We start from the raw sequence: 56,759 nt of genomic DNA, 5'->3' as shown, positions 1-56,759 counted from the left end.
TTAGCATGCCCTTGCTTGACAATAAACTGGGCAAAATGACTGCGTGTCATTACACTATTTCCCGCAATCTGCTTCGCACCTTCGTAGGCGCCAGCAATACCAGCCTTGGCCAGGCCTTCGGCCATTTGCCGGGCACGCGTATCGCGCGCCGCATGTACTTGCTGAAAGGTGGTGATTAATTGCAGGTCGCTCGCATCAATGCGCAAGCCAACGATATGCAAGGTCCGCTTTTTCCAGGTCACCGAGATTTCGACGCCATTGACTAGGGTAATGCCATGCTGCTCAGCGGCAATCCGTGCGCGCGCCAGGCCGCCGACTTCGTCATGGTCCGTCAGCGCAAGCACTCGCACGCCTTTGCTCGCGGCGTGGGCAACCAACTCCTCAGGCGAGAGCAGGCCATCTGAGAGCGTGGAGTGGCAATGCAAATCTATCGGAACGGACATATTGAATGAGAGAGACTACACTGTTGTGCGGGGACAGGATTGTCTACATATAAACTTTACTTTATGACAAGAATCATAGCAAAATAGTGCCCTCACAGATAGCAAGAATTCAGCGTACTGAAGCCAAGCATGCAAATCATCACCGATTTACTCCCCGTCATCCTGTTCTTTATCGCTTATAAAAAAGCAGGCATCTTTGCAGCCACAGCCGTCGCCATGATTAGTACGCTGTTGCTGATCGGTGTGATCTGGCTCAAACGCGGCAAAATAGACAAGATGCTGGCCATCAACGGCGCCGTGATTACCGTTCTCGGTGGCATTACCTTGTTGTTACATGACAAAACCTACATCATGTGGAAGCCGACTGCCATCTATTGGATTGGGGCACTGGCCCTGCTTTTCAGTCGCTATGCCTTCAAGCGCAACCTGATTGAGCGCATGCTGGGCAAAATGATGTCGCCGCCTGCTGCCACCTGGGACAAGCTAAACCTCTACTGGATTGCCTTTTTAATCGGCATGGGCATATTGAACCTCTACGTTGCCTTTCACTACAGCGAAGACGACTGGGTCAACTTCAAGTTGTTTGGGGCCACCAGCCTTATGTTTATCTTTATGATCGTGCAAGTCTTTGCGCTAAGAGCGCATTGGGTTGAACAAAATCAGCCGCCCGCCTGACTAAATGTTTAGCCAGACTTTATCGACTGCCGCAGCGAAAGAATGCCACCATGCTTTACATGATTTACGCACAGGACACCCCGAACAGCTTGCCATTGCGGCTGCAACATCGCCCGCCGCATCTGGCCAGATTGCAACAATTGCAAAACGAGGGCCGCCTGGTTTTAGCAGGCCCGTTGCCAGCCATAGACAGCGTAGACCCTGGTGAAGCGGGCTTTAGTGGTAGCCTGATTGTCGCTGAATTTGACTCATTGCAGGCGGCCACAGACTGGGCCAATGACGATCCGTTTGTTCATGCAGGCGTCTATGGCCAAGTGACCGTCAAACCGTTTAGAAAGACTTTGCCGTGATGCTGCGCGCTGAAATAGAGCAGCGCCTGCAAAGCCTGACACCGGAACACATCGAGATTCAGGATGACAGTGATTTGCATCGCGGACATGCAGGAAATACTGGCGGCGGACACTTTACCATCACGGTAAAAAGCTCGCTATTTTCAGGAAAATCACAGATAATGCGCCATCGCATGGTATATCAATGTTTGCAAGATTTAATGCCTCATCGCATCCACGCGCTGAGTATTACGGCCTTATCGACCGATGAGTCATTTATTTGAAACAATCCTGTTTTTTAATATCGCACCTAATTCAAAACGTTATTTTAAGGATATTGCATGAAATTTTTGAAAGTATTGTTGGCAATTGCTTGCTTAAGCGCAATGCCACATGTGTATGCGGCGGATGCCGACGCGGTAGCCACCGTCAATGGCAAACCGATCAAGAAATCCTGGGTAGAGTTTATCCTCAAGGATGCTGAAGCGCGTACAGGCCAAAAAGCCAACGATGGCATGAAAGCAGCCGTGGTGAATGAACTGGTTGGCTCTGAATTGGCCTATCAGGAAGCGCAAAAAGCCGGCATCGATAAATTACCTGACTTTGTGGTCAGTGAAGAATTGGCTCGTCGCAAGTTACTGGTGAATGCTTTCCTGGGAGATTTCATCAAGAAAAATCCTGTGACTGATGCCGAGAAAAAAGAAGCTTACGAGCAATACAAAAAAGAACTGGGTGACAAAGAGTACAACGCCCGCCATATTCTGGTGAAAACAGAAGCCGAAGCCAAAGCTATTATTGCTGACCTGAAAAAAGGGACTGACTTTGCCAAAGTGGCCAAGGAAAAATCTCTGGACCCAGGCTCCAAAGACAAAGGGGGCGATCTGGGCTGGTTCTCACCAGCTGGCATGGTCAAGCCTTTTGCTGAAGCCTTGGTTGCCCTGAAAAAAGGCGAAACCACACCTGAGCCAGTGCAGTCACAGTTTGGCTGGCATGTCATCAAGTTGGTAGACACCCGTGCACTGCAAGCACCGGCCTATGATAAAGTTCAGGAAGGTATTGAGCGCACCATTCAACAACGTAAACTAGAAAAATACATGTTGAGCCTCAAAGACAAAGCCAAAATTGACGTGAGCGGCCTTGAGAAAAAATAAGCCGGATTCGTTTTGAGCCTGCAAAAAGCCAGCTATTGCTGGCTTTTTTGTTGTGTGTGATGGATGTCGCGATTGAGCGCGCAACTTGAGAAAAGATCGAATGAACAATTTCCTTCATTGTCATTCTAAGCTACAATCAAGAATTATTCTCATTTGAACGCAACCATGCATTTAGACGCACTGAAACCAGGGCAGACTGCCATCGTAGACCGCATTCATGCAGAGCAAGCATTGGCCCAACGCCTGAATGCCCTTGGATTTCGTAGCGGTAAGCGCATAGAGGTGATCAGACAGGCCTCGTTTAATGGGCCGTTACATGTCCGTATCGGCTCCACGGATGTGATCATCCGCCTGCACGATGCCAGTGCCATTCATTTACACCCCGTTGACCTGTTAGACTCCCCTGCCGTATGAAACGTGTCGCCTTACTTGGGATGCCGAATACCGGCAAATCCACCCTGTTTAACCGCCTGAGTGGTGCGTCTGCGCGCGTCGGCAACTGGCCTGGCATCACGGTCGACCTGATGAGCGCCAAGCTGCTGCTGGGGGGGCATATTGCCGAGCTCATCGATTTACCCGGCCTGTATGATTTGCACGGCTTTTCTGATGATGAACACGTGGTCAGGCATTTCCTGAGCCATCACCAGATTGACCTGGTGCTGATTATCCTCAACAGTGCGCAAATCGACCGCCAGCTTTCACTGGCCTTGCAAATCCGTGCCTTGGGCTTGCCTGCAGTCCTGTTGCTCAATATGGAGGATGAGGCCAAACGGGCCGGCATCACCATCAATACCCAGGCCATGAGCAAGCAGTTAGGCATGCCCGTGCGTACCATTAGCGCCAAGTACGGGCAAGGCTGCCCAGAAGCGCTACAGCTGGCGGCCGAGACCATGCTGCAGCACCCTAATCTGACCTCGCCTGACAGTATTGCCCGCAAGCTCGAACTCGAGAATGCCATTGAGCAGGAAATGCACCACATTATTGATCAGAGCGTGCAGTTTCCTATTCAACTGAACCACACACTCACCGACCGTCTCGATAAGGTTCTGCTCCATCCCTGGTTTGGGCTGCCGCTGTTTTTGCTGTCCGTATTTTTGCTGTTCCAGTTTATTTTCAGTGTAGGCGCACCCTTGCAAGAAGGCATGGGCTGGCTGTTTGACACGCTGCGTAGCGAGGCGCTGGAACCAGCTTTGGCCTTCTTGCCGGGCTGGCTCAACGGGCTGTTGCTGGACGGCTTGTATACCGGGTTTAGTACGGTGGCCGCTTTTGTGCCCATCATCGTGCTATTTTTCCTGGTCATGAGCATGGTGGAAGACAGCGGCTATCTCTCACGCGCGGCTTTTCTGATGGATACGCTGATGGCCAAAATGGGACTGGATGGCCGTGGCTTTGTCATGATGCTGATGGGGTTTGGCTGCAATGTACCTGCGCTCATGGGCACTCGCGTCATGCGCAGCCGCCCCATGCGTTTACTGACCATGCTGACGATTCCGCTGTCACTGTGCTCGGCCAGACTACAAGTATTTTTATTTATCATCGCCATTCTGTTCCCGTCCTCACAAGCTGCACTGGTCTTGTTTTCACTGTATCTGGTCAGTTTTGCCACCATTTTTATCACGGCGGTCCTGTTCAAACGCAGCTTTCAAAGCCGCGAGCCCTTTGTGCTTGAGCTGCCGCCTTATCGCTTCCCTACCCCGCAACAAATCTGGATGCGCGGCTGGCAAGAGGTGAAACATTTTCTGGCACGTGCCACCAAATTTATTGTGATTGGTGTGGTGCTGGTCTGGCTACTCACGCATTTACCTTTTTCTGCCACGCCAGCCAGCCCTGAAACCTGGGCCGGGAGCATAGGCCGCTTTTTCGCGCCCGTGCTGGACCCCATTGGCATTGACACCCAACTGGCGATTGCCCTGATTTTTGGTTTTGTTGCCAAGGAAATCGTGGTCGGCTCGCTGGCCGTGATTTATGGCCTGCAAGGGGATGCGCTCAGCCAACAAATTGCCAGCAATATCGACTGGGTACAAGGCATGAGCTTTATGCTGTTTACACTGATTTATACGCCCTGCCTGTCGACCATCGCCACACTTAAATCCGAAAGTAAAAGCAGCGGTTTTATGTGGCTGTCTTTGGCTTGGTCCCTGATGCTGGCCTGGCTGGTCAGCTTTGCGTTTTACCAAACGGCTCGTGCACTCGGCTATTGAAATTTCTTGATTTCAAACAGAAACAGGAAAATATAATCTATGTTAAAGTGAATCTTCCACTTAAAAATAAGGAGACTCCATCCATGAACAAGTCTTTAGTGATTGCAGCCGTTGCCACTTTATTCAGCTTGTCTGCACAGGCTAACAACCACAGCCATAATGGCCCGATGGAAAAATGCATGAAAGCCGCATTGGCCAAACATCCGGGCAAAGTCGTCTCACTGGAAGCCGAGATTGAAAAAGGCCGTGGTGCCATTTATGAGTTCGACATTGTCGGCACCGATGGCAAAGAATGGGAAGTAGAATGTGAAGCCAAAACTGGCAAGGTATTTGAAGAAGAAGTGGATGTTGACCCTAACAGCGACGAATTCAAATCCAAAGCCAAAGTGACGATGGAACAAGCCAAAAAAACTGCGCTGGACAAATATCCAGGTGACGTGGAAAGCATCGAATATGAGCTGGAAAACGGCAATCCTGTCTACGAATTTGATATCAAGCAAGCCAACGGCAAGGAAGTCGAAGTCGAAGTCGATGCAGTGACCGGCAAAATTGGGGAAACCGAAGAAGAAGTCTACGAAATCGGCAAAGACTAATTTTTCATCGTCCCCGCAGTCAGTCAAACAGCAACCGCATGGTTGCTGTTTTTATTTGGGCAGGCGCTTAGGCGCATTCGATATCAGACGCGCTTTCTGTTAAAATGGCGGTTTGAATTTTCATTGAAAAATCCAACCGCCTCATGTCTAGTCAAGCGCAATTCCTTAGCCTGCGCGGCAGCGCCGCCCTCTCTCAATTCCGTCTCGATAAACTGTATCGCGCCCTCAAAGCTAGCGCACCGAATATCGCCCATATTTACACCGAGTTCGTGCACTTTGCCTTTAGCGAGTCCGCCTTGAGCGTGAGCGAGCAAGACACCCTGCGCCAGATTCTGACTTACGGCCCGCACACGGATATCGAGTCCCCGACAGGCGAGTTGCTGCTGGTGATTCCGAGGATAGGCACGATTTCGCCCTGGGCCTCACGCGCGACGGATATTGCACACAACTGTGGCTTGGATCATCTGCTGCGTCTGGAGCGTGGCATTGCCTATTACGTGACCACTGTGAACGGACAGGCATTGACCGAAGCTGAGAAGCAAGCCTTGCGCACTGCCATCCAGGACCGCATGACAGAAACGGTGGTCTACCAGCTGGCGGATGCAGAAAAACTCTACCACCATGCCGACCCTAAACCTTTATCCAGTGTGGATATTTTAGCTGGCGGCAAAGCGGCGCTTGAAGCTGCCAATAGCGAGATGGGTTTGGCCTTGTCGCCTGATGAGGTGGATTACCTGCTGGAAAACTACCGCAAAATGGGCCGCAACCCGACCGATGTCGAGCTCATGATGTTCGCGCAAGCCAACTCCGAGCATTGTCGCCACAAGATTTTCAATGCCGACTGGGTGATTGATGGCGTACAGCAAGAGCTGTCGCTGTTCAACATGATCCGCAACACGCACAAACTCAATCCTGGCAACACCGTGGTTGCCTACTCTGACAACAGCTCAATTGTACAAGGCCAGAAAACCAAGCGTTTTTATCCGGCAGCCGATCACAGCTACCAGTTTGTCGAAGACGACATGCATTATCTGATGAAGGTGGAAACGCATAACCACCCCACTGCCATTTCACCCTTTGCCGGGGCTGCGACTGGGGCAGGCGGTGAAATCCGTGATGAAGGCGCCACCGGCATAGGCTCTAAGCCGAAAGCAGGCTTGACCGGCTTCTCGGTCTCCAACCTGAACCTGCCTGACTTTAAACAGCCTTGGGAAACCAATTACGGCAAACCTGGCCGTATCGCCAGCCCGTTGCAAATCATGATAGACGGTCCTTTAGGCGGGGCTGCTTATAACAACGAATTTGGCCGCCCCAATATTGCCGGTTACTTCCGTACCTTTGAACTCGAAACGCCTGCCGCCGATGGCAAGCGCGAAATGCGTGGCTATCACAAGCCGATCATGCTGGCGGGTGGGGTCGGCAATATCTCTGACAGCCACAGTCATAAAAACAGCATTCCCCCCGGCTCAGCCCTGATTCAGCTGGGCGGCCCGGCCATGTTGATTGGCCTTGGCGGCGGCGCGGCCTCCAGTATGGATACCGGCGCCAACACGGAAAACCTGGACTTTGACTCTGTACAACGCGGCAACCCGGAGTTGCAACGCCGTGCGCAAGAGGTGATTGATCGTTGCTGGCAAATGGGCGATAACAACCCGATTTTGAGCATCCACGACGTGGGTGCCGGTGGTATTTCCAACGCCTTCCCTGAGCTGGTCAATGATGCCAAAGTCGGCGCCGTGTTCCAGTTGCGTGATGTACATAATGAAGAGCCTGGCATGAGTCCGCGCGAACTGTGGAGCAACGAAGCGCAAGAGCGCTATGTGCTCGCCGTCACGCAAGACCAGTTGCCCTTATTTGAAGCAATTTGTGAGCGCGAACGTTGTCCGTTTGCCGTCGTCGGCGTCACCACGGAAGAACGTCATCTGACGGTGGAAGACCGTCATTTTGACAACAAGCCGGTGGATATGGACCTATCTGTGCTGCTGGGCAAACCCCCCAAAATGCTGCGTGATGTCAAATCCGTGAATAAGACGCTGCCAGCGTTTGATACCGGCAACGTGGTATTGCATGATGCCGTGTCGCGTGTACTGCGCTTACCAGGTGTGGCAGATAAAACCTTCCTGATTACCATTGGTGACCGTAGCGTGACCGGCCTCATCGCCCGCGATCAAATGGTCGGCCCGTGGCAAGTGCCCGTCAGCAACGTGGCGGTGACCTGTGCCGGGTTTGAAACCAATATCGGCGAAGCATTTGCTATCGGTGAAAAGGCGCCCTTGGCGCTGATCGATGCACCGGCTTCCGGCCGCATGGCCATTGGTGAAGCCATCACCAACATTGCCGCTGCTGCAATCAGTGACATTGGTAACCTCAAGCTGTCCGCTAACTGGATGGCGCCTGCCGGTCATGCCGGTGAAGATGCTGCGCTGTATGCCACCGTGAAAACCGTGGGCATGGAATTATGTCCGGCGCTCGGCATCAGCATCCCGGTCGGCAAAGACTCCATGAGTATGAAAACGGTCTGGCAAGATCAAGGTGAAAACAAAGCAGTCACAGCCCCCATCTCACTGGTAATTTCTGCCTTTGCCAACACGCCAGATGTGCGTAAAACCCTGACGCCGCAACTGCGCACTGATCTCGGCGACAGTCAGCTGATCCTGATCGACCTGGGCAATGGCAAAAACCGCATGGGCGGCTCGGCTTTGGCTCAAGTCTATCAACAGTTAGGCAACAGCGTGCCCGATGTCGACCAACCGGCACAACTGAAAGCATTTTTTGCCGCGATCCAGCAACTGAATCACGAAGGCAAACTACTGGCTTATCATGACCGCTCAGATGGTGGCCTGTTTGTCACACTGGCAGAAATGGCGTTTGCCGGTCATTGTGGCCTCAATCTTGACCTCAGCGCCCTGGCTGGCGACAACATTGCCCTGCTGTTTAACGAAGAATTGGGGGCGGTACTGCAAGTGCGCGCCAGCGATACGGCAACCATCGTCCAGCAATTGCAACAGCAGTTGGGTGACTGTGTGCACGCCATCGGCCACGTCACTGCCGGCCAGGACATTGTCATCGCGCTTAAACAGGCACGCTACCAGGCATCACGCATCGACCTGCACCGCATGTGGTCTGAAACCACTTACCGCATGCAGAGCCTGCGTGATAACCCGGCCTGTGCCCAGCAGGAATATGACCGCATCCTGAATGCCGACGATGCCGGTTTGCATGCGCAGCTGACTTTTGACCTCAACGACAATATTGCGGCACCATATATCAACACCGGCAAACGCCCCAACATGGCGATTTTGCGTGAGCAAGGTGTCAACGGCCAGACCGAAATGGCGGCTGCGTTTGACCGCGCAGGTTTTAACAGCGTCGATGTGCATATGAGCGACATCATCAGCGGCCGTGTGGCACTCAAGGATTTCGCAGGCTTGGTGGCTTGCGGTGGCTTCTCTTATGGGGACGTACTTGGTGCAGGCGAAGGCTGGGCCAAGTCCATCCTGTTCAACGCGCGGGCACGCGATGAATTTAGCGCCTTCTTTAACCGTGCAGACACCTTTGCACTGGGCGTCTGTAATGGTTGCCAGATGATGAGCAACCTGCACAGCATTATTCCAGGCGCCGCGCACTGGCCGCACTTTGTGCGCAACAAGTCCGAACAGTTTGAAGCACGCGTTGCCCTGGTCGAGATTCTGAGCTCGCCGTCTATCTTCTTTGACGGCATGGCAGGCAGCCGCATGCCGATTGCTGTGGCACATGGCGAAGGGTTTACGGAATTTACTGATGCGGGCGCGGTCACAAGTGTGCTACAACAGCAACTGGCAACCGTGCGTTATGTGGACCATGCTGCGCAAGCGACCGAAGTTTACCCGTTTAACCCGAATGGTTCGCCTCAGGGCTTGACCGGGTTTACTACGCAAGATGGTCGTTTCAGCATCATGATGCCACATCCTGAACGTGTGTTTAGAGCGGTACAGCATTCCTGGCGGCCAGATGGCTGGCAGGAAGATGGTCCCTGGATGCGCATGTTTAGAAACGCACGCAAGTTTGTAGGTTAAGCGGAGTCGACCGGCCCTTACCGGCGACTTCACGAGGCCCAAAAAGTGGTTATTTTTAAAAAATGAAAATCAGGTGTTTGGAGAGATTATGAAATCAATTAAGTTTTTACTGGCCTTGTGTTCACTGTCATTTGCCTTGCAAGCGTTTGCATTGACCGATGATGAATATATGGAGTTTACCGAGGCGCTGACGGGTGGCAATATCAAAGTCGTGAAAAAGTTTGTCGAAGCTGACCCTTCATTGGTCAACCAGAAGTTCTTTGCCTGGGAACCCCTGCAAATGTCCGCATCCAAAGGCAAGCTGGATGTGGTGAAATACCTGGTTTCCAAAGGGGCGGATCTGAACTATGTGCATCCGGCCAGCCGCAATACTGCATTTCATATGGCCGCATTTATTGGCGATACTGAAACCATGAAATATCTGGCCTCTGCAGGCGCAGATGTAAACAAGAAACTCAAAGGCGATGTTTCGCTAATTCGTTACTTCAGAGAAGAAAATAACCAGAAAATGGTAGATTTACTGACCCAGTTAGGCACCAAAGATGATGGCTGCCAGGAAGAAAAATGCTTCTAATCCTCGAACTGGCGAGGGGGTGTTGATAAAAACGGTCATGAGTTTCATGGCCGTTTTTTTGTTTCGGGTCATGCGGCAGTATCGGCGATCGCGGCACCCGCTGTGTAACCGCAGTCACTCACATCGCCATGCCCATTCAGAATAATGTGGGCTCAAACTCATCATGTGTGACGGGGGTTACATGAAGTCATTATCCAGCAGTGTGTTATTTATTTATCTTGCCTGCGCCAGCCTCGGCGCGCATGCGCAAGACCCGCAGGCGATCCGAACGCTGGCAGCATCTTGTGCCGCCTGCCATGGCCCGGCCGGCAACAGCCTGGGCGGCACAGCGACACTGGCTGCGCTCAATCAAGCCTATTTTATCCAGCGCATGCAGGGCTTTAAAGACGGCTCGGTCAGCGCGACGGTGATGCACCATCATGCCAAAGGACTCACAACAGAAGAGATTGCGGACTTGGCGGCCTATTTTGCAAAACAACCCAGACAGACGCCTCCCGCCTTGCCCAAGCAATCTTTTTTGGGGAGACAGTAATGACCGCCGCATTTGAACAAGCACCCATGGCCCCCAATGGCCGCAGACAATTTATGCGTTCCATCGTCTATGGCGGTCTGGCCTTTTATGGTCTGCCTGCGTTTGCACGCGCGAGCAAACCACCGCTTGGCCATGTCGTCGTGGTTGGTGCAGGCTTTGCAGGGCTCACGGCCGCCAAATATTTACGCGACTGGAGCATGGGCAATCTTAAAGTCACTGTGATCGAACCGAATCCACAGTTTATTTCCTGCCCGCAAAGCAATCTGGTCTTGGGTGGCAGCCGCACACTGGACGATTTGAGTTTTAGCTATGCGTTGTCACGCAAGCAGCATGGCATCGACTGGGTACAAGACACGGTCACCAGTGTTGATCTGGCCAACAAGCAAGTACAGCTGACGCGCGGTCATCTGCATTATGACCGCCTGATTCTGGCCCCCGGCGTTGATTTCAATTACGCAAGCATCACCGGCATGACCACGCCAGTGACCGACATCCCTCATGCCTGGAAAGCCGGCCTGCAAACTTTGCAATTACGGCAGCAACTGGAGCAGATGCCGGATGGCGGCATATTTGTGATGACCATCCCACCCGGCCCTTATCGCTGCCCGCCCGGCCCCTATGAGCGCGCTTGCCAGGTGGCGCATTACTTCAAACAACACAAACCGCGTAGCAAAGTCGTTATTCTGGATGCCAATGCCGACATCGTGTCGAAAAAAGGCTTGTTTTTGCAGAGTTTTCAGGGGGTGTATAAAGACCTGATTGAGTACCACAACAACAGTACCATTCTGCAGCTGGATCCGGTGAGCAAAACAGTCAAAACTGACTTTGAATCGGTCAAGGCCGATGTCCTGAATGTCATCCCGCCGCAGCTGGCAGGCAAGGTTGCGCAAGTGGCTGGGCTGGTCAATGTGGATCAGCGCTGGTGTGAGGTGGACTTTGTCACCTATGCCTCTTCGCTGCAACCGGACGTGCATATTATCGGTGACAGTATTTCTGCTGGCTTGCCCAAATCCGCCCATATGGCGACCTCACAGGCCAAGGTGTGTGCGGCTGCCATCATCGCCATGCAAAGCGGTCACGCGCCCAATCCACTACCGGTGTTTGCCAATACCTGCTACAGCTTTGTCGATGACCAGCAGGCCATGCATGTCGCCAATGTTTATCGTTATGACCCTGTTAAGAAAAGCATGGTGTCTGCAGAGGGCGGCGGCGTTTCAGCCAAGGCCAGCGTGCAGGAAGGGGAATATGCCCAGGCATGGGCGCAGAATATCTGGGCAGATACGCTGACATGATGACTGCCGCGCTCAGTGCTGTCAGAGAAAAGCAGTCACTGTTAGCTGGCCTGATGCTGATCAGCCTGGGCATGGTAACCAGTTTGCATAATGCCACCGCGCAACCTCTGGCGACAGACGCCCTGCGCAATCTCAAGGCGCCTGCCGGGCTGCAAATTGAGCGCTTTAGTGATGTGAGCGCCTGGGGCATGCCTCGCATGCTGGCGCTGGATCCGCAAGGGCAGTTACTGGTGAGTCTGGCGGACACTGGCCGTATTCTGAGACTGGACCAAGCGGGTCATGCCGAGCTGATTGCACAAGGACTCAATGGCCCGCAAGGCCTCACCCTGCTAGGAAAAGACCTGCTGGTTGCGGAGCAAACCGGCGTGGTGAAATTGCCCTGGCAAGACAGCCATTGGGGGCCGCCACAGCCGTTTATCCGAAACTTGCCCAGTGGCGGCCACTCCCTCAAAACGGTCAAGGTGTCGCCAGATGGCTATGTCTTTGTCAACGTGGGCTCCAGCTGTAATGTCTGTGTGGAAGACAACCCGCTACGCGCCACATTACTGCGCTTTGCCGCAGATGGCCGACCTGCCGGTGCGCTGGTTACGCTGGGCTGGCATGCCCAAAGCGCGGTCTGGGCGACCGGACTGCGTAACACGCAGGGGTTCACCTGGCATCCACAAACAGGTGCGCTGTTTGCCACCAACAATGGTGCCGACAATCGCAGCAGCCAGGCTCATGGCGCCGTTGATGATGACCTGCCACCTGAGCACTTGAACCAGATTGAAGGCGGAAAATCCTATGGCTGGCCCTATTGCTGGGGCGATCCGGCACAGCCAGGCAAGCTGTTTGCAGACCCAAATATGCCAGGCGCCGCAGGAACCTGCCAACAATCGCAGGCGCCCGCCCTGCTACTCCCCGCCCACAGCACACCGATAGGCATCACTTTTTTGCAGCACAGCAAGCTTCCCGCAGAAATGCGTGAGGATGCCATTGTCGCGCTGCACGGTTCATGGAACCGCAAACAGCCCAGCGGCTACGCCTTGCTGCGTGTACAATTCAGGAACCAACAACCTGTCGCAACCGTCCCATTCATTGAGGGTTGGCTGCAAGACAATCAGGCTTGGGGCCGACCGGTAGACGTGATCGTCGGCACGGATGGCTGGCTGTATGTGAGTGATGACCTGACCGGCTGGATTTACCGTATCCGTGAGAAAACGCTGCAATAAAAGATTTATGCCACAGACCCGTTCTGGTCTGGGTGAATTGTTTGAGGAGATTGAAATGAAACGTCTTTTAACGTACTTAAGCGGCGCCCTGTGCCTGGCTTTGACGCCTGTTACCCAGGCCGGTGCCCAGCCTTCATTGGTCATTCAGGTGCCAGAGTCTTTTTACCAGCATCCGGTGCGTTTGCTCAACCCCTATTTAGTTTACTGGCACAATCGCGCTGAAATTGCAGAGTCGGTTGGCTTGAACAGCTTTCAGGCACAACATTACACCACATCCAGCTGCCAAGCCGAAGCACAAGGCCAGGCATTGGTCGTGATCGAACCCAATATGTTTTATAACCCGCAAACTGGCGTGTTTTACAGCGAGATCACGGCCAGAGTTTATAACACCCCGGCTGCGGATAGCGCGCTAGGCAAACCACTGATGACGGTGAAAGGCGAAGGCCAGTCGCGTGGCTGGCTGACCTACAATGTAGAGAACTTTGCCCGCCAGTCCTACCAGCAGGCATTTGAGCAAGTGATCCAGAAAATCCAGCAAAACCCGGCTTATGAGCTCTCTGTCGTAGCCGCGCCCGTTCAAACCTACCAAGCCTTGTGCAACAGCATTGATACGCTGTCACAACCTAAAGCCCTGTTCTAGAAAGAAAATATGCAATCATTTATCTCGAACACACCGTCATGGATGCAATGGCTGTTGGCCAGCAGCCTAACCCTGACCAGCCTAACCAGCCATGCGCAACCTCTGGAGCCGGTTAAAGGTCTGCTGACGCCCGAGTCCGTCGTACAAGCGGCCGATGGCAAAATTTATGTGTCAGAAATCAATGGCTTTGGCCAGGATGGCGACGGGCAAATCCGTGTACTGGACCATGGCCAATCCTCCATTCTGGTACAAGGGCTGGATGATCCCAAAGGCTTGGTCATTATTGGCAATGATTTGTATATTGCTGACAAAACCCGTGTACTGCGTGTTGCACTGAACCAGCCAGGCGCAACCGCTGAGGTATTTTTGTCTGCCAACGAGTTCACCCAGCCGCCGCAATTTCTGAATGACCTGGCGGCGGATGCCAATGGCAATCTGTATATCAGCGATAGCGGCGACATTTTGGGCACAGGAAAAGGTGGTGCCGTTTACAAAGTGACCCCGCAACGCCAGGTGACCCTGCTGCTGGATGGCAAGATTGATGAGCGCATTTTGGCGCCAAATGGTTTGCTGGCCGATGCCAAAGGCGAACACTTGCTGTTGGTCGACTTTACCTCGGGGGTGCTATACAGCTACGACCTGGCAGGCAAATCACTGCAAGAGGTGGCACGCGGATTTGGCGGCGGCGATGGCCTGGTCAGGCAGGCCAATGGTACGATTTATGTCAGCGACTGGAAGTCCGGCAAGATTTTCAAGGTGGATGCACAACATAAAGTCACCTTGATCAAACAAGGTTACCAATCTGCAGCCGACATCGCGCTTAGCCAGGATGACCATCATCTGCTGGTTCCGGATATGAAAGCAGGCGTACTGGATATTCTGCCTTTGCGCTAATCAGCAGGGATGCCAGGCCATGGCCTGGCATTTTTGTGGCTTGCAACAGGCAAAAAAAAACCACGCAGAGCGTGGTTAAAGTGAGAGGATACACACGAAACCGCTGATTGCCTAAACGTCGCTGCAGGGAATTCAGCGCGCTTAGGCAACTTCACAGTTACTTGGTTTGCGCAGTTTTTTTGTCAATCTCCTTTTGGGAACTGACCGCTGGCTGCGCACCAGCGTGTTTGGCGACTTTCAGATGCCTTTGCATTTCTACCTGGTCATGTGGTGAGGGATTTGTCCCCGCCCACACGGGCATCGAAAGTAAATATCCTGTCATTCCTATGATCAGCAACATGCGTTTTTTCATGATCACTCCTTATCAGGTTCCAACCCGTTGATCCTTAGTGTTTCTTGGTCAGCGTCTTGACTTCTGCGCTGTCAACGATTCACACGATACGCCTCGGGCCTTACAGCTAACTTACGCGCGCCTTGCACCAAGCTTACAACCCGTCAATCCGGCTTGCATTGAGGTAAACTGAGCGTATTCAAACCAGCAGGTGAAAGCGATGCGTCTATTAATAGTGGAAGATGATTTGGTGATTGCAAACGGTCTGGTACGTGCATTGACGCAAGCGGAATATGCCGTGGACCATGTGACAGACGGCAAGCAAGCCTTACGGGCAATTAATGATGATGTATATGATTTGGTGATTCTGGATTTAGGCTTGCCCACCATGGACGGGATGACGATATTGTCGCACCTGCGCCAGCAAGCCAACCCGATTGCCGTCCTCATTTTAACCGCGCGAGAAGATGTGGCGACACGCGTACAAGCGCTCGATATCGGCGCCGATGATTTTCTCACCAAGCCGTTCCACCTTGAAGAACTCGAAGCGAGGGTGCGTGCCCTGATCCGCCGCAGCAAGCTGGGCAATAACCTGCCACTGCAATGCGGTAACTTGAAACTGGATGTCGCCAACAAACTGGCGACCATCAATGACCAACCAGTCACCCTGTCTGCACGCGAACTGCATTTGCTGGAAACGTTGATGATGCGCATGGGTAAGATCATTGCCAAAGAGCAGATCATGGAATCGTTATGCAACTGGGATGAGACACTGGGCGATAATGCCATTGAAGTGTATATCCATCGTCTGCGCAAAAAAATTGAGCCCAGTGGCGCCAATATTCGCACAGTGCGCGGCTTGGGCTATATGCTGGAAGCCGAACAACATGCGCAGTCCTAAAGGGTGAGCAGACCATGATGCCCCCGCTTTCGCTCAAAAGCCAGCTGCGCTTGTGGCTGTTGCTGCCCATGCTGGTTGTGCTGGGCGTTTCTGCCGCCTTGTCTTACTCACGCGCCCTGCTCTATGCCACACAGGCCTACGACCAGGCCTTGTTGCGGACCGTGCTCGCGCTGGCAGATGAGGTGATTATTGATAGCCACAATCAAGTCAAAATTGAGATCCCCGAGGTCGCCAGCCATTTGCTCAGCTATAACGAAGGCGATCACATTTACATCAAAATCAGCGACCCCAAGGGTAAGCTGGTGTTTGGCGAAGCGCATTTACCCTTGCCCAAGCAACTGCCTGCGGGCAACCAGCAGGTTTACTATAACAGCCACTACAAGGGCGAAGCGATCCGCGCCGTAACCTTTGGCCTGCCAGAAAGCGAGGCGGCCAATGCGCGCAATATTCTGATCAGCATGGCCGAGACCACGGGCAAACGGGACGCCATGGTGGCCGAAATGGTCGAAGAAATGCTGTTGCCGCAAGTGCTTATGATGTTGTTGGCTGCCATTGTGATTGAATTGGGTATTTATTTTGCCCTCAAACCCTTGCAAGACCTCAGGGAATCTTTGCACCAACGCTCTTACCGTGACCTGAGCGCGCTGGATACGCAAGCGACGCCAAACGAACTGCAACCCTTGCTGCAAGCGATGAATGCGCTGCTCGCACGGGTCAAGGCAGGCTTGCAACAGCAGCAGCAATTTATTGCCGATGCCTCACACCAGTTGCGCACACCGATTGCCGGACTGCAAACCCAGGCTGAACTGGCCTTGCGCAGCCAACCGCCTGAGGCCATTCAAGAGCCGCTCAATTACATGCTGCGCAGCACCACCCGCTTGTCACACCTGATACAGCGGCTGTTGACCATGGCCAGAACCGATGCTGCTGTTTCGCAGCTGCAATTTCAGCCAGTGTCACTCACCAAAATCATTTCAGATGAATGTGCGCGCTGGATTGGGCCAGCCAGTAACAAACAGTTAGAGCTCGATGTCATGATTGAAACCCAGCAGGATCAGGTGCTGGGCGATGCGCTCATGCTCTCTGAACTCTTAAACAACCTGCTGGAAAACGCCATTCAATACACCCCAAAACAAGGCCTGTTGCAGATCCGTTTATTGCAAGCGGGCAAATTTCTGGTGCTTGAAGTGGCAGACAGTGGCATCGGCATTCCTGCCGATCAAACCACCCTGGTTTTTGAGCGTTTTCACCGGCTGGACCCGAATCAGGGCAATGGCTGCGGCCTGGGGCTCGCTATCGTGGCCGAAATTGCCGAACATCATAACGCCAGCATCACAGTCACTCCGGGGCTGGCACATCCTGTCAGTGGTCACATTGGCAGCCAATTCACGGTAAAATTCGAGCGCTATGACGAACGACTGCCTGAGAACCCGCGCCCTGCAAACCCTGACCCTAAGGGACCCGCAACAAAAATGTCTTGAGGTCGCTGCCCTGTGGCAAGCCTGCCTCACTGGCGCGCTGAAAATCCGGCCACAGCAGGCATTATCCGCAGACGACCAGAGTATTCCCGGCCGGCCTGAGCGCCCGGCCCTGGTGGCGCCGGCCAAAGTGCAGCGGCGAGCCATGAACACGGCCGAAGGCCGCGCCGCCTTGATTCATGCATTGGCGCATATCGAATTTAATGCCATCAACCTGGCCCTGGATGCGGTCTGGCGATTTGCCGACATGCCTGAAGCGTATTACCGCGACTGGCTGCAAGTGGCCAAAGAAGAGGCTTATCATTTTTCGCTACTGCGCCAACATCTGCAGCAGCTGGGCTTTGATTACGGCGACTTTGATGGTCACAACAGCCTGTGGGAGATGGTCGAAAAAACCCAGGTCGATGTCCTGGCCCGCATGGCGCTCGTTCCACGCACCATGGAAGCCCGTGGCCTGGATGCCACCCCACCGCTCAAACAAAAACTGTTACAAGCTGGCGACCAGGCCGCCGCCGCCATCCTCGATATTATCCTGCGCGATGAAATCGGCCATGTCGCGATAGGCAATCGCTGGTTTGGCTATTTGTGTGATCAACGCCAGCTCGACCTGGTGGATACCTTTGAGCAATTACGCCAACAATACCATGCGCCCAAACTGCGCCCACCCTTCAATCTTGCAGCACGCAAGCTTGCCGGCTTCACCGATATTGAGCTCGCCTATTTGAATGGAGATTGCAGTGCGTAGGAATTGTCGTGAGCGGATCAACACAGCATACATATACAAGCTTTGTTGAATTATATGAGCATCAAATATAATGCTTTTCAACTGATCAAGCTGCAACGGTGCGTATTAATATCCCTAAAGTATTAAATTTATTTTTGAGTTTCATCGCCTAGCTGGAACGACCGCATCCCATCAGGTAGCAAGAAGCTGGTGACTGCGTACAGGAGAACCCTAAATGCAATGTGGAAAATGTAATCCTCAACACCTGGGGATAGACTTTTCAATGGCGTTTCAACCCATTATTGCCTTCGAGCGCAAACAGATTTGGGGATATGAAACACTGGTACGTGGCCTGGAAAACCAGCCAGCGGCGTTCATTCTGGATCAAATTGACGCCTCCAGTATTCATAGCTTTGATCAAACCATCCGCTCAAAAGCCATCAGGCTCGCCAATCAGTTACATTTTGACCAGATTCTGTCCATCAATTTTTTACCAAACGCAGTCTACAACCCTGAAAACTGTATTCAATCCACGCTCGCCGTGTGTGATGAACTCGGTTTTGATAAAAAGCGCATCATGTTTGAGGTGACCGAGGCAGAAAAAATCACCGACCATGCGCATTTAAAAAACATTTTTACCGAATACAAAAAACATCAATTTCTGACTGCGATTGATGATTTTGGCGCGGGTTATTCTGGCCTGAACTTACTGGCTGAATGGCAGCCAGATATTATCAAGCTGGACATGAACCTGATCCGCGACATAGACCAGAATAAAACCAAACAACTGATTGTGAAAAGCATCCTGGATGTGTGTCGCGGACTCAATATCGAGGTGATTTCAGAGGGCGTCGAGACCCGCGCTGAACTGACGGTACTGGTCGATTTTGGCATCGACCTGTTTCAAGGCTATTATTTTGCCAAGCCCTTGTTTGAAGGGCTGCCAACCGTGGCTGAAGACTGTTTTAGCCTGGCTCGCTCACCTGACCCAAGATAGCTAAAAAATCACTCACTTGCCAGCATGCATCCATGACCGGTCTTTAGTAAACGACCTCAGGCATGCACACTGACAAGATGATGACAGACTCAAACGGGCTGCGTCATTTCAGCAAAATCCAGTGCCTGCCATTGCCCGGCAACATACCGCCAACGCTGCCCATCCTCTTCACACCACAGATGTAACCAGCCATGGTTGACCAGGTGGCTAATGACCGCATGCCTGCCGATAATCTGGTCAATCTGTCTGCAGCTTGCCACAATGACCACCGTCAAGCGGAGCGGTTCATGCATCCACTGCTGGCCATCATGCAATGACTGTTTGGAGAGACCGATTCTGAGGTCACCACCGTTGCCTTCAAACACGCCGATGCGGCCACCGACGACGTTGTGTAACAGCTTGTTTCCGCTCCCAAGCTTGACTGGCTCACAGGTCGAGGCATGGTACTGCCAGTTAATCCAGTGCGTCACCAGCATCGGGGCCGTCATCAGTTGTTCCAATAACGCCCCTTCAATATCCGCCGCCGCATCATACTCATGCAAAAATGCCCGCCCGGCCAAATTCAAATGTCTGGTACGCGCCCGGGGGGCCAGAATAAATGCCGCATTGTTGGCCAAGCCCCATTCCGGCCGGGTCTGCGCAGCGTCATTGGCACGCTGGCGAAAGGCTTTGAACAAACGACCGGCATCGCTGGCTTGTGTTGACTGCATTGAGATAGAGGCTAACTGTGCCCGTACAACTTCACCGGCAGCGGTAAACAGCTCAGCCGCTTGCTGCCAGCGAGTGTGCGTTGCGGCTGGCAGCAGATCAAGATCAAAGCCTTGCAACGCTTGTGTGGTAGTGTTGTGCAAGGCGGCAACAAACCAGGTTTCGGCGGGGATCGTCATACCCATACTAGCCAGCTGTGCCCTCACCTCGGCATCATTGAGCACGGCAGCCAAGGCACGCGTGTTTACCTCACCAGACTGTCCACAACATGCGCCGCAATCGAGGCTGGAGGCATGCGCATTGTTTTTGCTCTGGCTGGCATGCCCCACCAGTAATACCAGCGGCGCCAACCCGCTGGTCAGGCCTAAACTGTTGAGTACCCGCGCGGCAAGCTCGGCTTTTTCGACCACGCTCACCGCTTGTAACTGAGGCCGGGTCAATGCGCGGTATTTTTTCGGCAAGCCATGTTGATCAAGCGAACTGCGGGCATGCAATTGCGGCTTGATCATGGCTAACAAGGGTTTCAAAAACAGGGGGCCTGCGCTCTCTACCAACGAAAAGGCCGCTCCAGGATATTTGCTCAGTCGGCTGACCTGGCCAGACAGCATAAAATTGCTGAGCCGCTTTTGGCCGACTTTTAGCTGTAGCGCTTTGCTATCGCCCTGTGCCACTTCGCTTCCCGTCTCTGAACCGACAAGGACTTGATCACGGACAGTTAAGCTAGGGGCCAGCAGGCCCGGTAACTGTGGACGCTGATAGTCGGAAGCAAAAGGCTGATAGGCAATCGGCAAGCCAAAAAAGCCCGCCGCACCCAGCGTTTGTATATTGGGTGACAATGATTCTATTGCCCGCCGGATCGGTTCACTGCGCACATCAATACAAAATGCGGCTTGAATCAGTGGCGTGGGTGTTACAGCCTCCGGTATCTGGCTCAGTTGTTGCGCCAGCTGGCGCTGATAACCGATTTCCAGTGCCAGTTGCCAGACCTCATCCACTTGCAATGCCTGTTCTGCAGCTTGAATTTTTTCAGCCACATGCTGCCATTTTTGCTGGATGACCCTAATGGCGCTGTTGGTTGCATTGAGACCTTTACATTGCATTAAAATCACGCCCCATGCCAACCGAATCGCCAGCAAATCACGCAAGCTGCCATCACTCTGGCCTTGTAATCTGGCTTGCCAATCCAGATAAGCACACCAGGATGCCCAGCCATTCACCGTGAGCAATACCGCCTCAAAATAATCGGCCAGCACGGCCTCATCCAGGCCCAGCGCCTCGACCACCCAGCGCTCAGCCTGTTGGCGATTGCGTGGCAAATAATCCAGAAACTGGTGGATGTTGGGCAAGCCCATCAACACACCGATGCCATGGTCATGCACGATCATGTCACGCCAGAACTGGTACAAGCCACCTGCACGCTCAGGCTGCCAGTCTGACTGGTCCCGGTCAAAATACGCGGCACAAGTCTGGCTGACCTGATGCGTAATCGCATCGCGCCAGGTCAAGCGCTGAAACCGCTGGGCATCGTCATCGAGCACATCAATCAATAGCGGTAATTGGGTAATGGCAAGCGGCGCCGATAGCTGGGCCACTGCCTCTGCAATCGTGGTCTGCCTGAGCCCGAGTTGTGTTATGGCCTGGGTTAAGTCCTGTGCAGACATGCGTCCTTGCTGCCAGGCATGTAACAGATGACTTCTGGCCGGAAACACTTGCAGATCGCCTAGCACAGCCATGCGTGCCGCTACAGTCCTCACTGGCAAGTGGACTCTTTTCCAATGCGGGTTGACTGCAATCGACTGATCCAGCGGCCAGGTAGGCGCAATACTGTCGCACGCACGCTGGCAGGCCTGGTCTATCACCTGCTCACGGATAGACTGTGATTGCCCATGGTGACGCCCTGGGAATACTTGGTCTTCAATAAAAAACATCTTTTGGTTCCTTATCTATTCATTTCAGAAGCGCGCCTAGTCATTGGCATGCGTGCTTTTGCCCCAACTAACCGGCCATAAACGCAAGACCCATCGCGTGTAAAACTCATCCAGATAAAACCCGGCATACACCGAGCGATGCAGCACAGCCAACCGCGCAGGCATCTGCTGGATCATGGTCGTGGCAAGGTACAGCATGAGCATGGCCAGCACACTTATCCATCCGCCCGTAGGGGAAGGCTGATCGTGTATCCCGAGGGGAAGCAGGTGAAACACGACACTAACGGCGGTCAACCCCATGGCAAGCACACTGCCGAATAGCAGGGCTTGCAGTTGCAGGCGCAGAGTCACTGCCTGCCCGACCTGCTGCCACAATATAGGGGCCCAGGCCAGCGCCAGTATCAGGCTCCACCAGGCTGGCCACAGCTGGGTCCCCAAGACCGCCTGTACCCCGAACACAATCACCATGGTCAACACCGGGGCAAGCAACATGCTCAACTTGGCAAAGGCCGCTTTACCCGCCATCTGCTGCAAGCGCGTGTGTGTGACAATGTCGGCGGCGGACAAAAAGGCATAAGCCTTGTAAATCGAGTGTCCGATCAGGTGCAGCGCCGCAAAGGTGTATAGCCCCAGCGCGCATTCCACTATCATGAAGCCCATTTGTGCCACGGTGGACCATGCCAGCCTGACCTTGATACTGACCCGGGTAAACATGACCAGCGAGGCAAACAGGCATGTCACCAGCCCAACCGCTAACAATACATGTCTGGCCAGTGTTGCCTGTTCGAACAAGGGGGCAAAGCGGATCAAAACATAACCAGACAGGTTCACCACACCGGCATGTAACAAGGCAGAAACAGGCGTCGGTGCTTCCATCACCTGGATTAACCAGCCATGCACCGGCAGTAATGCCGTTTTTAAAATGACCACCGCCACCAGCAGCATGGCACACCAGCTACTGAGCTGCGACAAGCCATGCACGCTAACATGTGAAAGAAAGACTGAAATCTGTGCGCTTCCGGTTTCGACATAGGCGATCAAGGCCGTCAACATCAACAGACTATCCGCCAACACATCCGCCACGGTCTTTTTGTGCGAAGCCAACAGTGCAAACGGCCGGTCTGCATAAAAACACAGCAAGTGCTTTAAACACACGCCAATGGCTGACCATGCCGCGACAAACAACAACCAGTGATCAGCAATCAGCAGCACATGCACACTGGCAAGGACCAGGCTTAAAGCGGTGACAAAGCTTTTCTGATTGGCCTCACCTTCGAGGTATCTGGCAGAAAAATGTCCGATCACCCACCCCAGCAATTGCACCAAACAAGCCATCAGCGCCTGCAGAGGGGAAACAGCAATGCCAAACGCACTGAAAAAATTGCCAGGCAACGACTGGACATGCAGACACACGGCTGCGGCGGATATACCTGCCGCCACAAGCGCCACGCTGAGCAGACGCTTAAACAGTTGCCAGCCACGGTCATGTTGCCAGGGTAGTACTCCACTCAGCAGCCCAGCCAGCCACATGATGGCTCCGGGTACCAGTGCAAAATAAATGACAACGTCCATTAACACGGCCTTTCATGACCAAAAAATACATTGATAAAACAGAACATAAAATACACTTTAATAGAAGATAAAGATTAACCGGAGGTAGGCCCATCAATCGCTACAGATTGTTGGGTGACCACCTCTTGCACCGACGCGCTTGTCGTCGGCTCACCCTCTATTGGCGCCCAGACTTCAGGCAGTAATTCAATTAGAATTTCGCCCTGGGTAACCACCTCCTCACCATTTATTTCTACGTTCTTGGGATAAACCGTCACTGTTCGACCATCAATTTCAAGCCGCTTCATCATCACCATTTCACCTATCTAACTATATTAAAAAACCAAATAGCGGGTGATGCAGATTTTGACGGATGATTTTAATTAGGTAAAATATATAAATATTAATTTTATGTTCTATTTTATTTATATATGGCGAGACTCAATTATCATCACTTGCAATATTTTTGGCATATCGTGAAAGTGGGTAGCTTGACCAAGGCAGCAGAAAAATTGCATATCTCGCAATCCGCGCTGTCTTCACAGATCAGGCAACTGGAAGAAAGCCTGGACTGCGCATTGTTTTTAAGACAAGGGCGTAAACTGGTGTTGACGGAGTTCGGTAATTTGGCGTTTTCCTATGCAGATTCGATTTTTACCAAAGGCATAGAACTCGAAAACCTGCTGAGAAAAGGTATTGCGTCTGAGAGTCAAACGTTGCGGATTGGTGTGCTCTCTACCATGTCCAGAAACTTCATCGAGAGCTTTGTGGAGCCATTACTGAATCACTCGGAGATCAAACTCGAAATTTCTGCCAGCGGGCAAACCAACTTGCTCAATGCGCTTTCGAATCACCAGATAGACCTGGCGCTCACCAATATCGAGGTGAGAGGCAATACTGACCAGTTATGGGAGTGTATTCTGCTAGATCGGCAACCCATCAGTGTGATCGGCCCGGCAGAGATTGAGATCAAACACGGATTTTCGGCCAAATATGCGGAGTACAACTGGATTTTGCCCAATCAGGACAGCCCGATTCGGGCGGCCTTTGATGGCTTGTGCGCCTTGCATCACCTAGAACCTCACATCGTGGCCGAAGCGAATGACATGGCGATGTTGCGGCTGTTAGCGCGCGACAGCCGGGCACTCACCGTCATGCCGGAGGTGGTGGTTAAAGACGAGTTAAAAAATGGTGTGCTCAAATCCTTCACGCAACTGGAAGGGATTTTTGAGAATTTCTATGCAGTCACGATCAAAAAACATTTCCGCAAGTTTGAAATCAGCCAATTGGTGAATCAGTTTCTAGTCAAAAAAAGAGCGCTCTAGCCCTCTTGAAATTTTTTTGCGCATCCCTATTTTCACGGTATCAGCAACTCTGCTGATACCTTTTCGCCACTGGAGGCATGATTGCCAGTTGCGTCTGCAAACGTCTCCAGTGGTGGTTTTTGTTGAACTTATTCGCTAAGGAGAATTGAACATGAATATTCGTCCCCTGTATGACCGCGTCATAGTCAAGCGAGTCGAACAACAACGTACGACCGCTTCCGGCATTGTGATACCAGACACAGCTGCAGAAAAACCCGAGCAAGGCGAAGTCATCGCTGTCGGGAGCGGCAAGTCCCTTCAAGACGGCAGCCTGAGAGCCCTGGCAGTGAAGGTCGGTGACCATGTCTTATTTGGCAAATATGCCGGACAAACAGTCAAACTCAATGGCGAAGAGGTATTAGTCATGCGCGAAGAAGACATTCTCGGTGTGATTGAACCCGCCTCTGCCGATCTCAAAAAAGTCGCTTAATCACTTTGTTGCTAAGAGAGAAAGGAGAATTGAACAATGGCAGCTAAAGATGTGAAGTTTCATGACCACGCCCGTCAAAAAATTGTAAAAGGCGTGAATATCCTGGCCGATGCGGTCAAGGTCACCCTGGGCCCCAAAGGCCGCAATGTGGTGCTGGAACGCAGTTTTGGCGCCCCGGTGATTACCAAAGATGGTGTTTCGGTCGCCAAAGAAATCGAGTTGCAAGACAAGTTGGAGAATATGGGCGCGCAAATGGTGAAACAAGTCGCGTCTAAAACCGCGGATGTCGCAGGTGACGGTACGACTACCGCCACCGTACTGGCGCAGGCGATAGTGCAAGAAGGCATGAAGTCGGTCGCCTCAGGCATGAACCCGATGGACCTCAAACGCGGCATAGATAAAGCGGTGGCTGCGTTGGTGGATGAGCTCAAAGTCATGTCTAAAGCCATCACCACCAATAGAGAGATTGCCCAGGTAGGCTCTATTTCTGCCAACTCGGATACCGCCATTGGACAGATCATCGCCGATGCTATGGAAAAAGTTGGCAAGGAGGGGGTGATTACGGTAGAAGAAGGCAAGTCACTGCAAAATGAGTTGGATGTGGTGGAAGGCATGCAATTTGACCGCGGCTACATCAGCCCCTATTTTGTGAACAATCCGGACAAACAGGTGGCGGCGCTGGATGAGCCGATGATTTTGTTGTATGACAAGAAAATCAGCAATATCCGCGACTTGTTGCCGACGCTGGAAAACGTAGCCAAAACCAACAAGCCTTTGCTGATCATTGCCGAGGACGTGGAAGGCGAAGCGCTGGCGACACTGGTCGTCAACAGCATGCGTGGCATCCTCAAAGTAGCTGCCGTCAAAGCGCCAGGCTTTGGTGATCGTCGCAAAGCCATGCTAGAAGACATTGCCATCCTGACCGGGGCCACCGTCGTCTCAGAAGAAACCGGCATGCAACTGGAGAAAGTCAGCATCGAGCATTTGGGCCGTGCAAAACGGGTTGAGATACACAAAGAAAACACCGTTATCATTGATGGCGCTGGCGACCAAGCCAAGATTAAAGCCCGTGTGCAGTCTATTCAAACCCAAATTCAGGAGACCACTTCTGACTACGACAAGGAAAAACTGCAAGAGCGCGTGGCCAAGCTGGCCGGTGGTGTCGCCGTGATTAAAATCGGTGCGGCCACCGAAGTCGAAATGAAAGAGAAAAAAGACCGTGTCGATGACGCCCTGCATGCCACCCGCGCTGCGGTGGAAGAAGGCATCGTCCCTGGCGGCGGTGTGGCTTTACTGCGGGCTCGCAGCCGTATCGGTGCCCTCAAGGGGGATAATGATGATCAGGATGCTGGTATCCGCATCGTGTTGCGCGCAATCGAAGAGCCCTTGCGCGCGATTGTGAAAAATGCCGGAGAAGAGCCTTCTGTGGTCATCACCAAAGTGCTTGAGGCAACGGGTAACACCGGCTACAACGCCGCGACAGGTGAATATGTGGATATGGTGGAAACCGGTGTGGTCGACCCCACCAAAGTGACTCGCACCGCGCTGCAAAATGCCGCCTCGATTGCCGGGCTGATTTTGACCACCGATGCGACCGTGGCCGAATTGCCCAAAGAGGACAAAAAAACGCCTGCGATGCCTGAGATGGACTACTAAGCGCGATCAGCGTGATGCCATCAACGATAAAAGCCCCGCAAGGGGCTTTTTTTCTAGCTGAGCAAGATCAACTGCACGCCGAAAAGAGCGGCAGGTGGACTCAAGCAGGTCTTCTGGGCGGCAGATGCCTGAACGTAATACGTCCTTTGCCCATGTCGTAAGGCGACATTTCGATGGTGATTTTATCGCCCGCCAAAATACGTATTTTGTGCTTGCGCATTTTGCCGCCGGTGTAGGCAGTCAACTGATGCCCATTGTCCAGCGTCACGCGATAGCGCGCATCCGGCAACACTTCAGTCACTGCGCCCTGCATTTCAATCAATTCTTCTTTAGCCATGCGATTCCTTTTTCAATAATGAAAAAAGCCCGAAACCGGGCTTTTTACTGCGCCACTTAGTCAGGCGTGACTATGCAATCACCTGAATCGCAGAAGCTTGTTTGCCTTTAGGGCCAGTCGTTTCGTTGTATGAAACGCGCTGGTTATCCGCCAGGCTTTTAAAACCTGCTGATTGAATCTCGGAAAAGTGAGCGAACAAATCATCGCCACCCTGATCTGGAGTAATAAAACCAAACCCTTTTGCATCGTTAAACCATTTGACAATACCTGTAGCCATATCTAAATCCTTTGTAAAAAATGAAAGGGAAACCCCTTGGAGGGCGAGGCACAAGTAAGCGGGATTAACGAGAGAACCAGAAGATACCACCAGAGAAAACAACAATGCTTGAACGTCGCGTGCAACCACTATGCGCTTTATGCACCACAATAGCAAATATTATTTTCAAAAAAACCAAAATAAATCAAATATTTATTTAAGCATTTATCCCGAAAAGCATTCAATACGCGACAAATCGCATCATCAAAAAACTCAAGGCATCGCCTGTGGACAAGCGCAGGCCTCATTTGGCTAAATAAAAAGCGCCCAAGCCACCCTTGAATGCTTTATGTTAGGTGGCGATGACTCGAGAGCAGAATTCTGGAATCATGGAGCAACCGTGCAGATGAGTTAGACCGATAGCAAGCTCGCTACGCCATCCAGCCCCACCACATTGAGCGCATACATGGCTTGCTGTTGCACCACTGGTTTGGCGTGATAAGCCACGCCCACCGCGGCAACCGCCATCATTTTGAGGTCGTTGGCACCGTCACCAATCGCAATCGTTTGTGCGGCCGACAGGCCCAACTGATCACGCAGTTTAGTGAGTTCATCGGCTTTGCGCTGGGCATCGACGATCTCACCAAGGACCTGGCCGGTGAGTTTGCCGTCTATGATTTCCAGCGTGTTGGAGACCGCGTAATCCAGCCCCAAGGTCTGTTGGACATGGTTGGCAAAAAAGGTAAAGCCGCCAGAGACGACCATGGTTTTGATGCCGTGTTGCTTGCAGGTATTGATCCAGGCTTGCGCGCCGGGATTAAAACGAAGGCGCTCATCAATCACGCGTTGCAATGCGGTCGCTGGCAGGCCTTTGAGCAAGGCCACACGTTTACGCAGGCTGGCAGAAAAATCCAGCTCGCCACGCATGGCGGCTTCGGTGATCTCGGCGACCTGCGGTTTGAGGTTCATCATGTCGGCAATTTCATCAATGCATTCAATGGAGATCAGGGTGGAGTCCATATCCATGACGCACAAGCCCATGTGTTGCAGCCTATGAGTGTCTTGCACCAGCGCGCAGTCTATCTGCTGACTGGCGCAAAAAGCCTTCACTTCCAGATAATCCGCTTCTGGCACCGGCAAATAGTAGGCATGTTCGCCCACTTGCATAAACTGCGCATGCCCGCCCACCAGGCCATGAAGATGGGAAAGATGAGCCATGGTGATGGCCGGCCCTTGAACCACTAAACGCATGATCACTACCGTCGATTAAAAGACTGGATTATAGCAGTTGCCCGTGCATCGCATTGATAAGCGTGCTTTTTTGGGAGTATTTCTGTTTTTGGATTGCCCCCGGCAATGATATGCTTGGCAAAAATTAAAACTGGTTAAACTCAACACCCTAGGGATTACAATGAAACAAGACGCACAAACGCTGCCATGGCTGAACCTGCCTAACCTGCCCTTACCGCTTAAAGCCCTGTTTATTGGTTATCTGCTCGTGATTGGCGTCGGCCTGTGTATGGCTGGCCTGCAAATAATGCTCACGCACGGCATGGCCGATGGCAAATTCGGCTTGTCCGTGAACGATATTGTTTACAGTTATTACGGTGACCGCAGTGGCACCAAACTGGCGAGCAAACTTAATGGCTCCATGTCTGACAAGGCACCCCTGGAGGTCCGCCAGGACATTATCAAATGGGCGCAACAAGGCGCGCCACAAGACCAGTGGGAATCACACTTCAAGCAGGTGTTTGCGCAGCATTGCGTCATGTGCCACAGCAACATCCCCGGCATCCCCAACTTTAACAACTATGATGAAGTTAAGGCGCGCGCAGAGGTGAATGAGGGCGCAACGATCAGCGGCCTGACGCGGGTGTCGCATATACACCTGTTTGGCATCAGTTTCATTTTCTTTTTTATCGGCCTGATTTTCAGTTTTGCCGTGAATGTGCCCAAACCTGCCAAAATCATTGCCATCGCCTTCCCGTTTGCTTTTCTGATTATGGACGTGATGTCGTGGTGGCTGACCAAGTTGTCACCACACTTTGCCTGGTTGACGATTATCGGTGGCATTGGCTACAGCCTGGCCTCCAGTTACATGTGGGTGATCAGCATGTATCAAATGCTGGTACTGTCCCGCAATGGCAAAGTCTACGGCAATGCCTGGGCGCAGGACTTATAAGCGACGACGCATTCGTTAACGCTATCGCGTTAAATACGTTTAAAAACCGCACAGTTGTGCGGTTTTTTTATTTGCAGTCTAGCCTTGATAGGGTATTTGCGCGAAAATAGATGCTTAACTATCAAAACCTCTGAATTTTCATGAATCTGCACGAATACCAAGCCAAACAACTCCTGCAAAAATATGGTTTGGCCACACCGGCTGGCCTGGTCGTTCAATCCGAAGAAGCCGCTGCGGCAGCCACCAAAGAACTGGGCGGTGAAGCCTGGGTGGTCAAGGCCCAGGTGCATGCCGGCGGTCGCGGCAAAGCGGGTGGCGTCAAAGTGGTTAAATCTGCATTAGAAGCGCAAACCGTGGCAGGTAGCCTGCTTGGCAAGCATTTGGTGACTTACCAGAATGCGCCGGATGGCCAACCCGTGCATCAGGTGCTGGTGGAGCAAACCCTGCCGATTGCACGTGAGCTTTATCTTTCGATGCTGGTAGACCGCACGCTGGAACGCGTGGTCATGGTTGCTTCCAGCGCAGGCGGCATGGATATTGAAGAGATTGCGGCTACCCAGCCAGAAAAAATCCTGCAGGAAGTCTGTGACCCGCTCAATGGCCTGGTGGACTTTCAGGCGCGCAACCTGGCGTTTGGCTTGGGTCTGAGTGGTGACCAGATTGGCGCGTTTACCAAGCTGGCCAAAGGCCTGTACAAATTGTTTAAAGACAATGACTTGTCACTGCTCGAAATTAACCCGCTGATTGTAACCGCTGAAGGAAAACTGGTGGCGCTGGATTGCAAAATGACGGTAGATGACAACGCACTTTACCGTCAAAAACCGTTTGCAGAGATCCGTGACTGGTCACAAGACGATGCCAAAGAAGCGGAGGCCCATCATAGCGGCCTCAATTACATTGCCTTAAATGGCAACATTGGTTGCATGGTGAACGGCGCTGGCCTGGCCATGGCGACCATGGACTTGATCAAGCTGCATGGCGGCATACCTGCCAACTTTCTGGATGTCGGCGGCGGCGCCACGGCTGAGACCGTGACCAAGGCCTTCAAAATCATCCTGGCTGACGCTAATGTGAAAGCGATTCTGGTCAATATTTTTGGCGGCATCATGCGTTGCGACATCATTGCCACCGGCATTATCACCGCAGTCAGAGAGGTGGGCATGACCATTCCGGTCGTGGTGCGGCTGGAAGGGACCAATGTCGAGTTGGGCAAGCAGATGCTGCGTGAGAGTGGCCTGAATATTATTTCTGCAGAAGGGCTGACCGATGCCGCCCAGCAAGCAGTCAACGCAGTGAACAAGGGTGTGTAGTCATGGCGATTTTAGTCAATAAAGATACCAAAGTATTGTGCCAGGGCTTTACCGGCAAACAAGGGACGTTTCATTCCGAACAAGCGCTGGCTTATGGCACCAAAATGGTGGGTGGCGTGACGCCAGGCAAAGGGGGTCAGCGCCATCTGGAGCTGCCCGTATTCAATACCATGCGCGAAGCCGTGAAGGAGACCGAGGCCAATGCCAGCGTGATTTACGTGCCGCCGCCATTTGCAGCTGACTCCATTCTGGAAGCCGCAGATGCAGGCATTGAGCTCATTGTCTGTATCACCGAAGGCATTCCGGCTCTGGACATGCTCAATGTCAAAGCGGCGCTGCGCGCCAATGGCACCAAACTGATCGGCCCTAACTGCCCAGGCGTGATCACACCGGACGAATGCAAAATCGGCATTATGCCGGGCAGCATCCACAAACGTGGCAAGGTCGGCGTCGTGTCCCGCTCTGGCACCCTGACTTACGAGGCTGTCCATCAGACCACGGCACTGGGCCTGGGCCAGACCACCTGTGTCGGCATTGGTGGCGACCCGATCAAAGGCTTGAACTTTATTGAATGCCTGGAACTCTTTCAGAAAGACACGGAAACAGAAGCGATCATCATGGTTGGTGAAATCGGTGGCAGCGACGAAGAAGCTGCGGCTGACTACATCAAACACCATGTCACCAAACCGGTCGCTGCTTATATTGCCGGCTTAACCGCCCCCAAAGGCAAACGTATGGGCCATGCCGGGGCGATTATTTCCGGTGGTTCTGGCCGTGCAGAAGACAAGATTGCCGCCCTGGAATCCGCTGGCTGTGTTGTTGCAGCCTCTCCTGCTGGTCTGGGTGAGGCCGTCCTCGCGGCCATTCAACGCGCAAACGCATAAAGGAACTGGCATGTATCGTTGCTTACAGGCTCACCATCGCTGGACAGGCATCATTGTTGGCAGCATGCTGCTGATTGGCCTCACCTGGCCTGGCCTGTCTGCGGAGGCTGCCAGCAAAAAACCGATGGCCGAGGACAGCGCGCCTTTTCGTGATGATGAAGTGTCTTACCTGCTCATTGCCGCCGCCAAAGGCGACCTGGCCACGGTCAAAGCCTTGTTAAAAAGCGGCGCCAACCCGAATGTCACCGATGGCGACAAACTGACGCCCATCATGTATGCCGCCCGTAAAAACCAGGCGGAAGTGATCCGCGAGTTGTTAGCCGGTGGCGCCGACATTAATGCCAAAGATCAGGGTGGCTGGACAGCACTCATGTTTGCGGCCAAGAAAAATAATCTGGATGCCGCCAAAATGCTGATGGAAAAAGGTGCCGATGTTAAAGCCCGTGACCCGGCCGGCTGGAGCGCCCTCGGCCTGGCGGCCACCTCCGGCTACAGCGAACTGGTGGGCCTGATTATCGCGCGTGGTTTTGATGCTAATGTGCGGTCTTCGGATGGGAAAACTGTGCTCATGTATGCGGCCAAAAGTGGTGATGTGCCCACCATTACCACGGTGTTAACCAAAGGCGCTGACGCCAATCTCAAAGACAAGCTGGGCACCACAGCGCTCATGATTGCCGCCCGAGAGGGCCATGCCGCCGTAGTGACCTATTTGGCAGAACATGGTGCCAAAGTGGATGAGGAAGATGAACATGGCTGGACAGCCCTGACCTGGGCGGTGAAGAAAAATCAGCTTGAAGCAGCCAAAACACTGCTTGAGCATGAAGCAGATGCCAACCAGAAAGACAGCGAAGGCACGCCGTTGCTGCACCTGGCGGTGAGCAACAATGCGCCGGAAATGGCGCGCTTGCTGCTTGAACATGAGGCCAATGTCAAAACACGTGATCAATACGGTTTGACCGCTTATGTCTATGCCCTCAAAGGCCAAAACCCGGCCATGGTAGAACTGATCAAGGCTGCGGGTGGCAAGTATTAAGCCCTGCAGCCCATCCTGAATGAAAAGCAGATGAAACTTGCAATTGCTCAAATGAACTGCATGGTCGGTGCCATGCAGCAAAATGCGGAACACATTCTGGCGCAAGCCGAAGAGGCTTATCGAGCGGGCGCACGCCTCTTACTGACACCAGAACTGGCGTTATGCGGCTACCCTCCAGAAGATTTGCTGTTCAGGCAGGATTTTTATCACGCCAACACGCAGGCACTCAATTGGCTGGTGCAGCGTCTGCCTCACGACATGGCAGTCATTGTTGGACATCCTGATGAAGTGGCAGGCAAACGCTACAACGCGGCTTCGGTAATCCATACTGGCAGGATACAGGCAACTTACCATAAACATCACTTGCCCAACTACAGCGTCTTTGATGAAGAGCGCTATTTTGAGGCGGGTCAATTGCCCGTGGTGTTTGAATGGCATGGCGTACGCTATGGCGTGCTGATCTGTGCGGATAGCTGGGAGTCAGGCCCTGCCCTGCAGGCCCTGCAAGCTTCGGCACAAGTGCTGCTGACGATCAATGCCTCACCTTACCATTTGCACAAACAACAGACACGTTACCAGGTATTGCGCGACCGCATCCGCGAAACCGGGCTACCCATGGTCTATGCCAACATGGTCGGCGGCCAGGACGAACTGGTGTTTGATGGCGCGTCTTTTAGCATGAACCGGTTGGGAGAACTGGTGCAAGAGCTGCCCATGTTTGAAGCCGGGCTGGCTTACCTGACTATAGACGGCACGACCCCCTTGGCCACCGACATTACGGCGCCGTTGAGCACCGAAGCCGCCGTATACAAAGCGCTGGTACTGGGTCTGCGTGACTATGTCAATAAAAACAAATTCCCCGGGGCGGTGCTGGGCCTGTCTGGTGGCATAGATTCCGCCCTCACACTCGCCATCGCCGTGGATGCACTGGGTAAAGCGCGCGTCAAAGCAGTGATGATGCCCTCTGAATTTACCGCCGGCATCAGCGTGGCAGATGCTGCTGAAATGGCACAACTGGTTGAGGTTGAGTACAGCGTATTACCCATCAAACCGCTATTTGAAGGATTTTGTGCGACCTTGTCTGAGGAGTTTTCCGGCAAGTCTTTTGATACCACCGAAGAAAACCTGCAGGCCCGCATCCGTGGCATGTTACTGATGGCCATCAGTAACAAGTTTGGCAGCCTGGTGCTTACCACTGGCAACAAATCAGAAACCGCTGTCGGCTACAGCACCTTATACGGTGATATGGCGGGTGGCTTTGCCTTGATCAAGGATGTACCCAAAACCCTGGTTTACAAGCTGGCAACCTACCGCAATGGCCTGAGCCGGGTGATCCCTGAACGGATTATCACACGTGCCCCTAGTGCCGAGCTCAGAGAAAACCAGACCGACCAGGACAGCTTACCGCCCTATGAGGTATTGGATGCCATCATGGAAGCCTACGTCGAAAAAGACCTGAGCATCGCGCGTATCATCGAAATGGGGTATACCGCCAGTGATGTGCAGCGCGTGACTCGCCTGATTGATCGCAATGAATACAAGCGGCGGCAAGCGGCAGTGGGTGTCAGGATTACAGAGCGCGGCTTTGGCAAGGACCGTCGCTACCCGATCACCTGTAACCTGTCATTTTAAGTGCGCGACACGCAAGGCCTTGTGAGGCATGCACAGGACATTTGTATAAAAAGCACTGCTTGCGTAAAATGCCATTGAGAGATTTATCCACGGAGCACATATGAAAAAAGTAGAAGCCGTTATTAAGCCTTTTAAACTGGACGAAGTGCGTGAGGCGTTATCTGCGATTGGCGTCAATGGACTGACAGTCACCGAAGTCAAGGGATTTGGTCGCCAGAAAGGTCACACCGAGTTATATCGTGGCGCAGAATATGTCGTCGACTTTCTGCCAAAAATCAAAATTGAAGTGATTCTAGGATCAGACATGGTAGAAAGTGCGATCGAAGCCATTATCAAGGCCGCCCATACCGGTAAAATCGGTGATGGCAAGATTTTTGTCTCTTCCGTCGAACAAGTGATCCGTATCCGTACTGGTGAAACTGGCGAAGCCGCCATTTAAGCTTTTTTCAATGATCCGGTGACTTTTCCCAAGTCACCCTTTCTTGCCTGATGTTGCATGTCTTTCACACTGATTAAAACCATCCTGCTTCTTTCCACAGCCAACTTGTTCATGTTGTTTGCCTGGTATGGTCACCTGAAAGACTTGCATCAAAAACCGCTTTGGATCGCCATTCTCATCAGTTGGGGCATCGCCCTGATTGAATATTGTTTTCAGGTACCCGCCAACCGGATTGGCTTTACCCAACTCAATCTGGCGCAACTCAAAATTCTGCAAGAAGTCATCACACTGGTGATATTCGTCCCGTTTGCCGTCATGTACATGCAGCAGCCACTCAAGTGGGATTACCTGTGGGCAGGCTTATGTATGATGGGGGCAGTCTACTTTATTTTCCGCACTTGATTCAAACTGTCAGAGAAATGATGGTTAAGAAACAGCGCATACGCAATAAAAAGCCTCACTTAAGTGAGGCTTTTTATTTTTAGTCGTTACTAGCAAAAATCTGCCTGACAGCCGCCAGGTCTTCGGGTGTATCCACGCCGCTGGCAGGCGCGTGATCAGTCACGCTAACGGCGATCTGGTAGCCATGATACAGCACGCGCAATTGTTCCAGGCTTTCAATGCTTTCCAGCGTGGTGACTGGCAAGCTGGCATATTGCTTCAAAAAGCTGACACGATAGGCATAAATGCCAATGTGACGATATGCGGTGAGGGGCTGCTGGCGATCTGCCGTGTCCCGTGCAAATGGAATCGGCGCGCGACTAAAGTACAGCGCGCGCTGCTTGGCATTGAATACCACCTTGACCACATTCGGATTTGTGAAAACCGTCTCGTCATGAATGGCATGGCAAGCGGTAGACATCACCGCCTGTTCATCATTGGCCAAGGTCTGGGCCACCTCGTTGATCAGCACCGGATCAATCAAAGGCTCATCGCCCTGCACATTGACGACGATGGTGTCCTCCGGCCATTGCATGGTTTGCACCACTTCAGCAATGCGGTCTGTGCCAGAAACATGATCGGCCCGCGTCATCACTGCAGTGATCTGGTGCTGCGCGACAGCTTGCAGAATCTGCGCATGATCGGTGGCCACGACCACCTGATTGGCCAGGCTTTTGGCTGCCTGCTCAGCCACGCGAACCACCATGGGTTTACCGGCAAGATCAAGCAAGGGTTTGCCCGGTAGCCGGGTACTGGCAAAACGGGCTGGAACAACAACTTTAAACATGGTTATTCAGCGTATTCGTGCTCTTCCAGGCGACGGGCTTCGTCTTCGAGCATGACCGGGATGCCATCGCGTACCGGATAAGCCAGGCGAGCCCCTTTGGACACCAGCTCCTGCTTTTGTTTGTCATACACCAGCGGTCCTTTGGTTACCGGACACACCAGAATTTCCAAGAGTTTAGGATTCATGCCTATTTCCTTTGCATTGTTGCAAACGTCTGATAACGTTTTCCGTCAGGGAAGGATGATCACCAAGCGGCGTGATTTGCGCACTGACTGGCAAATACCAGGCGTTGGTTAATCCCAGATGCTGACATTTTACGGCATCTTTTTCTGTCATCAGTATGGTTTTTTGTTTAAAAGGCTGGAAGTCTTCCTTGCGGTAAGCATGGTGGTCGGGGAAGGCGACGGTTTCACAGGTAATACCCAGATTGGAGACGGTATTAAAAAACCGTTGTGGGTGACCGATGCCGGCAATTGCAACCAATGCCCGCTGCTGCAACTCGGCATTCGACAGATGCGTATTCAGGTCTGTGACTGAGGTCCAGCGGCCCACTTCCAGGCCAACGACATAATGCGCCACAGGCCAGGGGCCGGCAGGGACCTGACCACTTTCTACGATGATATCCACGGTTTGCAAACGGCGCAATCGCTCACGCAACGGCCCGGCAGGGAGTAAGTGACCATTGCCGATACCGAGTGGCCGCTGTACAACGGCAATTTCGATATCCCGCTGAAGCGCATAATGCTGCAAGCCATCATCACACAGAATCACATTGACTTCAGGATGCGCCTGCAGCAAGGCTAGACCGCCTGCAACACGGTTGGCATCGACCCAGATCGGACAGCCAGTACGCCCGGCAATCAACACCGGCTCATCGCCCAGTGACTGCGGCAAGCTATCAGGCGTCACCTCGCCGGTGTGTTGTCCGCCATAGCCGCGGCTCAAAATCCCGGGACGGTAGCCTGCGGCAAGTAACTGCTGCGCCAGATAAATCACCACCGGCGTTTTACCGACCCCACCTACAGAGAGATTGCCGACTACCACCACCGGCACAGGCAAGGCCTGGCTTCTCAACAACCCCACCTGGTAACACTGGCGCCGCAAGCCAGACAATACCGCAAACAGCATAGACAACGGCAGCAGTAAGGCTTGCGCCCAGCCCATCCCCTGCCACTGTTTTTCAAACCAATGCCGCAACATCAGTCGTCTTGAAACTGCTTGTGATACAACCGGCTGTAATACCCGCTTTGTGCCAGCAGGCTGGTATGCGATCCAGTTTCGATGATTCTGCCCTGATCCATGACCAGAATCCGGTCTGCGTTCTCTACGGTACTCAAGCGGTGCGCAATCACGATCGTCGTGCGGTTTTGCATTAAGCGATCCAGCGCCATCTGTACATGTAGCTCGGACTCACTGTCCAAGGCAGACGTCGCCTCATCCAGCAGTAACACCGGCGCATCTTTTAAAATGGCACGTGCAATCGCCAGACGCTGGCGCTGCCCGCCGGACAAACGGACACCCCGGTCACCGATTTCGCTTTGCAGGCCTTGCGGCATGTGCTCGATAAACTCCCAGGCATTAGCCGCTTTGGCAGCGGCAATGACCTCTTCCTCAGTCGCCTCGCGCAAGGCACCATAGGCAATATTGTTGTAAATGGTGTCGTTAAACAAGACGATATCCTGACTGACCAGTGAAAACTGTTCGCGCAAGTTCTCCAGCCCATACTCGCGGACATCCACGCCATCCAGCAAAATACTGCCTTCTTGCAACCCATAGAAGCGTGGCAGCAAATTGACCAGTGTGGTTTTGCCACTGCCAGAACGACCAACCAGCGCCACTTTCTCGCCAGCGCGTATCGTGGCGTTAATGTGGTCCAGTGCGTTGTGTTTGGCCTGCGGATACCGCAAGGTCACGTCTTTAAATACCAGATCGCCCTGTGCGCGGCCAATCCGATGATGGCCATGATCCTCTTCGGATGCCAAATCCAGCACCTCAAAAATACTCTGCGCCGCCGCCAGGCCCACTTGCAAGTCTTCGTTAGCCGAAGTGATGTGTTTGATCGGTGCAATCAGCATCATCAATGCGCCGATAAACGCGGCAAACTCGCCTACCGTAAATTGTCCCAGGGCATAATAGACCACCAGCCCTAAAGCCAGCGCCGACAACACCTCAATCACAAAGCTGTTCAGCCCCGAGATACGCGCACTGCGCAATTCGAGCTGGCGGTTTTTACCGACCACATCGCCAAAGCGCGTGTTCTCAAAATTTTGCGCGCCAAAAATTTTGACAATACGCTGCGCGGCAATCGCCTCTTCCGCCGTTTTGGTAATCTCGCCAACGGCTTGCTGTACCCGTTTGGCATTTGCGCGCAACTTGGGCGTAGTCTTGGATAAATACAGCCCCATCAGCGGCGTCACCAGCGCAAATACCAGGGTCAGTTTCCAGTCCAAATACAGCATGTAAGCAATCAGGCCTATCACAGTCAGGATATCCCGTACTACGTTATGGGCCGAACGCGTGACGACAATCGATAGCCGCTCGGCGTCATAGGTCATCTTGGACACCAGCGAGCCATTGGAATGCATGTCAAAAAAACTGACCGGCAACAACATCAGCTTGGCAAACACCTGTTTACGCATCACTTCGACCACCAGCCTGGTCACAGCGCGCAAGCAGTAAATCGAGAAGAATGAAGCCACGGCACGAACGACCATCAAGCCAACCAGCATCAGCGGCAAAGTAAATGCTTCCTGCACCGAATGCTGGACAAAGCCTTCATCGGTGACTTTTTTAATCAGGGCCAGAAAAGCGGTGTTACTGAGCGACAACACGGTGGTTGCCACCATGGAGACCAGAAAATAAAACTTGTAACGCCAGGCATATAAAAACAGGCGCTTGTATAACAGTTTGGGATTGACGATTTTAGGTAAATCGACTTTTTGTTTGCGGGCCATGCGGGTTCTCTGATTACTTAAAAACAAGCAAGCCCGTCGGTCACAACGGGCTTGCCTGGCACTAAACGGGACAGCTCACAAACAGCCACCACACATTAGTGGCTGTTTACCTGTGTGGCAAAGGTGATGTGTGTGTAATTCGCCATCCGGGAGGCTTCCATAATATTCACCACAGACTGGTGCGAGGCCTTGCCATCGGCATTAATGATAATGGTCGGCTCTTTGTCTGCCGGACCGGCCTTGCCTGCTTCGATCAAGGCGGCTGACAAATCAGACACCACGGCACCATTCGCTTCTTTGCCATTCACCAGGCAACGGCCGCTGGCATCGACCTCCACGGTAATAGTCAATGGTTTTTCTTGAGGGGCATTGGCATCCGCGGTCGGCAAGTTAATCTGCAACTCACTGGTACGTGAAAAGGTTGCACTCACGATCAGGAAAATAATAATCACCAGCAACACGTCAATCAACGGAATAAAGTTGATTTCTAGCTCTTCGTCGCGGCTACCACGTTTAAAGTTCATGAGACTGCCTTTTTTTATCCTGTCGCAAAATGCTTATCCGCGGTCGCCGTGGATAATTTCTACCAGTTTAACGGCTTGCTGCTCCATATCCACCAGAAAACCGTCCACTTTGCTCTTGAAATAACGATAGGCAATCATCGAAGGCACCGCCACCACAATCCCGGCCGCCGTGTTGTACAAGGCCACCGAAATGCCGCGCGCAAACTGTGCCACATCGTGACCACTATTCGTGAATGAACCAAACAGCTCGACCATGCCGATCACCGTCCCCAGCAGCCCCAGCAAAGGCGCTACAGTGGCAATGGTCCCCAAGGTGGGCAGGTATTGTTCCAGTTTGTGTGCAACCGCACGGCCGGTTTCTTCAATGGCTTCTTTGGTAACCTCACGTGAGTGCCCCATATTCGCCAACGCACTTGCAAAAACGCGACCAAGTAAAGAGTGTGCTTCGAGACGGCTTAAGGTTTCACGTGTCACGCCGCCCTGCTTTAACCAGTTTTGCACTTCAGGCAATAACTGGTCCGGGGTGACAACTGAAGCTCTCAAGGCCCAGAATCGCTCGACAATAATGGCAAACGAGATCACAGAAGCGATAACCAGAGGCCAGATTGGCCAACCGGCCGCTAAAATAATTTCCCACACAGTGATGACTCCAATGGTTTTTTTAAACTTCCGCTACTTTAGCGTTAACCTGCCCTAAGGGCAAGTTTTGTGCGGTATCTAGGCGGTTACAAAACCGCTTTTGCGAAATGTGGGCGATCGCAGAGGCAGTCAATCCCAATAATGCGGCTCAACCTGGCGCCAGGTTAAGACCGTTGGGTGATTGCCCTGTGTAAAATTCAGCATCACCGCGCCATGTTGATCTGAGCGATAGCGTTGACTGTCTATCGCTTCGTAGCGTGATAACACCGCCTGCTTGGGGTGGCCGAACCGGTTAAGATAGCCCACCGTGGCAATCGCGATGCTGGGTTTTACCGCCTGGACAAACGCAGGACTGGAGGAGGTTTTGCTGCCATGATGCGGCATGGTCATCACCGTAGAAGCCAGATTTTTCCCAGACTGCTCCAGCAACCGTTGCTCACCATATTGTTCGATATCCCCTGTCAATAACAGACTGCCATGGGCAGAGATCACCTGAATCACACAGCTTTTATCGTTATCTTTAAGGGGAGTTTCTGGTTGCGCCAAAGGATAAAGCACCTTGAAACTGACCTGGTCCCATTGCCAATGCTGTCCGGCCTGGCAAGCAAGATGTGGCATGCTTGCCGCCTGCGGAATCGCCTGCAGTTGCTCAAAAAAAGCCGCGTCTGTGCCGAGTGAGCTTAACAAGTGTGTGGCTGGCACGCCAGCCAGCACCGAGGCCATGCCACCGACATGATCATTATCGTCATGCGAGACCACCGCCAAATCCAGCCGGGACAGGCCCAAGTGGCGCAAATAAGGCAGCACAATCCGTTGACCGGCATCACTGTCTTCATGATAGACCGGCCCCGCATCGTAGAGCATGGCATGGCTAGCCGTTTGCACCAGCACACTCAAGCCCTGGCCGATATCCAGCACAGTGACGCGCATGTCCCCTGGCTTGAGCACTGACAGGGCAGGCAAGCATAAAGGCAACCAGAGTAGCAGCCCAAACCAGCGTAATGGCCAGCCTTTGGGTAACAGTAACACCAGCATGCCTAACATTGCCAGCAGCCAGGCAGACAGTGACGGTGTAGGCAGATACCAGACTGCCCAGGATAATTGGCTGAACCAATGTAATAGCCAGGCCAGTCCCTGCCACAGCTGTGCTGCCAGCATTAACAAGGCATCCACCGGCAACATAGCGCCGGCAATCGCCAGTGGCACCACGCCCAGGCTAACCAGTGGAATCGCCAGAGCATTGGCAAACGGGGACACCAGAGACACCTGGTTAAACAATAGGATCAGGATAGGCACAAAGGCCAGCGTAATCATGCTCTGTGTATGCACCGCGGCCCGCCAGGCACTCGGTGGACGCAAGCGTCCGCCCATGCCAAAGGCGAGCAAGGCCACTGCGCCAAAAGACAACCAGAAGCCCGGCGCCAGCACCGCCCAGGGATCCAGCACGACGACCACCCAGAGTGCCACACTGAGTATCCAGGAAAAAGGGAATTGGCGGCGCAGACTCAGCATGCCTAGCATGGTCAGCAACATCCATAAGGTGCGCTGTGTCGGAATGGAAAATCCGGCCAGGGCGGAATAAACCACCGCCACTAAGGCCCCACCCACCCGTGCCGCCAGAGTGGAGGGCACATATATCGCCCAGCGCGGTTGCTGCCGCCACACCCAGCCCGTCAAGAAATAACCGAGGCCAGCCAGCATCGTAATATGCAGACCAGAAATACTGATTAAATGATTAATCCCGGTATCGACAAACAATTGCCAGTCCGCACGCGAGATCTGGCTATCATCACCGATAACCAAAGCGCGCAGGACGCCACTGGCCGGGCTGGTTCCCAGCACCTGCTGGATTCGCTCACCCACCAGCGCTCGCCAGTGCGCAACCATGGCAGCGGGTTGCCAGACCATGGCTTGCAGCTTGCGCATCGGTGCTTTGGAGACTATAGAGCCTGCCGCGCCAATCTGGTTGGCCAGGCACCAGGCAGCATAATCAAAACCATGCGGATTACGCGTGGAATGCGGACGTTTGAGCTTGACGGTGAATTGCCAGCGCTCTCCTGCTTGTAATAACGGTAAAGCATTGTGCGACGTGGCCGGGGCATGACGATATGACTGCTCGTAGAGATGCAATCGCAGCCTGGGGGGCAACGGACAATGTGTGTTGAAGGTGCGCTCAACGGCAACATCCACATGCTGGCCTCGTGCATCGCGCGCTGGCACGCTCACAATCACAGCTTGAATCTTGAGTGGCTGTTGTTCACACGCCTGAGGCAGCGCCGTTTGCAAGCGCCAGGCCGCGCGCGCCTGCGCCCAGGCAAAGCCGATGGCAGCCACGAGCAAAATACAGCCAAGCCGACGGCAAAAAAGGCGAACCGCTGAGGTTAGCCTGACACCCCCGATATGGCGACTGTTCGCCAGTAGCGCGACCAGTCCCAAGGCTGCTAGCCAGCCCAGCCAAACCGGGAGCGACCATAATTGCGCTTGTTGCTGAAACAGCCAGACACCGAATAATAATCCCAGTGTGGCGCCCGGCAACATGACGGCTACTCGTCAGCCAGTCCTTGCGCGTCTGGCAACAGGGGTTGCAAGCGCCCATCCTGCAAACGATATTGCTGATGCATGCGTGACGCCAGCGACAGATCATGGGTGACGACCACTAGCGCAGTGCCCTGTTGCGCCTGGATCTGCAACAGCAACTCAAACACTTGTTGTGCCGTTTGCCGGTCCAGGTTGCCGGTTGGTTCATCGGCCAATATGCAGCGTGGCTGCGTGACTAATGCACGGGCCAGGGCCGCGCGCTGACGCTCCCCGCCTGACAACTCACCAGGGGTATGTTGCAGACGATGCGCCAGACCGACCTGCGTCAGATAATGTGCAGCCTGTTCCAGCGCCTGCGCCCGCGGCATACGCCGAATCAGTAGCGGCATGGCCACATTTTCCAGCGCACTGAACTCGGGCAGCAAGTGATGAAACTGATAGACAAAGCCCAGATACTGGTTACGCATGGCACTTTTTTCAGCCTCGGAGAGCCTGGTTAACGGCTTGCCCAGCCACTGCACCTCGCCATGCGTAGGCGCGTCCAGACCGCCCAGCAAATGCAACAAGGTACTTTTACCACTGCCCGAAGCGCCAACAATCGCCACATGATCACCTGCCGCCAGTTGCAAGTCGACCCCGGTCAGCACCGAGGTATCCAGCGCTTCATACCGCTTGGCCAAGCCCTGGCACTGCAATACCCAATTACTCATAACGCAAGGCCTCCGCCGGATTCATACTCGCCGCACGGGCACTGGGATACAAGGTCGCGACCAGACTGAGCAGGATAGACAGGCCCACAATCGCCGACACATCCGACCACATCAGCTTGGAAGGCAAATCACTGATGTAGTAGACGTCTTTGGACAAAAACTGCACATTAAAAGTATGTTCAATCCAGGGCACCACGGTCTCGATATTGAGGGCCAGCAACACGCCCAGCACCGCCCCCGACAAGGTGCCGATAATGCCTATCATCGCGCCTTGCACGACAAACATTTTGCGTATGCTTTGCGGGGTTGCGCCCATGGTGCGCAGGATGGCAATATCCGCACGTTTGTCAGTTACCGCCATCACCAGTGTAGAGACAATATTAAATGCTGCCACCGCCACGATCAGCGCCAGGATAATAAACATCACTCGTTTTTCGAGCTGGATCGCCTTAAAGAAATTGGCATGTTGCTGGGTCCAGTCAGTAACGTAATAATTGGGTCCCAGCGCCTGCACCAGCTCGCGGCTGACGCGGTCGGCCATAAACAAGTCATCCAGCTTGAGTCGCAAACCAGAAACCTGATCTCCCAGCCGGTACAGTTTGGCCGCATCGTACAAATGAATCAAGGCCAGGCCCGCATCATACTCATACATGCCAACCTGAAAAATCCCGGCCACAGTAAATTGCTTGATGCGAGGCACCAGTCCCGCCGGAGTCACCTGCCCTTGCGGCGCCATCAATACCACCTTGTCGCCAACACGCACGCCCAGCGCCAGCGCCAGGTCTGCCCCCAATACAATATTGAATTGGCCTGGCTGCAAATCGGTCAGCTTGCCAATTTTCATCTGGGTTGCCAGGTCAGAAACTTTGCCTTCTTGTGAAGGTAACACGCCACGAATCAGCAAGCCCTGCACCGCCTCGTCATGCGTCAACATGCCTTGCGCCATGATGTAAGGCGCCACACCGGTGATGGGGCTGGCAACCGCCTTGGCCGGAATCTGTTCTATCTGCTGCTGCAAATGCCGCCAGTCCGGCAACCCGGCTTCAAAGCTACGCACTTCAATATGCGAAGCCACGCCTAAAATGCGCTTTCTGAGCTCATCCTGAAAGCCGTTCATGACCGACAACACGACAATCAGGGCCATCACACCGAGGGCAATGCCTATCATGCTGGTGAGGGAGATAAACGAAATAAAGTGATTGTTGCGTTTGGCGCGTGTATAGCGCCAGCCTATCCAAAACTCATAAGGCAGGCGCCGCGCGAGCGCGCTGAAAAAGGTGTCATTCTTCATGGCCGCATCTTAACAGCTTTTAATGGCATCGCGATACCTGCCCACATTGAAAGCGCAACTCAACCCAGGCGCCCCTCAACAGTTTGTCAGCCAAATCCGACCCAAAAATGCGGGCATGGCCGACTGAACCCGGGCAAGCTTGCCTTTAAGATGCACTCAGGTCGATGGCATGTACATCGACTGACACAACGATCTAAATCAAGAATGTAATCATAGGAGACTCGAGATGAACAAAGACATTTTCGAAGGCAACTGGAAGCAGCTTAAAGGCAAAGTCAAAGAACAATGGGGAAAACTGACCAATGATGACTTGGATGTGATCGAAGGCAAACGCGACCAAGTCGCAGGTAAAATCCAGGAACGCTATGGCATTACCAAGGATGAAGCCGAGAAACAGCTCAAAGCCTGGGAAGACAAACACCGCCACTAAGGCCCGTGCCATACCCACTTAGCATGATATAACGTTTGGCGTTTTAGCATCATTGTCTAAGCAGAGGCGCCCCGCAGGACAAGCCCAGCTTGTCCTGCGTTGTTTCTGCCTATCAGGCCTTAACCTGTATTGCGCAAACTGGTAGCAATGCCATTAATGGTCAGCGGGATGGCCCACTTGAGTTTTTCATCGGTTTCGCCATTGCGGTAACGCTGTATCATTTCTACCTGCAAGTGATTAAGCGGATCCAGATAGGGCAAGCGGTCGCGAATGGATTTGGCGATCACCGGCTGAGTGGACAGACGTTGCGTGGTGCCCAGCAGCAGATTGACCGCGTCGGTGGTCAGTTTGTGTTCGTGCGCAATGCGGCTGAAAATTTCTTCGCGCAAGGCCTTGTCAGCCAGCAAATGGGCATAATGGCGCGCCACGATCAGGTCTGTTTTCGCAAGCACCATATCGACGTTGTTAATCAGGGTATTAAACAGCGGCCAGTGTGCCTGCATCTCCAGCAACATTTCCAGACGTGCCTGCTTCAAGGCTGGGTCGTGCGCTAAAAACTGGTGAATGGCGCTGCCCAGACCATACCAGCCTGGCAGCAGCAAGCGGCACTGCCCCCATGAGAATCCCCACGGAATCGCCCTTAAATCCTCAATCCGTCGCGTCGATTTGCGCGCGGCGGGCCGGCTCCCCAGATTGAGTCCGGCAATTTCCTCAATCGGCGTGGTATTGAAAAAGTAATCGGCAAAGCCCGGGGTTTCATAAACCAGGCTACGGTAGCTGGTCATCGCGGTGGCTGAGAGGGCTTCCATCACGCTTTCAAACGCACGCCGTTTGGCGGGCTCCAGCTGGTCGGCCGGGAACAAGGTGGCATCCAGCGTCGCCGCAATCAGGGTTTCCAGATGCTGGCGGCCGACCACCGGGTCTGCATAACGCGTGGAGATGATTTCGCCCTGTTCGGTCAGGCGAATCTGGCCATCGACGGTGCCGATGGGTTGCGCCATGATGGCCTGATAGGTTGGGCCACCGCCGCGGCCAACCGTGCCGCCACGGCCATGGAACAGGCGCAACTTGACGTTGGCCTGGTTAAACAGTTCCACCAGCGAAATTTCCGCTTTATACAACTCCCAGTTCGAGGTCAAAAAACCGCCATCCTTGTTGCTGTCCGAATAGCCCAGCATGACTTCCTGCTCATTGCCCTGGAAACGGATCACATGCCGGATGCCGATCAGGCTCAGCCATTTGCCCATGATCATGGGCGCGTCGCGCAAGTCGGCAATGGTTTCAAACAGTGGCACGATATTCAGATCAACCTGAATATTGGCCGAGCCCCACACGCCGCGCAACAAGCCAGCCTCACGTTGCAGCAAGGCCACTTCCAGCAGGTCAGACAAGGTTTCAGTGTGCGAAATAATATACTGGCGTACCGCATGCTCACCAAAGCGCTGGCGCACCTCGCGTACGGCTTCCAGCACGCCGATTTCCTTGTGCACCAGCTCGGAATATTGCTGAAAAGGCGAAAACAGCAGGCGCGGTTGCTTCAGTTCTTCGAGCAAAAGGCCGATTTTCTCTTCCTCGTTAAAACTGGCGTAGTCAAAATCGTAGCCCGCCTTATGTAACAGCTCGCTAATCACCGCTTCATGCACGTCAGAGGACTGGCGGATATCCACGGTGGCCAAATGAAACCCAAACGTGACGATGGCTTTAATCAACTTGCCCAGCCGCGGATAAATCAAGGCCTCGCCATGGTGACGGCGCAAAGAATCGGCAATGGTCTGCAAGGGGTGCAGCAAGGCCTCAGGATCTTCGTAAGGCTCGTTGCCGACTTCTTCCGGCAAACTCCAGCTGGCATCGGGTAGCAAATGGCTGGCGGTCACCAGCAAACGGTCATGCACGCCATTAAGCGCGAGCCGGTAGGGTTCATCCAGCCGATGCGATGACTGGTCGCGCGAAGCTTTCGCCAAGGCCAACACTGCGTCATCCACACCAACCACGCGCGTGGACACAGCCAGCTCGCGCTTGAGCGCGGCCAGCTCTTGCAGATAGAACTTGAACAAGGTGGTGGCCTGCAGGCGCACACTGTCGCGCAAGGTGGTGCCATTCACAAACGGATTGCCGTCACGGTCGCCACCAATCCAGCTACCCATGCGCAAAATACCTGGCAAGTCCATGCCGGGCAGCCAATCTGCCAGGTCGCGCTCGATATCCTGCAGGATTTCAGGGATCACATGTAAGAAGGTACTTTCGTAATAGGTCAGTGCGTTTTCAATCTCATTGAGCACACTGAGCTTGGAGTAGCGCATCATGCGGGTTTGCCACAAGGCCGACACCGCACCTTGCAATAACAGCTTGTTGCGCGCCAGTTGGCGCTCAGACACCATGTGCCCACGCTGCCCCAGCAACTCCGCAATCAGCTGCTCAATGTCCAGCACACTTTTACGCTGCACCTCGGTCGGATGCGCAGTCAGCACTGGTGAGATCAGGGCGTCTTGCAACAGTTGCTGGATTTTTTGCGGCGCGATGCCAGAGGCCTTGATTTGTGCCAGCGTGTGCGACAACATGCCAGGCGCAGGTGTATTTTGCTGGCAATGGCCGAGTTCCTGTCCGTAAAGATCTTCGGCCAAATTCACCAGATGTTTGAAATAAGCCAGTGCACGTACCACGCGCACCGTATGCTCCAGGCTCAGGTCAGCGAGCAACTGCTCAAGATCTAACGAAGCCTGCTGGTCATGGTTCTGGTGAAAACGCAATGCGGCTTGCCGGATGGCGGCAATTTTCTGCGCAACCGCTTCGCCCTCCACCTCCAGAATGGCCTGATCAAGTAAATCACCTAACAACTGAATATTGTTGGACAGCCGCATTTCCGCCGTTAGCATGGCGTCGGCTGCAAGTTTTTTTATCATGATGCCTCTCCTCTAGCTTAGGTTATCCCTAGCAACAAGCAGGCCATCTAAAAAAAAGATTTTTTTACTTTAAAATCAGCGTATTGGAAGAAACGAAACTCAAGCGCCATATACGAAGTGACTCACATGCACTGCCAACAGGCAAACCGGTGCACCGATTTGGGCCTCGAATCACATGGGCAACAGTCGCGTTGAACCCAGACTTTCCATCAGGCCCTGAAACGGCAAGGCCGCACAGTTTGATGGATGTTTTGCGGAAATTTGCACTAGCAAAGACGCCACGACTATGCATCACACTCGGTTTCCTGAGGCATAATAGACAGATGAAATGCATCAATCTCGATCATTGGATGGCACAAATCCTGTCCGTCTGGCAGTCGTTGGCCGCGCAGAGCGTTTGGCTGCAGGATGGCTTTTTGCTGCTGATGTGCCTGATCATCGGCTTGCTGCTATTCCTGTTTGGGACCGTGATCGGCTTGTTTACGCAATCACTGTGGGGCATTTTTACGACGGGTCGCCAGGGCAGCGACGAAGAGCACAAGTAAATAAGCGCTATTCTGGCGTCAGCCAGCGGGCAATCGCGTCGAGCTCTGCCGCGCTGTCGCTGTCAAAATCTGCATACTGATGACCGCCGGTTCTGGCATACCAGTATTCACTATTCCAACGGTCACCTTCTATTTTATGCAATACCGCATGTATCCAGTTGGCAGTGGGGTCACTATACGCCTGCGCAATTTGATGTGCGCCATGCCAGTCTCCGGCTTGCGCCAGCCTCACGGCCTGCAATAACAATGTCCGGTTAGACATGCTTGGGATATTCAATCGTCCCCTTCTGGATGAATTCGATTTTATAGCCGTCCGGGTCTTCGATAAAGGCAATGACAATGGTGCCGTGTTTCATCGGCCCCGCCTCGCGCACCACTTTGCCGCCCTTGGCCTTGACCAGCTCACAGGCTTTATAGGCATCGTCCACCTCAATTGCCATATGACCATAGGCGGTGCCCATGTCATAAGTGGTTTTGCCGTAGTTGTAGGTGAGCTCCAGCACGGTGTGGTCGTACTCGTTACCATAGCCGACAAACGCCAGTGTAAACTCGCCGTCAGGATAATCCTGGGTACGGATTAACTTCATGCCCAGTACGCCAGTATAAAAGTCGATGGAACGCTGCATATCGCCCACGCGCAACATGGTATGTAAAATCCGCATTGATGTCTCCTTGATCTCTAATTTTTTTAATCTGTTGTGGACGTAACCGGCCCACTCGGCTTAACCCCGCGTGGCAACAATGCGCTGATATTTCTCCAGCAATTGCTCCTTGGTTTCGCGCCGCTCAGGGTCTAGCGGAATGCAGCTGATCGGGCAGACCTGCTGACATTGCGGTTTATCGTAATGGCCGACGCACTCGGTACACAAGTCGGGGTTGATTTCATAAATTTCTGCGCCTTGCGAGATGGCTTCATTCGGGCACACGGGCTCGCACACATCGCAGTTAATACATTCATCGGTAATAAATAAAGCCATGATTTTCTTTACATCGCTACAGAGGCGCCATCACTCAGGCAATCGCCAGTTTTTGCTTGATTGCCCGTTCGACGCCTGGTGAGACAAACTGGTTCACATCGCCTCCCAGGCGCGCCACTTCACGCACCAGGCTGGAGGAAATAAACATGAACTCTTCCGCCGGGGTCATGAACAGGGTTTCCAGTTTGGGATAGAGCTTGCGGTTCATGCCGGCCAACTGAAACTCATATTCAAAGTCACTGGCCGCACGCAGGCCACGGATCACCATCTGCCCGCCCTGCGCCTGCACAAACTGCATGAGCAAACCGTCAAAGCCGACCACACGGATGTTATCGCCTGCAAACACCGACTCTGCCAGCGCAACCCGCTCTTGCAGGCTGAACAAGGTTTGTTTGCTGGTGCTGCCAGCCACCGCCACAATCACTTGGTCAAACAGCTTGGCCGCCCTGCGCACAATATCCTCATGCCCCAGGGTGATGGGATCAAAGGTGCCTGGATAGACGGCAATTCTGGTTTTACTCATCGCTTGCTTCCGTAATCATCGTTGTGTCGTTGCTGGCTGCCGCTGACTTGATTGCCTTAATCCGTACCAGCAGCCGCATCGGCTGACGCGGGTTGCAGCAGGTGAAAATAGACCTGACCCGCTTTGCCTGATTTGACCACCTGCCAGCATGCATCAGATTTTAACGCATATTCAGCCTCAACATATAGCCAGCCTTCAGGCGCCAAATGTCTGGGCAGCACGGGCAACAATTGCGCCAGCCAGTCCTGGCGATACGGCGGGTCACAAAAAATCACGTCAAACGGCTGTTGATTGCTGCCCAGAAAAGTTCTGGCATCCATTTGCTGGATGCGGGCCTGGGTCGCTTCCAGCAAACGCTGGTTCTGGCACAAAGCCGCATAAGGCGCTTTGGCCAATTCGAGCATGGTGACCGCTTTGGCATTGCGAGACAGCGCTTCAAACCCCAGGGCACCGGTCCCCGCAAACAAATCCAGGCAGGTTTTTCCTGTCAAGTCCTGGCCCAGCCAGTTAAAGACGGTTTGCCGCACGCGGTCTGGCGTCGGGCGTAGCCCTTCGGCATCGGGAAACTTGAGCACACGGCTACGCCATTTCCCGGCATTCAATCGTACCTGATTCATGAGCGGTGGTTGATTCGAATAAATAAAGCAGCATTATCCCAGATTTTGCATCCCGACTACCCATGGCCTGCGCTAAACCGAGGGTGCACCCAAGTCATCGTGTTATGATTTCGTTAATTCATCAAGGAATATTGCTATGGAGTTCTTATTTGGCTTTGGTCTGCTGGGCGGCGTGATCGCGCTGGCGCTGTCACTGTTTTGGGTATGGATGCTGATTGATTGCCTGGCCAATCAAAGTGAAGACAAGCTGGTGTGGTTTCTGGTGATTTTCTTTTTAAACCTGCTGGGGGCCTTTTTATACTACTGGCTGGCGAGAAAAAAGCGCATGGCTTAATCTGACCCCGCTCACCGCATTAGACACAAAAGCAAAAGCCGGCAAACTGCCGGCTTTTTGTTATTCCGCTCCAACGATCACGGTGGCAAAATGCTCAGGATGGATGCGGCGCTTGAACGCATCATTCACCTGTTGCACAGTGACGGCTGCGACCTTGTCATTAAAGCTATCCAGGTAATCCAGCGGCAACTTGTAAAAGCCGATCATGTTCAGGTACTCGAGAATCTTGCTATTACTGTCTATACGCATGGGAAAACCACCAATCAGGTTATCCTTGGCCGCAGCCAGTTCCTTTTCTGTCACGCCTTGATCGACAAATTTCTGTACGGTGGCCATCACCAGTTTGAGCGCTTCTTCACTTTGCTCTTTTTTGGTTTGCAGCCCGATCTGGAACGGTCCCAACTGACTCATGGGCATAAAGTAGCTATACACGCTATACGCCAGACCGCGCTTTTCACGGACTTCCTCGGTCAGACGTGACACAAAACCACCGCCGCCCAAAATATAGTTACCCACATACAGCGCAAAGAAGTCTGCATCGCCGCGCTTATTGCCTGGCTGGCCAACCAGGATGTGTGCCTGCATGGCAGGATGCGGCACTTTTTTCAGTTTAGGCGCAGACAACGCTGGCACGGCGGGGATATCGGCCACCGCAGGTCCTGCTGGCAGACCAGCACTCAGACGCTGCGCAATTTGCCGGGCCTGATCCGGGGTCAGATCCCCCATCAGGGCGATCACGGCAGACTTTGCCGTATAGTGGCTTTGATAAAACTGCCGCAACTGGCTCACCGTCAGCGATGGCACCGTACCCACTTCACCGTTTTGATCCAGGCTATAAGGATGCATGCCGTACACCGCCTGCATAAAGGCTTTTTGCGCAATGCTATCCGGCTCCGTTTCGGCCTCTTGCAGCGCGGCCACAATACGGGTTTGCTCACGGCTCACGACGGCTTCAGGAAAATCCGGCTGGTGTAACACCAGCGTAAACGCGTCCAGTGCGGCCTGCTGTTCGCTGGTCAAAGTACGCAACTTAAAGCTGGCGCGGTCTGCATCAAAACTGCCGCCCAACACCGCACCCACATCGGCAAAGCGGTTAGTCAGCGTTTCCTCTGCCAACCCGCCCGCGGCCATGCCCATCACATGATGGGTTAACGCGGCGGCACCACTGCTGTCTGGCTGGTCATAAGCGCTGCCTGCACGAAAATTGATGCTGACATCCATCATGGGCAAGGCATGATTTTCAACAAAATAGACTTCGCTGCCCTCCGCGGTGGTCCAGTGCTGAATATTCAGTGCGGCGCATGCCAGGCTGGCATAGCCTTGCAGCAGGCTGATCAACAAGACGGTGTTGAATACCCGGTGTTTAAATAAAGTAACGACTTTCATGAAATTCCCAAATCAAACGTTCGAAGAACGGATTAATGTTGATGCGGCCGACCGGCGGGCTTCTGGTTAGGATCCATCGGTTGTGGGTCCAGGCTGACCAGCGTCATTTGGTCTGCAACCAGATATTTTTTGGCCACGGCCTGCACTTGTTCAGAGGTGACCGCCTGCACACGTGAGGCATTGGTTTGTAGCAAGGATAAAGGGTAATGCATGGTTTCCAGCTGGCCGATCTGCATGGCCTGATAAAACATGGAGTCACGTTTGTAGACATCGGCGGCAATGACCGCGGCTTTCACTCGATGCAGCTCAGCCGGCGTGACGCCATTGTTTTTGACTTCTTCAATTTGTGCCCAGATCGCCTTGATCAGCGCCTCTTGCGAGACGCCTTCACTTGGCGAGGCCGCCACCTCAAATGTCGAGGTTTGACCGCGGTTGGTACTGTCATACCCCGTGTCAATTTCAAGCGCAATCGCCTGCTCACGCACCAGTTTCTGGTTGAGGCGTGACGCATCATTGCCACTCAGAATGCTGGACAACACTTCAAGCGCATAAGGCTCCCAGTCCTGCTCGCTGTAAGCCGCCGCATTTTTTAGCGCGGGCGCGTGAAACCCCATCACAAAAAAGGGCAGCTTGGCTGGCGCCTTCACAATGGCCCGGCGCTCACCAATCTGGGCGGGCTCCACCTGTGGCTTACGCACAGGTAAAGGCTTGGCCGCCAGTTTGCCAAAGTTTTTTTCAGCCAGCGCAAACACCTCCTGCGCCTTGACGTCACCGACCACCACCACTGTGGCATTATTCGGCGCATACCAGGTGCGGTACCACTCACGGGCATCATCAGCAGTCATATTTTCAAGATCATTCATAAAGCCGACCACCGGACGGCCATAAGGATGGGCACGATAGACCGAAGATTCAAATTGTTCGTTGACACGTGATTGCGGCTTGTCTTCAGTACGCCAGCGGCGCTCCTCTTTCACCACCTCAATCTCTTTGGCAAACTCGGCATCGGTAATCTGCAAATGGGCCATGCGGTCTGCTTCCAGCGTAAAGGCCAGCGGCAATCTGGATTTTTCCAGTTGCTGGAAATAACAGGTGTAATCTTTGCTGGTAAAGGCGTTTTCTTTGCCGCCCGCAGCCGCAATCTGGCGGGAAAACTGCCCGGCCGGGACTTTTTGCGTGCCTTTAAACATCATGTGTTCCAGCACATGGGCGACCCCGGTTTTGCCATTCACTTCATCCAGCGAACCGGCGCGATACCAGACTTGCGAGACAACGACGGGCGCTCGATGGTCTTCCTGCACAATGACTTTGAGTCCGTTTTTAAGGGTTTTCTGCGCAATCTCTGCCTGTGCTTGCGCGGCATGAGCGCTCATCAACAGGACCAGGCACAGCCCCAATCGTGGCAAGCGCGCAAAAGAATAAGATTTTTTCATATCTGACTTTATGAATGATGAATAGGTTGTTTTTAGCTTGATGTGTATCGCCATGCATGTGACCGACACAGCGCGGACTAAGTTCGGAGGCCTGGCGACTCAAGTGCTCAGCTTGACGTGGCGGGAAACGTCGATTCGGCTTAAAATAGTCATATTACAGAGTTTTAGATTGCCATGTTTAATCCTTTCGCCAAAAAATCCGAACCAGCGACGCCTGCCCAACCTGAACCGACCAGCCTCAGCTGGGCGCAGCGTCTCAAAAACGGGCTGGCCAAAACCCGTCAGCAGCTGGGCGGGCAGTTAAGCGCCTTGTTTGGCGGTGGCAAGATTGATGAAAACATTTACGAAGAACTCGAAACCATCCTGCTAACTTCGGATGTCGGCGTCAGTGCCACCCAGCACCTGCTCGAACAACTGCGTAGCCGCGTTAAAAAGCATGATCTGCAAGACACCATTGCACTGAAACAGGCGTTGAAAGACACGCTGCTTGACCTGCTGACGCCCTTGCAAGTGCCGCTAGAGGTCAAGGATCACCAGCCGTTTGTCATGATGATGGTGGGCGTGAATGGCGCTGGTAAAACCACCACTATTGGCAAACTGGCCAAGTATTTGCAGGCCCAGGGCAAAAGCGTGCTGATTGCCGCGGGGGATACGTTTAGGGCCGCTGCCCGTGAACAGTTGCAGGTGTGGGGCGAGCGCAACGATGTGCACGTCATTGCCTCAGAGAGTGGCGACCCGGCGGCAGTGATTTACGATGCGGTGAACTCGGCCATGGCCAGAAAAATCGACGTGGTCATCGCCGATACCGCAGGCCGCTTGCCCACGCAATTGCACCTGATGGATGAGATTAAAAAAGTGCAGCGTGTCATCGACAAAGCCTTGCCTGGTGCGCCACACGAAATTTTGCTGGTGCTGGATGCCAACACGGGCCAAAACGCGGTCAACCAGTTAAAAACCTTTAACGAGGCGCTCGGTGTCACCGGCCTGGCCTTAACCAAGCTGGATGGCACCGCCAAAGGCGGCGTCATTGCCGCGATTGCGCACCTGAGCCAGCAATCGGCAAGCAAGATTCCGGTGCGTTTTATTGGCGTGGGGGAAAGTATTGATGACCTGCGCCCGTTTGACGCCCATGACTTTATCGACGCCTTGATTGATGACTAGCCATGATTGTGTTTAAAAACGTCAGCATGCGCTACCCCAATAGCGCACACCTGTTCCGCCAGGTCAGCTTCAATATAGACAAAGGCGATTTCGTGCTCGTCACCGGCCACTCTGGCGCAGGCAAAAGCACCCTGCTTAAATTGATGGCGGGCATTGAAGCGCCTTCTAGCGGCCAGATTCTGATTAATCAGCAGGATATCGGCAAACTGCATCCCAATGCCGTGCCCTATTTGCGTCGCCGCTTTGGCCTGGTGTTTCAGGACCACAAACTGCTCTACGACCGCAACAGCTTTGACAACGTGGCCTTGCCGCTCAGCATTCAGGGCATCACCGGCGAAGAGGCTGCTCGCCGCGTGCGGGCTGCGCTGGATAAAGTCGGCTTGCTCAATAAAGAAAAAGCCATGCCGATCACCTTGTCCGGCGGCGAGCAACAACGGCTCGCCATTGCGCGCGCCGTGGTCAGCCGCCCCTCGATTGTGATTGCCGATGAACCGACCGGCGGCCTTGATCAGACGGCCTCGCTTGAAATCATGCAGCTACTCAAAGCCTTTAATGAAGTGGGCGTGACCGTGGTCATTGCCATGCACGATGTCGCCCAAGTCAGCAGCATCGCTTACCGTACACTGCATATCGACCATCAAACTATTAGCACCCTGCCTGCACAGACGGCCATGTTATGAGAATGAGTGCATGAAAAACTGGCTTAACCAACACACGCTGGCCTTAGACCTGGTCTTGCAGCGTTTAAAAAATCACTGGCTCAATACCCTGATTATCTGCATGGTGATTGGCATTACCGTCACCCTGCCCGGCCTGCTGTTTGTCGCGCTGGATAACTTGCAGGACATGTCTGGCGCCATCAAGCAGGATGCGCAAATCAGCGTCTTTTTCAAACCGGCGACCTCCAGCAACCTGATTCAACGCCTGATCAACGATACGCAAGGCCTGCCACAGGTCAGAGAAGTGCGTTATGTGTCCAAAGAAGATGCTATCGAGCAACTGTCCCAGCAGTTTTCGCAAAAAAACTTGCTAGTCGATTTGCCGCAAAACCCGCTGCCAGATGCCGTGTTCATTACCTTGACGGATACACAGCCTGCCACCGTCAAACCGGTACAAACCCTGCTGCAAACCCGGCCAGAAGTCGATGAAATCGTCATTGATAGCGTGTGGATAGAACGCCTGCATTCCATGCTGCAGCTGGGCAAACGCATTGCCATTATTTTTGCCAGCCTGCTCGGCATTGCCATGATTACCGTCATCAGCAACACCGTGCGCATGCAGGTTCTCACGCATGAAGCCGAGATTGAAGTCAGCCGCCTGATCGGCGCCACGCATAGCTTTATCCGGCGCCCGTTTTTGTATATGGGCGGCGCCTATGGCCTGGGCGGTGGCCTGATAGCTGTCGTGCTCTTATTTGCCATTGTCTGGAACCTGCGGCAGCCGGTGCAATTGCTGGCTAATAACTATCAAAGCCATTTTCAGTTGGCTTTTCATCTGGTTCATGTGGGTGGGCTGATCTTGCTGTGTACTACTGCGATTGGGTGGATTGCCGCCTTTATTGCGCTGACGCAGAAGAAATAGCAATATCACTCACTCGGTTAATAGCTCCACACCCTGACACAGCCCTTTCCGTGAATAATTAAATTTTCTCTTGGGCTCAGTTGCGTTTGATTAGTTACGATTTAGTGTCGCTCTTGAGTACAGCCGAGATGGATGAGTCATTCATTTCGCCTGTAGGCGAGTTACTTTTCTTTGCTTGCACTGTATAGACCGGAGACATAGGTGACACATGTACTAGGACATGGTTGACACATTAATGTGTTTTTCATGTTTGTGTA

59 protein-coding genes (1 of these 59 running past the window's edge) are annotated in these 56,759 nt (G+C 53.3%); 34 read left to right on the top strand and 25 right to left on the bottom strand.

Annotated features, from left to right (window positions below):
- Positions 1-443 carry the 5' portion of a PHP domain-containing protein gene (locus tag ACT53G_RS04100; RefSeq protein WP_476168795.1) on the bottom strand. The gene continues 409 nt to the left of window position 1, outside the view, so 443 of the gene's 852 nt are visible here — the first part of the coding sequence; the start codon lies at positions 441-443; its stop codon lies off the left edge, out of view.
- A gap of 129 nt (positions 444-572) precedes the next feature.
- On the opposite strand from ACT53G_RS04100, the gene ACT53G_RS04095 reads away from it, so the two are divergent.
- The 14 genes from ACT53G_RS04095 to ACT53G_RS04030 all read left to right on the top strand — a co-directional run bounded on the left by ACT53G_RS04095 (position 573) and on the right by ACT53G_RS04030 (position 14,590).
- On the top strand, positions 573-1,118 hold the full coding sequence (locus tag ACT53G_RS04095; RefSeq protein ID WP_275355966.1) for a septation protein A: 546 nt from the start codon (positions 573-575) through the stop codon (positions 1,116-1,118).
- Between the two features lie 50 nt (positions 1,119-1,168).
- Positions 1,169-1,468, top strand: a complete 300-nt coding sequence (locus ACT53G_RS04090; protein WP_275355968.1) for a YciI family protein — start codon at positions 1,169-1,171, stop codon at positions 1,466-1,468.
- A complete protein-coding gene (locus ACT53G_RS04085; RefSeq protein ID WP_194748291.1) occupies positions 1,468-1,731 on the top strand; it encodes a BolA family protein in 264 nt (87 codons plus the stop codon). Before ACT53G_RS04090 ends, ACT53G_RS04085 begins: the two co-directional genes overlap by 1 nt.
- A 57-nt stretch (positions 1,732-1,788) precedes the next feature.
- Complete coding sequence (locus tag ACT53G_RS04080; RefSeq protein WP_194748292.1) at positions 1,789-2,598, top strand: peptidylprolyl isomerase; 810 nt, start codon at positions 1,789-1,791, stop codon at positions 2,596-2,598.
- Between the two features lie 165 nt (positions 2,599-2,763).
- The gene (locus ACT53G_RS04075; protein ID WP_194748293.1) at positions 2,764-3,012 is read left to right on the top strand and encodes a FeoA family protein; all 249 of its coding nucleotides are present in this window, start codon (positions 2,764-2,766) and stop codon (positions 3,010-3,012) included.
- Positions 3,009-4,799: a ferrous iron transport protein B gene (feoB, locus tag ACT53G_RS04070; protein WP_476168794.1), complete on the top strand. Its 1,791-nt coding sequence runs from the start codon at positions 3,009-3,011 to the stop codon at positions 4,797-4,799. The genes ACT53G_RS04075 and feoB overlap by 4 nt, the downstream gene beginning before the upstream one ends.
- Positions 4,800-4,882: 83 nt before the next feature.
- On the top strand, positions 4,883-5,392 hold the full coding sequence (locus ACT53G_RS04065; protein WP_476168793.1) for a PepSY domain-containing protein: 510 nt from the start codon (positions 4,883-4,885) through the stop codon (positions 5,390-5,392).
- Between the two features lie 143 nt (positions 5,393-5,535).
- Positions 5,536-9,447, top strand: a complete 3,912-nt coding sequence (gene purL, locus ACT53G_RS04060; protein WP_476168792.1) for a phosphoribosylformylglycinamidine synthase — start codon at positions 5,536-5,538, stop codon at positions 9,445-9,447.
- An 88-nt stretch (positions 9,448-9,535) separates the two neighbouring features.
- On the top strand, positions 9,536-10,021 hold the full coding sequence (locus ACT53G_RS04055) for an ankyrin repeat domain-containing protein (protein WP_194748297.1): 486 nt from the start codon (positions 9,536-9,538) through the stop codon (positions 10,019-10,021).
- A gap of 181 nt (positions 10,022-10,202) precedes the next feature.
- Complete coding sequence (locus tag ACT53G_RS04050) at positions 10,203-10,553, top strand: c-type cytochrome (protein WP_476145471.1); 351 nt, start codon at positions 10,203-10,205, stop codon at positions 10,551-10,553.
- Positions 10,553-11,845 (top strand): FCSD flavin-binding domain-containing protein, encoded by a 1,293-nt coding sequence (locus ACT53G_RS04045; RefSeq protein WP_476168791.1) that lies wholly within the window; start codon positions 10,553-10,555, stop codon positions 11,843-11,845. The genes ACT53G_RS04050 and ACT53G_RS04045 overlap by 1 nt, the downstream gene beginning before the upstream one ends.
- Positions 11,809-13,056 (top strand): PQQ-dependent sugar dehydrogenase, encoded by a 1,248-nt coding sequence (locus tag ACT53G_RS04040; protein ID WP_476168790.1) that lies wholly within the window; start codon positions 11,809-11,811, stop codon positions 13,054-13,056. The genes ACT53G_RS04045 and ACT53G_RS04040 overlap by 37 nt, the downstream gene beginning before the upstream one ends.
- Positions 13,057-13,111: 55 nt before the next feature.
- Positions 13,112-13,696, top strand: coding sequence for a hypothetical protein (locus ACT53G_RS04035; RefSeq protein ID WP_476145468.1), 585 nt, complete (start codon positions 13,112-13,114; stop codon positions 13,694-13,696).
- A gap of 9 nt (positions 13,697-13,705) precedes the next feature.
- Complete coding sequence (locus ACT53G_RS04030; RefSeq protein WP_476145467.1) at positions 13,706-14,590, top strand: SMP-30/gluconolactonase/LRE family protein; 885 nt, start codon at positions 13,706-13,708, stop codon at positions 14,588-14,590.
- 157 nt (positions 14,591-14,747) lie between these two features.
- Here ACT53G_RS04030 and ACT53G_RS04025 read toward each other — a convergent pair whose 3' ends face one another.
- Positions 14,748-14,942 (bottom strand): hypothetical protein, encoded by a 195-nt coding sequence (locus ACT53G_RS04025; RefSeq protein ID WP_194748302.1) that lies wholly within the window; start codon positions 14,940-14,942, stop codon positions 14,748-14,750.
- 199 nt (positions 14,943-15,141) lie between these two features.
- Between ACT53G_RS04025 and ACT53G_RS04020 the strand changes: the two genes are divergently transcribed.
- The 4 genes from ACT53G_RS04020 to ACT53G_RS04005 all read left to right on the top strand — a co-directional run bounded on the left by ACT53G_RS04020 (position 15,142) and on the right by ACT53G_RS04005 (position 19,021).
- On the top strand, positions 15,142-15,822 hold the full coding sequence (locus tag ACT53G_RS04020) for a response regulator (RefSeq protein ID WP_194748303.1): 681 nt from the start codon (positions 15,142-15,144) through the stop codon (positions 15,820-15,822).
- A 14-nt stretch (positions 15,823-15,836) separates the two neighbouring features.
- Positions 15,837-17,303, top strand: coding sequence for a sensor histidine kinase (locus tag ACT53G_RS04015; RefSeq protein ID WP_228518771.1), 1,467 nt, complete (start codon positions 15,837-15,839; stop codon positions 17,301-17,303).
- Positions 17,230-18,045: a ferritin-like domain-containing protein gene (locus tag ACT53G_RS04010; RefSeq protein ID WP_476154093.1), complete on the top strand. Its 816-nt coding sequence runs from the start codon at positions 17,230-17,232 to the stop codon at positions 18,043-18,045. Before ACT53G_RS04015 ends, ACT53G_RS04010 begins: the two co-directional genes overlap by 74 nt.
- Before the next feature lie 262 nt (positions 18,046-18,307).
- Positions 18,308-19,021 carry an EAL domain-containing protein gene (locus tag ACT53G_RS04005; RefSeq protein WP_476168789.1) on the top strand — a complete coding sequence of 238 codons (714 nt, stop codon included), beginning with the start codon at positions 18,308-18,310 and terminating at the stop codon, positions 19,019-19,021.
- Positions 19,022-19,110: 89 nt separating this feature from the next.
- On the opposite strand, the gene ACT53G_RS04000 is transcribed toward ACT53G_RS04005, so the two are convergent.
- The 3 genes from ACT53G_RS04000 to ACT53G_RS03990 form a co-directional block, all read right to left on the bottom strand.
- A complete protein-coding gene (locus tag ACT53G_RS04000) occupies positions 19,111-21,657 on the bottom strand; it encodes a YbcC family protein (protein WP_476168788.1) in 2,547 nt (848 codons plus the stop codon).
- A gap of 36 nt (positions 21,658-21,693) precedes the next feature.
- Complete coding sequence (locus tag ACT53G_RS03995; protein WP_476168787.1) at positions 21,694-23,229, bottom strand: NADH-quinone oxidoreductase subunit L; 1,536 nt, start codon at positions 23,227-23,229, stop codon at positions 21,694-21,696.
- A gap of 74 nt (positions 23,230-23,303) precedes the next feature.
- On the bottom strand, positions 23,304-23,519 hold the full coding sequence (locus ACT53G_RS03990; protein WP_275355995.1) for a hypothetical protein: 216 nt from the start codon (positions 23,517-23,519) through the stop codon (positions 23,304-23,306).
- Between the two features lie 120 nt (positions 23,520-23,639).
- On the opposite strand from ACT53G_RS03990, the gene ACT53G_RS03985 reads away from it, so the two are divergent.
- From ACT53G_RS03985 to groL, 3 genes are all read left to right on the top strand, one after another.
- Entirely contained in the window at positions 23,640-24,533 is an 894-nt protein-coding gene (locus ACT53G_RS03985; protein WP_194748309.1) for a LysR family transcriptional regulator, read from the top strand.
- A 151-nt stretch (positions 24,534-24,684) separates the two neighbouring features.
- Positions 24,685-25,002: a co-chaperone GroES gene (locus tag ACT53G_RS03980; protein WP_313986538.1), complete on the top strand. Its 318-nt coding sequence runs from the start codon at positions 24,685-24,687 to the stop codon at positions 25,000-25,002.
- Positions 25,003-25,038: 36 nt separating this feature from the next.
- The gene (gene groL / locus ACT53G_RS03975; protein ID WP_275355999.1) at positions 25,039-26,658 is read left to right on the top strand and encodes a chaperonin GroEL; all 1,620 of its coding nucleotides are present in this window, start codon (positions 25,039-25,041) and stop codon (positions 26,656-26,658) included.
- A gap of 100 nt (positions 26,659-26,758) precedes the next feature.
- Here the strand turns inward: groL and infA are convergent, their stop codons facing one another.
- The 3 genes from infA to serB form a co-directional block, all read right to left on the bottom strand.
- The gene (infA, locus tag ACT53G_RS03970; RefSeq protein WP_018985872.1) at positions 26,759-26,995 is read right to left on the bottom strand and encodes a translation initiation factor IF-1; all 237 of its coding nucleotides are present in this window, start codon (positions 26,993-26,995) and stop codon (positions 26,759-26,761) included.
- A 70-nt stretch (positions 26,996-27,065) separates the two neighbouring features.
- Positions 27,066-27,272, bottom strand: a complete 207-nt coding sequence (locus ACT53G_RS03965; RefSeq protein WP_194748312.1) for a cold-shock protein — start codon at positions 27,270-27,272, stop codon at positions 27,066-27,068.
- Between the two features lie 390 nt (positions 27,273-27,662).
- A complete protein-coding gene (serB, locus tag ACT53G_RS03960) occupies positions 27,663-28,502 on the bottom strand; it encodes a phosphoserine phosphatase SerB (protein WP_194748313.1) in 840 nt (279 codons plus the stop codon).
- Between the two features lie 160 nt (positions 28,503-28,662).
- Between serB and ACT53G_RS03955 the strand changes: the two genes are divergently transcribed.
- From ACT53G_RS03955 to ACT53G_RS03925, 7 genes are all read left to right on the top strand, one after another.
- A complete protein-coding gene (locus ACT53G_RS03955; protein WP_194748314.1) occupies positions 28,663-29,433 on the top strand; it encodes an elongation factor-1 alpha in 771 nt (256 codons plus the stop codon).
- 140 nt (positions 29,434-29,573) lie between these two features.
- Complete coding sequence (sucC, locus tag ACT53G_RS03950) at positions 29,574-30,743, top strand: ADP-forming succinate--CoA ligase subunit beta (protein WP_476168786.1); 1,170 nt, start codon at positions 29,574-29,576, stop codon at positions 30,741-30,743.
- 2 nt (positions 30,744-30,745) lie between these two features.
- The gene (gene sucD, locus ACT53G_RS03945; RefSeq protein WP_476168785.1) at positions 30,746-31,627 is read left to right on the top strand and encodes a succinate--CoA ligase subunit alpha; all 882 of its coding nucleotides are present in this window, start codon (positions 30,746-30,748) and stop codon (positions 31,625-31,627) included.
- A gap of 10 nt (positions 31,628-31,637) precedes the next feature.
- Positions 31,638-32,660: an ankyrin repeat domain-containing protein gene (locus ACT53G_RS03940; protein ID WP_476168784.1), complete on the top strand. Its 1,023-nt coding sequence runs from the start codon at positions 31,638-31,640 to the stop codon at positions 32,658-32,660.
- 30 nt (positions 32,661-32,690) lie between these two features.
- Positions 32,691-34,292: an NAD+ synthase gene (locus ACT53G_RS03935; protein WP_476168783.1), complete on the top strand. Its 1,602-nt coding sequence runs from the start codon at positions 32,691-32,693 to the stop codon at positions 34,290-34,292.
- A gap of 100 nt (positions 34,293-34,392) precedes the next feature.
- Positions 34,393-34,731, top strand: a complete 339-nt coding sequence (locus ACT53G_RS03930; protein WP_194748319.1) for a P-II family nitrogen regulator — start codon at positions 34,393-34,395, stop codon at positions 34,729-34,731.
- 57 nt (positions 34,732-34,788) lie between these two features.
- Positions 34,789-35,133, top strand: coding sequence for a DMT family protein (locus ACT53G_RS03925; protein WP_379075242.1), 345 nt, complete (start codon positions 34,789-34,791; stop codon positions 35,131-35,133).
- Between the two features lie 79 nt (positions 35,134-35,212).
- Here ACT53G_RS03925 and kdsB read toward each other — a convergent pair whose 3' ends face one another.
- The 9 genes from kdsB to ACT53G_RS03880 form a co-directional block, all read right to left on the bottom strand.
- Positions 35,213-35,959 (bottom strand): 3-deoxy-manno-octulosonate cytidylyltransferase, encoded by a 747-nt coding sequence (kdsB, locus tag ACT53G_RS03920; RefSeq protein ID WP_476168782.1) that lies wholly within the window; start codon positions 35,957-35,959, stop codon positions 35,213-35,215.
- Positions 35,960-35,961: 2 nt separating this feature from the next.
- Positions 35,962-36,144 (bottom strand): Trm112 family protein, encoded by a 183-nt coding sequence (locus tag ACT53G_RS03915; protein WP_194748322.1) that lies wholly within the window; start codon positions 36,142-36,144, stop codon positions 35,962-35,964.
- Positions 36,134-37,159: a tetraacyldisaccharide 4'-kinase gene (gene lpxK, locus ACT53G_RS03910; RefSeq protein ID WP_476168781.1), complete on the bottom strand. Its 1,026-nt coding sequence runs from the start codon at positions 37,157-37,159 to the stop codon at positions 36,134-36,136. The genes ACT53G_RS03915 and lpxK overlap by 11 nt, the downstream gene beginning before the upstream one ends.
- Entirely contained in the window at positions 37,159-38,913 is a 1,755-nt protein-coding gene (gene msbA, locus ACT53G_RS03905) for a lipid A export permease/ATP-binding protein MsbA (protein ID WP_194748324.1), read from the bottom strand. The genes lpxK and msbA overlap by 1 nt, the downstream gene beginning before the upstream one ends.
- A 95-nt stretch (positions 38,914-39,008) precedes the next feature.
- The gene (locus tag ACT53G_RS03900) at positions 39,009-39,437 is read right to left on the bottom strand and encodes an ExbD/TolR family protein (protein WP_194748325.1); all 429 of its coding nucleotides are present in this window, start codon (positions 39,435-39,437) and stop codon (positions 39,009-39,011) included.
- A gap of 33 nt (positions 39,438-39,470) precedes the next feature.
- The gene (locus ACT53G_RS03895) at positions 39,471-40,076 is read right to left on the bottom strand and encodes a MotA/TolQ/ExbB proton channel family protein (protein ID WP_194748326.1); all 606 of its coding nucleotides are present in this window, start codon (positions 40,074-40,076) and stop codon (positions 39,471-39,473) included.
- Between the two features lie 129 nt (positions 40,077-40,205).
- A complete protein-coding gene (locus ACT53G_RS03890) occupies positions 40,206-42,614 on the bottom strand; it encodes a DNA internalization-related competence protein ComEC/Rec2 (protein WP_476168780.1) in 2,409 nt (802 codons plus the stop codon).
- Positions 42,615-42,619: 5 nt separating this feature from the next.
- A complete protein-coding gene (gene lolD, locus ACT53G_RS03885) occupies positions 42,620-43,324 on the bottom strand; it encodes a lipoprotein-releasing ABC transporter ATP-binding protein LolD (RefSeq protein ID WP_194748328.1) in 705 nt (234 codons plus the stop codon).
- The gene (locus ACT53G_RS03880; protein ID WP_476168779.1) at positions 43,317-44,615 is read right to left on the bottom strand and encodes a lipoprotein-releasing ABC transporter permease subunit; all 1,299 of its coding nucleotides are present in this window, start codon (positions 44,613-44,615) and stop codon (positions 43,317-43,319) included. Before ACT53G_RS03880 ends, lolD begins: the two co-directional genes overlap by 8 nt.
- Before the next feature lie 226 nt (positions 44,616-44,841).
- Between ACT53G_RS03880 and ACT53G_RS03875 the strand changes: the two genes are divergently transcribed.
- Complete coding sequence (locus ACT53G_RS03875; protein ID WP_194748330.1) at positions 44,842-45,045, top strand: CsbD family protein; 204 nt, start codon at positions 44,842-44,844, stop codon at positions 45,043-45,045.
- A gap of 119 nt (positions 45,046-45,164) precedes the next feature.
- Here ACT53G_RS03875 and ppc read toward each other — a convergent pair whose 3' ends face one another.
- The gene (ppc, locus tag ACT53G_RS03870) at positions 45,165-47,945 is read right to left on the bottom strand and encodes a phosphoenolpyruvate carboxylase (RefSeq protein ID WP_476168778.1); all 2,781 of its coding nucleotides are present in this window, start codon (positions 47,943-47,945) and stop codon (positions 45,165-45,167) included.
- A gap of 323 nt (positions 47,946-48,268) precedes the next feature.
- Here ppc and ACT53G_RS03865 point away from each other — a divergent pair, with 323 nt between their 5' ends.
- Complete coding sequence (locus ACT53G_RS03865) at positions 48,269-48,490, top strand: hypothetical protein (protein WP_194748332.1); 222 nt, start codon at positions 48,269-48,271, stop codon at positions 48,488-48,490.
- A gap of 7 nt (positions 48,491-48,497) precedes the next feature.
- On the opposite strand, the gene ACT53G_RS03860 is transcribed toward ACT53G_RS03865, so the two are convergent.
- The 5 genes from ACT53G_RS03860 to rsmD are packed head-to-tail and all read right to left on the bottom strand — an operon-like array spanning position 48,498 to position 50,607.
- On the bottom strand, positions 48,498-48,752 hold the full coding sequence (locus ACT53G_RS03860; RefSeq protein ID WP_476168777.1) for a hypothetical protein: 255 nt from the start codon (positions 48,750-48,752) through the stop codon (positions 48,498-48,500).
- Positions 48,745-49,152, bottom strand: coding sequence for a lactoylglutathione lyase (gloA, locus tag ACT53G_RS03855; protein ID WP_275356033.1), 408 nt, complete (start codon positions 49,150-49,152; stop codon positions 48,745-48,747). The genes ACT53G_RS03860 and gloA overlap by 8 nt, the downstream gene beginning before the upstream one ends.
- A gap of 60 nt (positions 49,153-49,212) precedes the next feature.
- The gene (locus tag ACT53G_RS03850; RefSeq protein WP_275356035.1) at positions 49,213-49,467 is read right to left on the bottom strand and encodes a YfhL family 4Fe-4S dicluster ferredoxin; all 255 of its coding nucleotides are present in this window, start codon (positions 49,465-49,467) and stop codon (positions 49,213-49,215) included.
- Between the two features lie 34 nt (positions 49,468-49,501).
- Positions 49,502-49,990, bottom strand: a complete 489-nt coding sequence (gene coaD, locus ACT53G_RS03845) for a pantetheine-phosphate adenylyltransferase (RefSeq protein ID WP_275356037.1) — start codon at positions 49,988-49,990, stop codon at positions 49,502-49,504.
- Positions 49,991-50,046: 56 nt separating this feature from the next.
- Positions 50,047-50,607 carry a 16S rRNA (guanine(966)-N(2))-methyltransferase RsmD gene (rsmD, locus tag ACT53G_RS03840; protein ID WP_476168776.1) on the bottom strand — a complete coding sequence of 187 codons (561 nt, stop codon included), beginning with the start codon at positions 50,605-50,607 and terminating at the stop codon, positions 50,047-50,049.
- A gap of 136 nt (positions 50,608-50,743) precedes the next feature.
- On the opposite strand from rsmD, the gene ACT53G_RS03835 reads away from it, so the two are divergent.
- Complete coding sequence (locus tag ACT53G_RS03835; RefSeq protein WP_194748338.1) at positions 50,744-50,941, top strand: PLDc N-terminal domain-containing protein; 198 nt, start codon at positions 50,744-50,746, stop codon at positions 50,939-50,941.
- 60 nt (positions 50,942-51,001) lie between these two features.
- Here ACT53G_RS03835 and ACT53G_RS03830 read toward each other — a convergent pair whose 3' ends face one another.
- Positions 51,002-52,327 (bottom strand): M16 family metallopeptidase, encoded by a 1,326-nt coding sequence (locus ACT53G_RS03830; RefSeq protein WP_476168775.1) that lies wholly within the window; start codon positions 52,325-52,327, stop codon positions 51,002-51,004.
- A gap of 32 nt (positions 52,328-52,359) precedes the next feature.
- The gene (locus ACT53G_RS03825) at positions 52,360-53,760 is read right to left on the bottom strand and encodes a M16 family metallopeptidase (protein ID WP_476145451.1); all 1,401 of its coding nucleotides are present in this window, start codon (positions 53,758-53,760) and stop codon (positions 52,360-52,362) included.
- Between the two features lie 174 nt (positions 53,761-53,934).
- On the opposite strand from ACT53G_RS03825, the gene ftsY reads away from it, so the two are divergent.
- Genes ftsY through ftsX form a run of 3 tightly spaced genes read left to right on the top strand, consistent with a single transcriptional unit; the run spans position 53,935 to position 56,502 of the window.
- Positions 53,935-54,921 (top strand): signal recognition particle-docking protein FtsY, encoded by a 987-nt coding sequence (gene ftsY, locus ACT53G_RS03820; protein ID WP_476168774.1) that lies wholly within the window; start codon positions 53,935-53,937, stop codon positions 54,919-54,921.
- Between the two features lie 2 nt (positions 54,922-54,923).
- Positions 54,924-55,601, top strand: coding sequence for a cell division ATP-binding protein FtsE (ftsE, locus tag ACT53G_RS03815; protein ID WP_194748342.1), 678 nt, complete (start codon positions 54,924-54,926; stop codon positions 55,599-55,601).
- 10 nt (positions 55,602-55,611) lie between these two features.
- Entirely contained in the window at positions 55,612-56,502 is an 891-nt protein-coding gene (ftsX, locus tag ACT53G_RS03810) for a permease-like cell division protein FtsX (protein ID WP_476168773.1), read from the top strand.
- Positions 56,503-56,759: the final 257 nt, after the last annotated feature.

The organism is Methylophilus sp. DMC18, from assembly GCF_056314005.1.
The sequence above is the reverse complement of the archived record's forward strand: the minus strand, read 5'-3'. Positions and strand labels throughout refer to the sequence as shown.

Coding starts and splice junctions, on each gene's coding strand:
- purL (WP_476168792.1), top strand. CDS start 5,536: ATGTCTAGTCAAGCGCAATTCCTTAGCCTGCGCGGCAGCGCCGCCCTC.
- serB (WP_194748313.1), bottom strand. CDS start 28,502: ATGCGTTTAGTGGTTCAAGGGCCGGCCATCACCATGGCTCATCTTTCC.
- ACT53G_RS03955 (WP_194748314.1), top strand. CDS start 28,663: ATGAAACAAGACGCACAAACGCTGCCATGGCTGAACCTGCCTAACCTG.
- ACT53G_RS04045 (WP_476168791.1), top strand. CDS start 10,553: ATGACCGCCGCATTTGAACAAGCACCCATGGCCCCCAATGGCCGCAGA.
- kdsB (WP_476168782.1), bottom strand. CDS start 35,959: ATGTTTAAAGTTGTTGTTCCAGCCCGTTTTGCCAGTACCCGGCTACCG.
- ACT53G_RS04005 (WP_476168789.1), top strand. CDS start 18,308: ATGGCGTTTCAACCCATTATTGCCTTCGAGCGCAAACAGATTTGGGGA.
- ACT53G_RS03880 (WP_476168779.1), bottom strand. CDS start 44,615: ATGAAGAATGACACCTTTTTCAGCGCGCTCGCGCGGCGCCTGCCTTAT.
- rsmD (WP_476168776.1), bottom strand. CDS start 50,607: ATGAATCAGGTACGATTGAATGCCGGGAAATGGCGTAGCCGTGTGCTC.
- gloA (WP_275356033.1), bottom strand. CDS start 49,152: ATGCGGATTTTACATACCATGTTGCGCGTGGGCGATATGCAGCGTTCC.
- coaD (WP_275356037.1), bottom strand. CDS start 49,990: ATGAGTAAAACCAGAATTGCCGTCTATCCAGGCACCTTTGATCCCATC.
- ACT53G_RS03850 (WP_275356035.1), bottom strand. CDS start 49,467: ATGGCTTTATTTATTACCGATGAATGTATTAACTGCGATGTGTGCGAG.
- lolD (WP_194748328.1), bottom strand. CDS start 43,324: ATGAGTAATTGGGTATTGCAGTGCCAGGGCTTGGCCAAGCGGTATGAA.
- ACT53G_RS03930 (WP_194748319.1), top strand. CDS start 34,393: ATGAAAAAAGTAGAAGCCGTTATTAAGCCTTTTAAACTGGACGAAGTG.
- ACT53G_RS03835 (WP_194748338.1), top strand. CDS start 50,744: ATGGAGTTCTTATTTGGCTTTGGTCTGCTGGGCGGCGTGATCGCGCTG.
- ACT53G_RS04010 (WP_476154093.1), top strand. CDS start 17,230: ATGACGAACGACTGCCTGAGAACCCGCGCCCTGCAAACCCTGACCCTA.
- ACT53G_RS04065 (WP_476168793.1), top strand. CDS start 4,883: ATGAACAAGTCTTTAGTGATTGCAGCCGTTGCCACTTTATTCAGCTTG.
- ACT53G_RS04035 (WP_476145468.1), top strand. CDS start 13,112: ATGAAACGTCTTTTAACGTACTTAAGCGGCGCCCTGTGCCTGGCTTTG.
- msbA (WP_194748324.1), bottom strand. CDS start 38,913: ATGGCCCGCAAACAAAAAGTCGATTTACCTAAAATCGTCAATCCCAAA.
- ACT53G_RS04095 (WP_275355966.1), top strand. CDS start 573: ATGCAAATCATCACCGATTTACTCCCCGTCATCCTGTTCTTTATCGCT.
- sucC (WP_476168786.1), top strand. CDS start 29,574: ATGAATCTGCACGAATACCAAGCCAAACAACTCCTGCAAAAATATGGT.
- ACT53G_RS03875 (WP_194748330.1), top strand. CDS start 44,842: ATGAACAAAGACATTTTCGAAGGCAACTGGAAGCAGCTTAAAGGCAAA.
- ACT53G_RS03830 (WP_476168775.1), bottom strand. CDS start 52,327: ATGAAAGTCGTTACTTTATTTAAACACCGGGTATTCAACACCGTCTTG.
- ACT53G_RS03980 (WP_313986538.1), top strand. CDS start 24,685: ATGAATATTCGTCCCCTGTATGACCGCGTCATAGTCAAGCGAGTCGAA.
- ACT53G_RS03865 (WP_194748332.1), top strand. CDS start 48,269: ATGAAATGCATCAATCTCGATCATTGGATGGCACAAATCCTGTCCGTC.
- ACT53G_RS03900 (WP_194748325.1), bottom strand. CDS start 39,437: ATGAACTTTAAACGTGGTAGCCGCGACGAAGAGCTAGAAATCAACTTT.
- ACT53G_RS03965 (WP_194748312.1), bottom strand. CDS start 27,272: ATGGCTACAGGTATTGTCAAATGGTTTAACGATGCAAAAGGGTTTGGT.
- ACT53G_RS03940 (WP_476168784.1), top strand. CDS start 31,638: ATGTATCGTTGCTTACAGGCTCACCATCGCTGGACAGGCATCATTGTT.
- ppc (WP_476168778.1), bottom strand. CDS start 47,945: ATGATAAAAAAACTTGCAGCCGACGCCATGCTAACGGCGGAAATGCGG.
- ACT53G_RS04050 (WP_476145471.1), top strand. CDS start 10,203: ATGAAGTCATTATCCAGCAGTGTGTTATTTATTTATCTTGCCTGCGCC.
- feoB (WP_476168794.1), top strand. CDS start 3,009: ATGAAACGTGTCGCCTTACTTGGGATGCCGAATACCGGCAAATCCACC.
- ACT53G_RS04055 (WP_194748297.1), top strand. CDS start 9,536: ATGAAATCAATTAAGTTTTTACTGGCCTTGTGTTCACTGTCATTTGCC.
- ACT53G_RS04090 (WP_275355968.1), top strand. CDS start 1,169: ATGCTTTACATGATTTACGCACAGGACACCCCGAACAGCTTGCCATTG.
- ACT53G_RS04015 (WP_228518771.1), top strand. CDS start 15,837: ATGATGCCCCCGCTTTCGCTCAAAAGCCAGCTGCGCTTGTGGCTGTTG.
- ACT53G_RS04075 (WP_194748293.1), top strand. CDS start 2,764: ATGCATTTAGACGCACTGAAACCAGGGCAGACTGCCATCGTAGACCGC.
- ftsY (WP_476168774.1), top strand. CDS start 53,935: ATGTTTAATCCTTTCGCCAAAAAATCCGAACCAGCGACGCCTGCCCAA.
- sucD (WP_476168785.1), top strand. CDS start 30,746: ATGGCGATTTTAGTCAATAAAGATACCAAAGTATTGTGCCAGGGCTTT.
- ACT53G_RS03995 (WP_476168787.1), bottom strand. CDS start 23,229: ATGGACGTTGTCATTTATTTTGCACTGGTACCCGGAGCCATCATGTGG.
- ACT53G_RS04030 (WP_476145467.1), top strand. CDS start 13,706: ATGCAATCATTTATCTCGAACACACCGTCATGGATGCAATGGCTGTTG.
- ACT53G_RS03925 (WP_379075242.1), top strand. CDS start 34,789: ATGTCTTTCACACTGATTAAAACCATCCTGCTTCTTTCCACAGCCAAC.
- ACT53G_RS04080 (WP_194748292.1), top strand. CDS start 1,789: ATGAAATTTTTGAAAGTATTGTTGGCAATTGCTTGCTTAAGCGCAATG.
- ACT53G_RS04040 (WP_476168790.1), top strand. CDS start 11,809: ATGGGCGCAGAATATCTGGGCAGATACGCTGACATGATGACTGCCGCG.
- ACT53G_RS04000 (WP_476168788.1), bottom strand. CDS start 21,657: ATGTTTTTTATTGAAGACCAAGTATTCCCAGGGCGTCACCATGGGCAA.
- ftsE (WP_194748342.1), top strand. CDS start 54,924: ATGATTGTGTTTAAAAACGTCAGCATGCGCTACCCCAATAGCGCACAC.
- ftsX (WP_476168773.1), top strand. CDS start 55,612: ATGAAAAACTGGCTTAACCAACACACGCTGGCCTTAGACCTGGTCTTG.
- ACT53G_RS03860 (WP_476168777.1), bottom strand. CDS start 48,752: ATGTCTAACCGGACATTGTTATTGCAGGCCGTGAGGCTGGCGCAAGCC.
- groL (WP_275355999.1), top strand. CDS start 25,039: ATGGCAGCTAAAGATGTGAAGTTTCATGACCACGCCCGTCAAAAAATT.
- ACT53G_RS03890 (WP_476168780.1), bottom strand. CDS start 42,614: ATGTTGCCGGGCGCCACACTGGGATTATTATTCGGTGTCTGGCTGTTT.
- infA (WP_018985872.1), bottom strand. CDS start 26,995: ATGGCTAAAGAAGAATTGATTGAAATGCAGGGCGCAGTGACTGAAGTG.
- ACT53G_RS03825 (WP_476145451.1), bottom strand. CDS start 53,760: ATGAAAAAATCTTATTCTTTTGCGCGCTTGCCACGATTGGGGCTGTGC.
- ACT53G_RS03935 (WP_476168783.1), top strand. CDS start 32,691: ATGAAACTTGCAATTGCTCAAATGAACTGCATGGTCGGTGCCATGCAG.
- ACT53G_RS03985 (WP_194748309.1), top strand. CDS start 23,640: ATGGCGAGACTCAATTATCATCACTTGCAATATTTTTGGCATATCGTG.
- ACT53G_RS03915 (WP_194748322.1), bottom strand. CDS start 36,144: ATGAATCCTAAACTCTTGGAAATTCTGGTGTGTCCGGTAACCAAAGGA.
- ACT53G_RS04020 (WP_194748303.1), top strand. CDS start 15,142: ATGCGTCTATTAATAGTGGAAGATGATTTGGTGATTGCAAACGGTCTG.
- ACT53G_RS04025 (WP_194748302.1), bottom strand. CDS start 14,942: ATGAAAAAACGCATGTTGCTGATCATAGGAATGACAGGATATTTACTT.
- lpxK (WP_476168781.1), bottom strand. CDS start 37,159: ATGTTGCGGCATTGGTTTGAAAAACAGTGGCAGGGGATGGGCTGGGCG.
- ACT53G_RS04085 (WP_194748291.1), top strand. CDS start 1,468: ATGCTGCGCGCTGAAATAGAGCAGCGCCTGCAAAGCCTGACACCGGAA.
- ACT53G_RS03990 (WP_275355995.1), bottom strand. CDS start 23,519: ATGATGAAGCGGCTTGAAATTGATGGTCGAACAGTGACGGTTTATCCC.